At 71.9% G+C, this 56,458-nt stretch carries 53 protein-coding genes, 1 pseudogene and 1 riboswitch (1 of these 55 cut by a window edge); of the genes and pseudogenes, 16 read left to right on the forward strand and 38 right to left on the reverse strand.

Translation table 11 applies throughout. The annotated features are described in order from the left end of the window. The first annotated feature begins 33 nt into the window (after positions 1 to 33). Positions 34 to 1,488, forward strand: a complete 1,455-nt coding sequence (locus DEP02_RS03975; RefSeq protein WP_112466000.1) for an FAD-dependent oxidoreductase — start codon at positions 34 to 36, stop codon at positions 1,486 to 1,488. Between the two features lie 114 nt (positions 1,489 to 1,602). Here DEP02_RS03975 and DEP02_RS03980 read toward each other — a convergent pair whose 3' ends face one another. Continuing rightward, positions 1,603 to 3,138: a pectate lyase family protein gene (locus DEP02_RS03980; protein ID WP_112465923.1), complete on the reverse strand. Its 1,536-nt coding sequence runs from the start codon at positions 3,136 to 3,138 to the stop codon at positions 1,603 to 1,605. A gap of 275 nt (positions 3,139 to 3,413) precedes the next feature. Here DEP02_RS03980 and DEP02_RS03985 point away from each other — a divergent pair, with 275 nt between their 5' ends. Then, entirely contained in the window at positions 3,414 to 4,016 is a 603-nt protein-coding gene (locus DEP02_RS03985) for a histidine phosphatase family protein (protein WP_112465924.1), read from the forward strand. A 54-nt stretch (positions 4,017 to 4,070) separates the two neighbouring features. Here DEP02_RS03985 and DEP02_RS03990 read toward each other — a convergent pair whose 3' ends face one another. The 4 genes from DEP02_RS03990 to DEP02_RS04005 form a co-directional block, all read right to left on the reverse strand. Continuing rightward, positions 4,071 to 4,847 carry a CbtA family protein gene (locus DEP02_RS03990; protein WP_112465925.1) on the reverse strand — a complete coding sequence of 259 codons (777 nt, stop codon included), beginning with the start codon at positions 4,845 to 4,847 and terminating at the stop codon, positions 4,071 to 4,073. A 21-nt stretch (positions 4,848 to 4,868) separates the two neighbouring features. Further along, entirely contained in the window at positions 4,869 to 5,090 is a 222-nt protein-coding gene (locus DEP02_RS03995) for a CbtB domain-containing protein (RefSeq protein WP_112465926.1), read from the reverse strand. A 36-nt stretch (positions 5,091 to 5,126) separates the two neighbouring features. Continuing rightward, a riboswitch (cobalamin riboswitch) is annotated at positions 5,127 to 5,281 on the reverse strand. Positions 5,282 to 5,481: 200 nt separating this feature from the next. After that, a complete protein-coding gene (locus tag DEP02_RS04000; RefSeq protein ID WP_112465927.1) occupies positions 5,482 to 6,144 on the reverse strand; it encodes a response regulator in 663 nt (220 codons plus the stop codon). Further along, entirely contained in the window at positions 6,141 to 7,268 is a 1,128-nt protein-coding gene (locus DEP02_RS04005; protein WP_112465928.1) for a sensor histidine kinase, read from the reverse strand. Before DEP02_RS04005 ends, DEP02_RS04000 begins: the two co-directional genes overlap by 4 nt. 220 nt (positions 7,269 to 7,488) lie before the next feature. Here DEP02_RS04005 and DEP02_RS04010 point away from each other — a divergent pair, with 220 nt between their 5' ends. Both DEP02_RS04010 and DEP02_RS04015 read left to right on the forward strand, forming a co-directional pair. After that, positions 7,489 to 7,947 (forward strand): DUF6223 family protein, encoded by a 459-nt coding sequence (locus DEP02_RS04010; RefSeq protein ID WP_112465929.1) that lies wholly within the window; start codon positions 7,489 to 7,491, stop codon positions 7,945 to 7,947. A gap of 55 nt (positions 7,948 to 8,002) precedes the next feature. Next, a pseudogene (locus tag DEP02_RS04015) lies at positions 8,003 to 8,431 on the forward strand (Dps family protein); the annotation flags it as partial. Between the two features lie 82 nt (positions 8,432 to 8,513). Here DEP02_RS04015 and DEP02_RS04020 read toward each other — a convergent pair. From DEP02_RS04020 to DEP02_RS04030, 3 genes are all read right to left on the reverse strand, one after another. Next, positions 8,514 to 9,044: a TspO/MBR family protein gene (locus tag DEP02_RS04020; RefSeq protein ID WP_112465931.1), complete on the reverse strand. Its 531-nt coding sequence runs from the start codon at positions 9,042 to 9,044 to the stop codon at positions 8,514 to 8,516. A gap of 314 nt (positions 9,045 to 9,358) precedes the next feature. Next, positions 9,359 to 10,870 carry a glycoside hydrolase family 71 protein gene (locus tag DEP02_RS04025; RefSeq protein WP_112465932.1) on the reverse strand — a complete coding sequence of 504 codons (1,512 nt, stop codon included), beginning with the start codon at positions 10,868 to 10,870 and terminating at the stop codon, positions 9,359 to 9,361. A 135-nt stretch (positions 10,871 to 11,005) separates the two neighbouring features. Further along, positions 11,006 to 11,968, reverse strand: a complete 963-nt coding sequence (locus DEP02_RS04030) for an LCP family protein (protein ID WP_232838950.1) — start codon at positions 11,966 to 11,968, stop codon at positions 11,006 to 11,008. Between the two features lie 547 nt (positions 11,969 to 12,515). Here DEP02_RS04030 and DEP02_RS04035 point away from each other — a divergent pair. Further along, positions 12,516 to 13,919, forward strand: a complete 1,404-nt coding sequence (locus DEP02_RS04035; RefSeq protein ID WP_112465934.1) for an exopolysaccharide biosynthesis polyprenyl glycosylphosphotransferase — start codon at positions 12,516 to 12,518, stop codon at positions 13,917 to 13,919. A gap of 74 nt (positions 13,920 to 13,993) precedes the next feature. Here DEP02_RS04035 and DEP02_RS04040 read toward each other — a convergent pair whose 3' ends face one another. After that, the gene (locus tag DEP02_RS04040) at positions 13,994 to 14,938 is read right to left on the reverse strand and encodes a GDP-L-fucose synthase family protein (protein ID WP_112466001.1); all 945 of its coding nucleotides are present in this window, start codon (positions 14,936 to 14,938) and stop codon (positions 13,994 to 13,996) included. 152 nt (positions 14,939 to 15,090) lie between these two features. Here DEP02_RS04040 and gmd point away from each other — a divergent pair, with 152 nt between their 5' ends. From gmd to DEP02_RS04055, 3 genes are all read left to right on the forward strand, one after another. After that, positions 15,091 to 16,104, forward strand: coding sequence for a GDP-mannose 4,6-dehydratase (gene gmd, locus DEP02_RS04045; protein ID WP_112465935.1), 1,014 nt, complete (start codon positions 15,091 to 15,093; stop codon positions 16,102 to 16,104). 236 nt (positions 16,105 to 16,340) lie between these two features. Next, positions 16,341 to 19,064: a CBM96 family carbohydrate-binding protein gene (locus DEP02_RS04050; RefSeq protein WP_112465936.1), complete on the forward strand. Its 2,724-nt coding sequence runs from the start codon at positions 16,341 to 16,343 to the stop codon at positions 19,062 to 19,064. A gap of 126 nt (positions 19,065 to 19,190) precedes the next feature. Further along, positions 19,191 to 19,904, forward strand: a complete 714-nt coding sequence (locus DEP02_RS04055) for a hypothetical protein (protein WP_198668275.1) — start codon at positions 19,191 to 19,193, stop codon at positions 19,902 to 19,904. Here the strand turns inward: DEP02_RS04055 and DEP02_RS04060 are convergent. Then, entirely contained in the window at positions 19,883 to 21,010 is a 1,128-nt protein-coding gene (locus DEP02_RS04060) for a glycosyltransferase (protein ID WP_112465937.1), read from the reverse strand. The genes DEP02_RS04055 and DEP02_RS04060 overlap by 22 nt on opposite strands. Next, positions 21,007 to 21,546, reverse strand: a complete 540-nt coding sequence (locus tag DEP02_RS04065; RefSeq protein ID WP_112465938.1) for a WcaF family extracellular polysaccharide biosynthesis acetyltransferase — start codon at positions 21,544 to 21,546, stop codon at positions 21,007 to 21,009. Before DEP02_RS04065 ends, DEP02_RS04060 begins: the two co-directional genes overlap by 4 nt. 122 nt (positions 21,547 to 21,668) lie before the next feature. On the opposite strand from DEP02_RS04065, the gene DEP02_RS04070 reads away from it, so the two are divergent. After that, a complete protein-coding gene (locus DEP02_RS04070; RefSeq protein WP_232838951.1) occupies positions 21,669 to 23,177 on the forward strand; it encodes a hypothetical protein in 1,509 nt (502 codons plus the stop codon). Between the two features lie 20 nt (positions 23,178 to 23,197). Here the strand turns inward: DEP02_RS04070 and DEP02_RS04075 are convergent, their stop codons facing one another. The 3 genes from DEP02_RS04075 to DEP02_RS04085 are packed head-to-tail and all read right to left on the reverse strand — an operon-like array spanning position 23,198 to position 27,431. Continuing rightward, the gene (locus tag DEP02_RS04075) at positions 23,198 to 24,502 is read right to left on the reverse strand and encodes an MATE family efflux transporter (RefSeq protein WP_332871919.1); all 1,305 of its coding nucleotides are present in this window, start codon (positions 24,500 to 24,502) and stop codon (positions 23,198 to 23,200) included. Next, positions 24,499 to 26,199, reverse strand: coding sequence for a lipopolysaccharide biosynthesis protein (locus tag DEP02_RS04080; RefSeq protein WP_112465939.1), 1,701 nt, complete (start codon positions 26,197 to 26,199; stop codon positions 24,499 to 24,501). Before DEP02_RS04080 ends, DEP02_RS04075 begins: the two co-directional genes overlap by 4 nt. Then, the gene (locus DEP02_RS04085; RefSeq protein ID WP_232838952.1) at positions 26,196 to 27,431 is read right to left on the reverse strand and encodes a glycosyltransferase; all 1,236 of its coding nucleotides are present in this window, start codon (positions 27,429 to 27,431) and stop codon (positions 26,196 to 26,198) included. Before DEP02_RS04085 ends, DEP02_RS04080 begins: the two co-directional genes overlap by 4 nt. A gap of 213 nt (positions 27,432 to 27,644) precedes the next feature. Between DEP02_RS04085 and DEP02_RS04090 the strand changes: the two genes are divergently transcribed. Next, positions 27,645 to 28,124 (forward strand): FAD synthase family protein, encoded by a 480-nt coding sequence (locus DEP02_RS04090; RefSeq protein ID WP_112465941.1) that lies wholly within the window; start codon positions 27,645 to 27,647, stop codon positions 28,122 to 28,124. Here DEP02_RS04090 and DEP02_RS04095 read toward each other — a convergent pair. Next, positions 28,084 to 28,803 carry a CDP-alcohol phosphatidyltransferase family protein gene (locus DEP02_RS04095; RefSeq protein ID WP_112465942.1) on the reverse strand — a complete coding sequence of 240 codons (720 nt, stop codon included), beginning with the start codon at positions 28,801 to 28,803 and terminating at the stop codon, positions 28,084 to 28,086. The two genes, DEP02_RS04090 and DEP02_RS04095, sit on opposite strands and share 41 nt — an antisense overlap. 677 nt (positions 28,804 to 29,480) lie before the next feature. Next, a complete protein-coding gene (gene xynA / locus DEP02_RS04105) occupies positions 29,481 to 30,191 on the reverse strand; it encodes an endo-1,4-beta-xylanase XynA (RefSeq protein ID WP_112465943.1) in 711 nt (236 codons plus the stop codon). Positions 30,192 to 30,519: 328 nt separating this feature from the next. Between xynA and DEP02_RS04110 the strand changes: the two genes are divergently transcribed. Further along, positions 30,520 to 30,702, forward strand: coding sequence for a hypothetical protein (locus DEP02_RS04110; protein WP_112465944.1), 183 nt, complete (start codon positions 30,520 to 30,522; stop codon positions 30,700 to 30,702). Positions 30,703 to 30,929: 227 nt separating this feature from the next. Continuing rightward, positions 30,930 to 31,145: a hypothetical protein gene (locus DEP02_RS04115; protein ID WP_112465945.1), complete on the forward strand. Its 216-nt coding sequence runs from the start codon at positions 30,930 to 30,932 to the stop codon at positions 31,143 to 31,145. Positions 31,146 to 31,213: 68 nt separating this feature from the next. Here DEP02_RS04115 and DEP02_RS04120 read toward each other — a convergent pair whose 3' ends face one another. The 9 genes from DEP02_RS04120 to DEP02_RS33245 all read right to left on the reverse strand — a co-directional run bounded on the left by DEP02_RS04120 (position 31,214) and on the right by DEP02_RS33245 (position 39,237). Next, the gene (locus DEP02_RS04120; RefSeq protein WP_157977362.1) at positions 31,214 to 31,456 is read right to left on the reverse strand and encodes a hypothetical protein; all 243 of its coding nucleotides are present in this window, start codon (positions 31,454 to 31,456) and stop codon (positions 31,214 to 31,216) included. Between the two features lie 171 nt (positions 31,457 to 31,627). Next, on the reverse strand, positions 31,628 to 32,386 hold the full coding sequence (locus tag DEP02_RS04125) for a GntR family transcriptional regulator (RefSeq protein WP_112465947.1): 759 nt from the start codon (positions 32,384 to 32,386) through the stop codon (positions 31,628 to 31,630). A 107-nt stretch (positions 32,387 to 32,493) separates the two neighbouring features. Further along, positions 32,494 to 33,207, reverse strand: a complete 714-nt coding sequence (deoC, locus tag DEP02_RS04130) for a deoxyribose-phosphate aldolase (RefSeq protein WP_112465948.1) — start codon at positions 33,205 to 33,207, stop codon at positions 32,494 to 32,496. Between the two features lie 121 nt (positions 33,208 to 33,328). After that, positions 33,329 to 33,784, reverse strand: coding sequence for a D-ribose pyranase (gene rbsD, locus DEP02_RS04135; protein WP_030225626.1), 456 nt, complete (start codon positions 33,782 to 33,784; stop codon positions 33,329 to 33,331). Positions 33,785 to 33,840: 56 nt separating this feature from the next. Beyond that, entirely contained in the window at positions 33,841 to 35,409 is a 1,569-nt protein-coding gene (locus tag DEP02_RS04140; protein ID WP_112465949.1) for a sugar ABC transporter ATP-binding protein, read from the reverse strand. After that, complete coding sequence (locus DEP02_RS04145) at positions 35,409 to 36,440, reverse strand: sugar ABC transporter substrate-binding protein (protein ID WP_112465950.1); 1,032 nt, start codon at positions 36,438 to 36,440, stop codon at positions 35,409 to 35,411. The genes DEP02_RS04140 and DEP02_RS04145 overlap by 1 nt, the downstream gene beginning before the upstream one ends. A gap of 212 nt (positions 36,441 to 36,652) precedes the next feature. After that, entirely contained in the window at positions 36,653 to 37,690 is a 1,038-nt protein-coding gene (locus tag DEP02_RS04150) for an ABC transporter permease (protein WP_112465951.1), read from the reverse strand. Continuing rightward, entirely contained in the window at positions 37,687 to 38,604 is a 918-nt protein-coding gene (locus DEP02_RS04155) for a ribokinase (protein ID WP_112465952.1), read from the reverse strand. Before DEP02_RS04155 ends, DEP02_RS04150 begins: the two co-directional genes overlap by 4 nt. Before the next feature lie 420 nt (positions 38,605 to 39,024). Then, positions 39,025 to 39,237: a hypothetical protein gene (locus DEP02_RS33245; protein WP_232838954.1), complete on the reverse strand. Its 213-nt coding sequence runs from the start codon at positions 39,235 to 39,237 to the stop codon at positions 39,025 to 39,027. Between the two features lie 170 nt (positions 39,238 to 39,407). Here DEP02_RS33245 and DEP02_RS04160 point away from each other — a divergent pair, with 170 nt between their 5' ends. Further along, on the forward strand, positions 39,408 to 39,686 hold the full coding sequence (locus DEP02_RS04160; protein ID WP_112465953.1) for a hypothetical protein: 279 nt from the start codon (positions 39,408 to 39,410) through the stop codon (positions 39,684 to 39,686). Between the two features lie 323 nt (positions 39,687 to 40,009). On the opposite strand, the gene DEP02_RS04165 is transcribed toward DEP02_RS04160, so the two are convergent. Both DEP02_RS04165 and DEP02_RS04170 read right to left on the reverse strand, forming a co-directional pair. Beyond that, positions 40,010 to 41,365: a class I SAM-dependent RNA methyltransferase gene (locus tag DEP02_RS04165; protein ID WP_112465954.1), complete on the reverse strand. Its 1,356-nt coding sequence runs from the start codon at positions 41,363 to 41,365 to the stop codon at positions 40,010 to 40,012. A gap of 70 nt (positions 41,366 to 41,435) precedes the next feature. Further along, positions 41,436 to 43,505: an APC family permease gene (locus tag DEP02_RS04170; RefSeq protein ID WP_112465955.1), complete on the reverse strand. Its 2,070-nt coding sequence runs from the start codon at positions 43,503 to 43,505 to the stop codon at positions 41,436 to 41,438. 472 nt (positions 43,506 to 43,977) lie between these two features. Here DEP02_RS04170 and DEP02_RS04175 point away from each other — a divergent pair, with 472 nt between their 5' ends. Further along, entirely contained in the window at positions 43,978 to 44,649 is a 672-nt protein-coding gene (locus DEP02_RS04175; RefSeq protein ID WP_112465956.1) for a potassium channel family protein, read from the forward strand. Then, the gene (locus tag DEP02_RS04180) at positions 44,649 to 45,317 is read left to right on the forward strand and encodes a potassium channel family protein (RefSeq protein WP_112465957.1); all 669 of its coding nucleotides are present in this window, start codon (positions 44,649 to 44,651) and stop codon (positions 45,315 to 45,317) included. Before DEP02_RS04175 ends, DEP02_RS04180 begins: the two co-directional genes overlap by 1 nt. A gap of 75 nt (positions 45,318 to 45,392) precedes the next feature. Here DEP02_RS04180 and DEP02_RS04185 read toward each other — a convergent pair whose 3' ends face one another. The 8 genes from DEP02_RS04185 to DEP02_RS04220 form a co-directional block, all read right to left on the reverse strand. Continuing rightward, positions 45,393 to 46,154, reverse strand: coding sequence for a DUF3159 domain-containing protein (locus DEP02_RS04185; protein WP_112465958.1), 762 nt, complete (start codon positions 46,152 to 46,154; stop codon positions 45,393 to 45,395). A gap of 3 nt (positions 46,155 to 46,157) precedes the next feature. After that, entirely contained in the window at positions 46,158 to 46,556 is a 399-nt protein-coding gene (locus DEP02_RS04190) for an OB-fold nucleic acid binding domain-containing protein (protein ID WP_112465959.1), read from the reverse strand. 42 nt (positions 46,557 to 46,598) lie between these two features. After that, positions 46,599 to 47,282, reverse strand: a complete 684-nt coding sequence (locus DEP02_RS04195) for a response regulator (protein ID WP_112465960.1) — start codon at positions 47,280 to 47,282, stop codon at positions 46,599 to 46,601. Then, positions 47,279 to 49,822, reverse strand: a complete 2,544-nt coding sequence (locus tag DEP02_RS04200; RefSeq protein ID WP_112465961.1) for a sensor histidine kinase — start codon at positions 49,820 to 49,822, stop codon at positions 47,279 to 47,281. The genes DEP02_RS04195 and DEP02_RS04200 overlap by 4 nt, the downstream gene beginning before the upstream one ends. Positions 49,823 to 49,981: 159 nt before the next feature. Beyond that, entirely contained in the window at positions 49,982 to 50,674 is a 693-nt protein-coding gene (locus tag DEP02_RS04205; protein ID WP_112465962.1) for an ABC transporter ATP-binding protein, read from the reverse strand. Positions 50,675 to 51,308: 634 nt separating this feature from the next. Next, entirely contained in the window at positions 51,309 to 52,073 is a 765-nt protein-coding gene (locus tag DEP02_RS04210) for a DUF3710 domain-containing protein (protein ID WP_112465963.1), read from the reverse strand. Between the two features lies 1 nt (position 52,074). Then, positions 52,075 to 52,626: a dUTP diphosphatase gene (gene dut / locus DEP02_RS04215; protein WP_112465964.1), complete on the reverse strand. Its 552-nt coding sequence runs from the start codon at positions 52,624 to 52,626 to the stop codon at positions 52,075 to 52,077. Further along, positions 52,623 to 53,207 (reverse strand): PaaI family thioesterase, encoded by a 585-nt coding sequence (locus DEP02_RS04220; protein ID WP_112465965.1) that lies wholly within the window; start codon positions 53,205 to 53,207, stop codon positions 52,623 to 52,625. Before DEP02_RS04220 ends, dut begins: the two co-directional genes overlap by 4 nt. A gap of 57 nt (positions 53,208 to 53,264) precedes the next feature. Here DEP02_RS04220 and DEP02_RS04225 point away from each other — a divergent pair, with 57 nt between their 5' ends. Further along, positions 53,265 to 53,741 carry a DUF3093 domain-containing protein gene (locus tag DEP02_RS04225; protein ID WP_112465966.1) on the forward strand — a complete coding sequence of 159 codons (477 nt, stop codon included), beginning with the start codon at positions 53,265 to 53,267 and terminating at the stop codon, positions 53,739 to 53,741. Positions 53,742 to 53,791: 50 nt separating this feature from the next. Here the strand turns inward: DEP02_RS04225 and DEP02_RS04230 are convergent, their stop codons facing one another. From DEP02_RS04230 to DEP02_RS04240, 3 genes are all read right to left on the reverse strand, one after another. Next, on the reverse strand, positions 53,792 to 54,775 hold the full coding sequence (locus tag DEP02_RS04230) for a hypothetical protein (protein WP_112465967.1): 984 nt from the start codon (positions 54,773 to 54,775) through the stop codon (positions 53,792 to 53,794). Positions 54,776 to 54,788: 13 nt separating this feature from the next. After that, on the reverse strand, positions 54,789 to 55,085 hold the full coding sequence (locus DEP02_RS04235) for a DUF4193 domain-containing protein (protein ID WP_043504706.1): 297 nt from the start codon (positions 55,083 to 55,085) through the stop codon (positions 54,789 to 54,791). Between the two features lie 393 nt (positions 55,086 to 55,478). After that, positions 55,479 to 56,458 carry the 3' portion of a sensor histidine kinase gene (locus DEP02_RS04240; RefSeq protein ID WP_112465968.1) on the reverse strand. Its footprint extends 307 nt past the window's final position, so the window shows 980 of its 1,287 coding nt (coding positions 308-1,287); the start codon falls outside the window, past its right edge; the stop codon is at positions 55,479 to 55,481.

Genomic DNA, 56,458 nt, shown 5'->3' on the forward strand with positions numbered 1-56,458 from the left:
GCCGAACGCGCCGAGGCGGCCGGCGCGCCGCGCGTGGCCGTCGTCGGGGGCGGCATCGCCGGGCTGACCGCGGCCACCGCGCTGGCCGAGCGCGGTGTACGGGTCACCCTGTACGAGCGCGAGGCCCAGCTCGGCGGACGGCTGGCCGGGTGGCCCACACGGCTGGCCGACGGTACGGCGGTGACGATGAGCCGTGGCTTCCACGCCTTCTTCCGGCAGTACTACAACCTGCGCGCCCTGCTGCGCCGCACCGACCCGGCCCTGTCCCGCCTGACCGGCCTGCCCGACTACCCCCTGCGCCATGCCGGCGGCCGGCAGGACAGCTTCCGGCGCGTGCCGCGCACACCGCCGCTGAGCGCGCTCGGGTTCGTGGCGCTGAGCGAGTCGTTCTCCCTGCGCGGCCTGGCCCGGATGAACCCACGGGCGGCGCTGCCGCTGCTGGACGTGCGGGTGCCCGAGGTGTACGACCGGTTCGACCACGTCAGCGCGTACGACTTCCTGGAGGCGGTCGGCTTCCCCACGGCGGCGCGGCACCTGGCCTTCGAGGTGTTCTCCCGCAGCTTCTTCGCCGATCCCCGGCAGCTGTCGGCCGCGGAGATGGCGCTGATGTTCCACATCTACTTCCTCGGCTCGGCCGAAGGCCTGCTGTTCGACGTCCCCCGGGAACCGTTTCCGCAGGCGCTGTGGGACCCGCTCGCCGAACGTCTGCGCCGGCTCGGCACGCGGGTGCGCACCGGCACCGCCGTGGAGGCGGTCGCGCTGCTGCCCGCGGGCGGCTTCACCGTGGCCGCCGCGAGCGGCGAGGAGCCGTACGACGCGGTGGTCCTCGCCCTCGACCCGGCGGCCCTGCGCTCACTGGTGGCCCGCTCCGGCACTCTCGGCGACACCGGGTGGCGGGAGCGCGTGGCGCGGCTGCGCACCGCCCTGCCCTTCCTGGTCTCCCGCCTGTGGCTGGACCGGCCCGTGCGCGCGGACCGGCCCGGCTTCCTCGGCACGAGCGGGTACGGCGCGCTGGACAACGTCAGTGTGCTCAGCGGCTGGGAGGGCGAGGCCGCCCGCTGGGCCGCCCGCACCGGCGGCTCGGTCGTGGAACTGCACGCCTACGCCCTGCCCGAGGACGCCGGCCGGACGACCACCGAGAAGGAGCTGCTCGGCGAACTGCACCGCCTCTATCCGGAGACGCGCCGGGCCGGGGTGGTCGACGCCCGCCACGAGTGGCGGGCCGACTGCCCCCTGTTCCCGGTCGGCGGGTACGCCGACCGGCCGACGGTGGGCACTCCCACGCCCGGCCTGGTCGTCGCGGGCGACATGGTCCGCACCGGCCTGCCGGTGGCGCTGATGGAACGGGCGGCCACCAGCGGCTTCCTCGCCGCCAACACCCTGCTGCCCCGCTGGGGGCTGCGGGGCCACGCCCTGTGGACGGTGCCCGTCCGGGGCCGCGGAGCCGCCCTGCGGTGGGCGGCGGCACGCGCCGGGGGCGGCGGGTGAGAACGGGGCGGTCGGTGAGGGCGGGCGGGCCGGTGAGAGTGGACCGGTCGGTGAGAGTGGGCCGGCCGGTCCGGAGGATCCCGCCCCGGGCCGGGCCGGGGCGGGATCGCGCGGTCAGCCGGCGTAGGTCTCGTACTCGGCGACCTTCGGGGTGCCGGTCGAGCCGGTGATCTCGAAGGTGATCTTCTTCAGCGAGGTCCGGGGGAAGCTGATGACGCCCGCTCCGCTGCCGGAGGTGAGGACGGCGCCGTTGTCGGCGTTGACGACCCTCCAGGACCGGATGGCGCCCTCGGACCCTGCCGCCTCCCGGATGTTGATCCTGGATACGGCGGTGGCGGAACCCCATTTGATCGAAATGGAACCGGTCGTGCCGGACGGCGACCAGAAGGTGCTCATGTTCCCGTCCCGCACGTTGCCGTAGCTCGTCCCGCTCGCCTTGCTGGAACCGTCGGAGTCGGCCCCCAGGCTCAGGTTGGTCCCGCCGGGCTGGGTCGGGGTGGGTGTCGGCGTGGGCGTCGGCGTGGGCGTGGGCGTCGGTGTCTGCGGCGAGCAGCTGCCGTCCGACACCCGCAGTCCCTTGTTGGCGCCCGCGGTCTGGCTCACGACGTTCGGCACGCAACTGGCCGCGTCGAGGCTGTAGGCGTACGGGATGCTGACGGTGGTGTTGGACTGCGGGTTGGGACCGGCGGGGTTGTTGTTGCTGCTGCGGCTGGACCAGGTCACGTTGTCGAAGGTGTTGCCGCTGACCTGCCAGTAACCGGCCGCGTCGGTGTAGAAGGTGCCCAGGACGTCCTTGGAGTCCTTGAAGTAGTTGTTGTCCACCTTGGCGCGGGCCCCGGCCCGGGAGTTGATGCCGGACTCGTTGAGCTTGACGTAGTAGTTGTTGTAGATGTGGGCGATGCCTCCGCGCAGCAGGGGCGCGCGGGAGTCGATGTTCTGGTACAGGTTGTGGTGGAACGTGACGAAGCCGTTCGAGAGGTCGCTCTCACTGGAGCCGATGAGGCCGCCACGGCCGGAGTTGCGCAGGATGCTGTAGGACAGGGTCACGTACTGGGTGTTGTTCTTCATGTCGAAGAGCCCGTCGAACCCTTCCGACTCCCCGCCCGACGCCTCCAGGGTGACGTGGTCGACCCAGACGTTGCGGACGTTGCTCTCCATGCCGATGGCGTCACCGCCGTTGGACGTGGGCGAGCCGGACTTCTTGACGTTCCGGACGGTCACGTTCTGGATGATGATGTTGCGGGCCTCGCGCAGGTGGATGCCGACCTGGTCGAAGACGGCTCCGTTGCCGACACCGACGATCGTCACGTTGCTGATCTGCTTGAGCTCGATCACACCGTCGGCGGTGTTGCAGCTGCCGCCCGACACCTTGCTGGTGTTGCCGTGGTTGATGGTCCCCTCGACCTGAATGGTGATCGGGGTGCTGCTGCTGGCCCGGCCGCACAGGGCCGCGTGGATCGCGGTCCCGGTGGTGGCGCGCACCGTCTGCCCGCCGGCGCCGCCGGTGGTCCCGCCGTTCTGGGTGGCGTAGCCGGTGGCGCCGGTGGCGGCCGCCGACGCCGGCGCCACCGACAGGGCCACACCGGTCCCGGCCGCCAGGGCCATCGTGGCCAGCGCCGCGTAAAGCCGCTGCCTGACAGGTCGTCTCATCGTCTTCTCCTCGTGGGGCTTCGCATTCCAGGTGTTGCCTGCCGCTGCGTACCGTGGTCGTGCCGACGTGCCGGAGTGCCGTCGGTGCTGCCGAAGCTGGAACGGGCTCGCACACGACGGAGAAAGCGCTTTCTGTCCGCAGAGGGTAAGGGGGCTTCCGTCGTACTGACAAGGCCCTTGCCGTTTACGGGAGTTGGGCTGTCGTCCCGCACGGGTGGGCGTACCTTCGTGCCGTACGCCGAAAGCCGGACAGCGAAAGTGGAAGGACCGACCGCGTGACCAGCCGTGTTACCCTCATCTCGCCGGCGACCACCCCCTCCCTGCGGCGGGCCCGTTTCGACGACGGCGACTCGCTCGACGCCGGCGGAGCGGCACGGGCCGGAGCCGCGGCCGGGCACCTGCCCACCACCGGACGCACCCTCGCCTCCCCCACCACACGCTGCCGGGAGACGGCCACGGCCCTCGGCCTCACCGCCTCGGAGGAAACGGAGCTCGCCGGCCTGGACGTGGGCCGGTGGCGGGGCCGGACGCTGGAGGAGGTCGGCATGGCCGAACCGGAAGCGATGGCCCGCTGGCTGGCCGATCCGAGCGCGGCCCCGCACGGCGGCGAATCGGTGCGCGACCTGCGTGAGCGGGTCGCACGGTGGCTGAAAACGTACGGCCACGCCGACGGCCGGACGATCGCCGTGGTCGAGCCGGAGGTGGTCCGGGCGGTGGCGGTGAACGTCCTGAACGCACCTGCAACCGCTTTCTGGCGTCTCGACGTCCCACCGCTCACGGCGACGGAGCTCACCGGCCGGTCCGGCCGCTGGAACCTGCGGCTCGGACGCCCCCTCGGGGACGTGCCAGGCCACCTCGTGATGCCCCGGGAAGGGTAAAGGGCCCCTCGGAAGGTTCCGAGGGGCCCTCCAGCTCTCTGAAGGCTGAAGGAATCAGCGCGCGGCCGTCACCGCCCGCCCCGACGGGGAGGGCGCGGGCCCCGGCGACAGCAGTCGCTGGGCCAGTTCGCCGAAGAACAGGCCGAAGGCCGCCCACTGGGTGACCTGGATGGCCAGGGCCGAGAGACGGAACCGCCACAACAGGGTGGCCGGGAAGTCCTTCGGCACCTCGTTGACGACCGGCAGGAAGGCGTACGCCGGCCCGATCACGACGGCGAAGGCGGCCACCGCGACCACCGTCGCGTACCAGGTGCCCAGCGTGGGCGCGAGCCGCTTGCCCAGGAGGGTGACGGCGATCGCGAGGAGCACGCTGAGCAGCATCATCAGGAAGTACAGGGCCGTTCGCCTGCCGATGGTGTCCCCTTCACCGACCGCCGGCGGATTGGCCGGGTACTTCAGGAACGGCACGACGTACACGGCCGGCAGCGCGCAGCCGGACAGCAGCAGCGCGGTCGCCCGCGGGGAGAAGCGGCCCACACGGCCCAGCGCGAAGCAGAAGGCGAGCGCGGCGATGCCGCCGAAGGCGACCCCGTGGAGCAGGACGCCGGTGGCCAGCCCGGCGGTGGACTGCAGGGAACGGGAGACGACTTCCACCTCGTGCTCGTGGGAGTGCCCATGGGCGCTCCCAGGGGAATGCGCCTCCTCCAGTCCGATCGCCTTGTCGACGTACGGCTCACCGAGGAAGTAGGCGACGACGAGGGCGAGCACACCGGCGGCCAGGCCGGCGAGCATGCCCCGCACCAGGAGGTTCCTTACCGTTGCGGAGTTCATGAGCGTACGGCGCCCCTCGCGTCAGTGGCAGGGGAAGCCGAGCAGGTGGCGGGCGTCGTGCACCCACTCGTGGACGCCCGTGCCGCTGAACACGGAGGTGGCGCCCTGCTCGGCGCCGACGAAGTACAGCAGGACCAGCATGAGAACGCCGAAGAAGACCGCCCAGGGAGCTATGGCCCCCAGCGGCAGCGTGGCGGGAACGGCGGGGGTGGCGGCTGTCGGCTGGGCGACGGTCTGCGCCATGGCAGAACCTCCTCCGGGAGTTCGCGTCCCATCTCGGTGGTGCACAGGACGACGGCCCCGGGTCTGACTCACAAGCCTTCCCTCTTACGGGAGTTGCTCGCTCACAGTGGCGCGACCGTGCCGGATTCCCACCGGCTTCCGTCATACCGTCGTCGATACCGGCTCGACGGTACCGCGCACCGCCCCCACGGCCAAGACCGCCCCCTCGGGGGCACCCACGATCCCCGACGAGTGCGACGCAGGGCCCACTTCGGGCACCTTGAGACGGACCCGACGTCACAACGGACGTGGCACGGACACGCCTGCCGGGCCTGCACCGGTGGGCTGATCCGTGTGCTCGCGGGGGTTCGGGGTCGGTGGGGCAGAGGGTCTTGGTGTGCGTCGCGCTTGGTCAAGAGGTGCGTGGGGCCACCAGGCCGGATTCGTAGGCGAGGATCACGAGTTGTGCCCGGTCACGGGCGTGGAGCTTGGCCATGGCCCGGTTGATGTGGGTTTTCGCGGTCAGCGGGCTGATCACCATGCGGTCGGCGATCTCGTCGTTGGACAGGCCCCGCGCGACCAGGACGACAGCCTCGCGTTCGCGGGTGGTCAGCTCCTCCAGCCCCGTGTCGGGGTCGGTGGGGAGCGGCTGGGTGACGTACCGGTTGATCAGCTTGCGGGTGATCGAGGGTGCCAGCAGGGCATCGCCACGAGCGGCGACGCGTACGGCGTGCAGGAAGTCTTCCGGCACGACGTCCTTGACCAGGAATCCGGCGGCGCCGGCGCGCAGCGCTTCGAAGACGTATTCGTCCAGGCCGTAGTTGGTCAGGATGACGACGTGCACCCCGGCCAGGGCCGGGTCCGCGGCGATGCGCCGGGTCGCCTCGATGCCGTCGAGGACCGGCATCCGGATGTCGACGAGCGCGACATCGGGCAGGTGCTCTTTGGCGAGTTCCAGCCCCTCGCTGCCGTCGGCGGCCTCGGCCACCACCTCGATGTCGTCCTCGAGATCGAGAAGGGCGCGGAATCCGCTGCGGATGAGCGGCTGGTCGTCGACCAGCAGGACACGGATCACGACGTCCGGTCCACGGGGAGCTCGGCCTGGACGGTGAAGCCGCCTTCTCCGCGTGGTTCGGCACGCAGCCGGCCGCCGAGGGCGGTGACGCGTTCGCGCATGCCGAGCAGTCCGAGGCCGGGTACCGGGGCGGTGGCCGGCGTCGCCTTGCCGTCGTCGTCGACGCGTATCGCGAGGGTGTCCGGACGGCAGTCGATCCGGACCGACGCCGTGGCCGCGTCCGCGTGCCGGGCGACGTTGGTGAGCGACTCCTGAACGATCCGGTAGACGGTCCGGTCCACCGCGGCCGGCACGTCGTGCCGCTGTCCCTCGATCGTCAGCGTCGCGTCCAGGCCGAACGTACGGGCCCGCTCCACCAGTTCCGGGACGTCGTCGAGCCCGCGCGGCGGGACCGTGTCGTCGTCGCGCAGCGCCTCCAGCGTCGCGCGCAGCTCCCGGCTCGCCTCGCGCCCGGCCTCCTGGATCGCCAGCAGGGAAGGCGGCACCTGTTCGCCCCGCCTGCGGGCCACGTGCACGGCGACCTCCGCCTGCACCTTGATGACCGAGATCTGGTGGGTGAGCGAGTCGTGCAGTTCCCGGGCGATACGGAGCCGTTCCTCGTCGGCGCGGCGCCGCGCGGTCTCCTCCCGGGTGCGCTCGGCCTCGTCCGCCCGCCGCTCGGCCTGCCGCAGCGCCTCTCCCGCGGCGCCGGCCGCGATCAGCCAGGCGATTTGGAGGGCGCCTCGGGCCTGCGCGAACGCCTCGCCCGTGTCGTGCAGTCCCGAGGCCAGGGCCGCGAGCGGGAGCAGGGCCAGCACGACCACGCTCGCCGCCACCGTGACGGTGCGGTGTCCCGCCCGTACGGCCGCGTACACCGCGAACAGGTAGGCGACGGCGGGCACGTCGAAACCGGCCGCCTGGTACCCCACCGCGCACAGCCCGGTGACGGCCAGGACGGCAACCGGAGCCCGGCGGCGTGCGCCCAGCGCCAGCCCGCCGATCGTCAGCAGCGCGTACCCGAGCAGGGCGAGGCCCGTGCCGGGACGCTGTCCGGACAGCCCTGTGACCAGGAGCGCCGCCGCCACGCCGACAGCGATGACCCAGTCTCCGAACCGGGCCCGGACACCGGACTCACCTGCACTCATGCGCGCACCCTAGCTGGCTGCCACCGCGGGCGAGTCCCCCTCGTGAACGAGCGGCCGACTACCGCACACGCAGTACCTTCGCGCCTCCTGCGGCACCCGTGGCAGCCGGATGCGGCACCGGCGGCAGTGCGAAGTGTCCGCGTCCGCCGGACGACCGTGGGTGGGGCCGGCGGGCATGCTCGGGTGACGCCCAGTCGCGGGAAGAGAAGGAGTACCTCGAATGTCCGTTCATCGCCTGCTTGCCGCCTCCGCGGCCGCCGTACTCGGAGGCATCGGGCTTGCCGCACCGGCGGCCGCGCATGTCTCGGCGCAGTCGGCCGCCGTCGACGCCTACAGCCTGACCACCGGGCGACTGGTGGGCACCACGGCCGCGCTCGTGGCGCTGGCCGGCGTGGTCATCGGCGGGCTGGCTCTGGCCCGCCCCGCCGGCCCTACCGGCACCGGCACCGGCACCGGCACCGGCACCGGCACCGGCACCGGCAACAGGCGAAGCAGGGCCATCGCGGCCATGGTCGCGGGGCTGGTCGGTCTGGTCATCGGCGCGCTGAACCTGACCGTCGCCGACGGTGGTCCCGGCACCGGCAACGGAGTGGTCGGTGGCGCCTCGGCCCTGGTACTGGGGCTGATCGCCGCAGTCTGCGGCTGGCTGGCCCTGGCCCGCTCCCGCCGCACCGGCTGACTCCCGGACCAAGGACTGCACGACGGCCCGTCCCGCTCCCACGACCAGGACCCGCAACGTGGTCGGGCCGCACGTCGTCTCCGTGCACGAGGTGATCGACCCGCAGGTCGACCGGGTACGGGAGATGGCCGACGACGTGGCGGAGCGCATCGCCGCCCTGGGCGGGGTCGCACAGGGCACGCCGGGCACGCTGGTCGCCGAGCGCACCTGGGACGACCACTCCATCGGCCGGGCCGACGCCATCACGCACCTCGGCGCGCTCGACCTAGTCCACACCGGTGCGATCGAGAGCGTCCGGGCCGCGATCAAGGAGGCGGGCGAGATCGACACCGCCACCGAGGACCTCCTCATCGAGCAGTTGCGCGACCTGGAGCAGTTCCAGTGGTTCGTGCGGGCGCACCTGGAGAGCGCGGGCGGCACGCTCGCCACCGGCGGCGCCCGTTCCGAGGAGGAGGCAGCCGCCCGGGGAGCCGAGCTCGGCTGACCCGGTCCACCGGGCCCGGCCGTCAACCGGCTCCGCCGGCACTTGGGCGCCGCTGCCCGCGAGGGCGGCGGCGCGCGGCCGGTCACCGGTTGCGGCGGGCGATCTCGGCACTGAGCACGGTGGCGAAGGCGCACCACGCGGCGTACGGGACCAGGACAACCGCGGCCTTGCGGTCGCAGCGGGCCGTGCGCCGGACGAGGTCGGCGTTGCTCGCGTCCAGGAGCAGGGCACCCAGGGCTCCGGCCAGGGGACTGCGCAGGCGGAAGAACAGCCAGGTCCAGCCACCGTTGAGGGCCAGGTTCACGCCGAGCGAGACAGCCAGGCCGCGCCGGTGGACCGGCTCGCACGTCTCAAGGGCCCGGCCCGCCGCCCACGCGATCGACGCGTACAGGGGTGTCCACACGGCGGGGAACGTCTTGGCCGGCGGCTGCCACGTCGGGGTGTCCAGCGAGCGGTACCACTCCTGGGGCGGTCCGCCGGCCAGTGCCCCGGTCACCGCGCAGGCCGCGACGGCCGCGGCGCTGGCGGCGTACGACGTCCGTCGGCGGCGTCGACGCGGGCGTGGCCTCGGCCGGAAGACCGTCGGCCGGGGCCACGGCCGGTGGGACCCCATGCTCACCACCGGTACCAGCGCCCCTTGCGTCCACCGCTTCCGGCAGGCCGCACGACGAAGCCGGGGAGCCGGAGCGGCAGCACGAGCAGCAAAGGAGTCATCCTCGTCCACCTCCGCTCCCCCGTGTGCCCCGTGTCCGGACGCCCACGCACCACTGTCGCCGTGCGGTGGCGTGGCGTTCCTGGGACCGCTCTCCTGACCGGGGGAACACCTCACGCCCGTGCGCGGCTCAAGCAGCTTCGAGCCGGCGGTGCGGAGTCCGTGTCCTACGCCCTGCGCGAGGGGGCGTCGTGAAACGGAAGCCCTCGGGTAGTTCACCGGCCACTGGAGACCCCGTGGTACTGAAGGTCCTGCACGGTGACCGAGCGTCGCGCCGGACGGCGGGTCGTGACGGCGGCGACGGTGTCCCCCGCGCGGCGGACCACGGCCTCGGTTCGGCCGGGGCTCAGGGGCAGGTTCCGGGCGTGCGCGCCGACGGGAGCGCGGTAGGTGTGGGACACGGCGCCCACGCGCGCGGAGACCGTGGCGGGCGCGGTCAGGAAGGTGAGCAGTTCCACCTGGTCGCGCGGGGGTGCGGTGCCCGGACGCGGGCGCATCGGCCGGGGCGGGAGCGAGGCACTGCCGGCGTCCGTGAACTGGACGCGGGAGGTGACGTACACGGTGTCGCGGACGATCTGCGGCCAGGCTCCGGTCTTGAAGCGGGTGAGGTAGTACGAGGAGATGTCCAGGTACGTGTGGCCGTTGTGCAGTGAGGGGGCGAACTGGGTGCTTTCCGAGTAGTCGTTCCAGGTGGTGAGCTGCACCCAGTCCGCACCGTCGGAGATCGCGTGGTTCCAGGTCGACCGCAGGGTGGCGGTGTTGCCCGCCTCGTCGTAGATGCCCTGGTTGGGCCGGGCGTCCTGCACGGACACGGCCTGCATCCACTTCTTTCCCAGGGAGTGGGCGAGCTGGATGTCGCCGGGGATGTTCTTCTGGCGGGTGTAGCTGCGGTTGCCCCAGGACGAGAAGGCGTGGCTGATCGGCGCGAACCTCTCGGCGTTGGCGCGGAAGTCCAGGAAGACCGGGACGAGCGCGGTGCCGATGCCGTGGTCGCGCAGCCGTGCGATGACCTGGCCCCACCAGGCGGGGTCCTGGGCCTCGGCCTTGAACGGGGAGACCACGAGGCGTCCGTCGGCCAGCCGGTACGCGGACGGGGACGCGGCGAGCCGGGCCAGTTGGTCGGCGAGGGTGCGCGGGTCGGTGTGCAGGGAGGTCATGTCCGGCATCAGCACGATCCGGAAGCCCGGGTCGACGCGGTGCGCCGCGCGCAGCAGCGTGTCGACGCGCTGACGGTTGGTGCCGGTCAGGGAGAGGATGTCGACGGTGAATCCGTCGAGCCCGGCGTCCCGGGCGGTCCTCACCTCTCTTTCCAGGTTGGCGAGTTGCCAGTCGCCGCTGGACGGCGGCACGGGCAGGGGCCGGTCCCGCAGCAGTCCGCCGTAGGCCGCGTGCTTGCCCTGCTCGCCTTGCGGCGTGAGGTAGTTGCGGGCGTAGTAGTCGTGCTCGGCGGGCTGGTTGTCGAGGGAGAGCGGATACGGGGGGAAGTAGTGCGCGAAGACCAGGTGCGGGCTGTCGCGCAGCACATCGGTGCTCGGCAGGTCGAAGGGAAGCGCAGCGGTGCTCGTCCGCTCGGTACGGGGCGCGGCGTCCTCCCGGTCGCGGGCCAGCCCGGTGCCGGCGATCAGTGCGATCAGCAGCAGGCCGAACAGGGCACCGAGCGCGGTGCGCCGCCGGCGGCCCGACGGCCTCCGGTGCCGGTGCGTCGGACGAGCGGGGTGATCCGTCATGGGTGTCCTCCGCGGATGCCGGTGGGCCGCCGGTGGGACGCCGGTGGGCCGCCGCTGCGAACTCTATTGCACGTGCGGCCCGTTGTCCGGTGAACCGCCATCACACGGACATCTCCGGCGATCACCGCCGTCCCGTCAGGGAGCCGTGGCGCCGAGCAGGTCGGCGTCGTGCGACTGCAGGTAGAGGTCGAGGGCGTCCTCGCGCATGGCCCGCCACAGTTCGGCACCTGCGCCGTGATCCAGGAGGACCACGGACTGACCGGAGATCGTGTCGGTCCCCTTGACGGGAGCGTTCATGAACACCATGTTCCCCGGGCGGACTTTCTTGTTGTCCCACAGCAGGGCACGCAGGTCGCCGTCGCCGAGCCGGTCGTCGACACTCACGGCGGCGGTGAGGTCGTCCAGCACCTCGGCGGCCTTGGCGGGGTTGGAGAAGGTCGAAGGACGCATGACCTTCGCCAGCAGCGTCCGCAGGAAGTACTGCTGACGGTGCGTGCGGTCGAAGTCGCCGCGGGGGAGGTGATGACGCTCACGCACGTAGGCCAGGGCCTGCGTGCCGTCCATGTGGCGGCTGACGCCGTCCACGACGAGGTCCACTCCGCCGACGGAGTCGGTGAGTTTCTTGAAGCCCTCCCAGTCGATGACGGCGAGATGGTCGACGCGCACCTTGGTCAGCCGCTGCACGGTGTCGATGAGCAGCGGCGGTCCGCCCCAGGAGAAGGCGGCGTTGAGCTTGGCCCTGCCGTGTCCGGGGATGTCCACCCACGCGTCACGGGGCAGCGAGACGACGTACGCGCCGGAGTGGTCGGCCGGGAGGTGGACCAGCATCATCGTGTCACTGCGCTGGGCTCCGTACCTCCACTGGGGGGCCTTGGCGTCACGGCCCGTGGTCGGCAGCGCGGAGCGGCTGTCGACGCCGACGAGGAGGAAGGTCTGCCCGCCGTCGGAGGGCGCCGGCTGCGCCGCCGCGGGGACCTTCGTCGGGAAGACACCGGAGATCCGGTCGACCTTCCCGGTGTAGTGGTCGACGGCCCACCAGGCGACCCCGCCCACCATGAGCAGGCCCACGGTGAGCAGTACGAGCGCCCCGAGGAGCACCCGGCGCGCGCGGCTCCCGCGGCGCCGGGGCTTTACCTGTGAGGTTCCGGAGGCGTCAACTTCCTTTTGTGAAGCCCCGGTCGAGGAATCGTGGGCGTCGGAAACCGGGCCGGATGCCGTCGAACCGGCTCTTTCCGCCCCTTCCTCCCGGTCCGCCGCTTCGGCTTCTGCCGCGCTCTTGTCCCCCACCACGCACCCCCACATCGACGCGGTACGGCCCCTTCCGCACCGGGCGCCCACTGTAGCCAGCACGTTCGACGTTCGTACGGCTTTCCGTCGGGCCATTGCCCCGCGGGCATCAACCGGCGTGCGCGGTAAGGGATTTCATACGACACGGCACTTCTCAGTTACGTTCACACAAACGCTCCCGTCGTGCACAAGTTTGCCGTACTGTTCACCACCGTGCCGCATGTTCGACGAATGGATGTTCGCGACATCCGGCGCCTCGTGCCGCAGAACGTGCCTGGGGGGGTACATGTGGGATGTACAGGCCGCTGAGTCCGACAGATCACGCAAGACGCGCCCACGGGCGCGCTCCTCACTGTGGATGGGACGCAAGTCCCGCTGGTACTTACCCACGTCGCTGATCACCGACCTCGTCGGCGCCGGGGTGCCGGTGGCGCTGGTGCTCTCGGCCACGCACCGGCCGTGGGCGGTGCCGAGCGGCATCGTCGCGGGGCTCGCCTGGGCGGGGGTCCAGCTGTTCCGCTCGCGCTACGCGGCCCGGGCCATCGGCGAGAGCCGGGGCACGCTGCCGGTGCTCCACGACTGGCTCATCCTGCTGGGGGTGCTCGCGGTGGCGCACGCCGCGACGGGGGTGCGGCTGCGCGCGCCGCTGTGCCTGGCCGCGCTGCTGCCCGCCCTGCTGCTGACCCTGGTGTGCCGCAAGGCGGTGTACTGGCATCTCGCGGCGGTGCGCCGCGGGGCGCAGGCGGTGATCAAGGTACTGGTGGTGGGCGAGCCCACCGCGGCGGACGCCGTCGCCTCGCACCTCGCCGCGCGCACCGACCACCCGTACGTCACGGTGGGCGCCGTCCCCGTGGGACCGGGCCCGCTCGCCTCGGGAATCCGGACCGGGAAACGGCTCGCCGCCGCCGTGCCGGAGTCCCCCGCCGAGGATGCCGGCCTCGTCATCGGCGCGGTGCACCGGCTCGACGCCGATCTGGTGCTGGTCGTCCCGGGTGCCGCGTTCTCCGGGGAGCGGCTGCGCCACCTCTCCTGGGGCCTGCACGACGCCGGCATCGAGCTGTTCGTCGCGCCCGGCCTGGTGGAGGTGTCCGTCAAGCGCCTGGAGACCGGATCCGCCGGCGGGATGTCGCTGCTGCGCGTGGCCCCGCCGGTGCGGGAGGGCGTGCAGCCCCTGCTCAAGGAGGCCCTGGACCGCAGCGCCGCCCTGCTGGGCCTGCTCGTGCTGGCACCGGTGCTGCTGGTGGTCGCGGCCGCGGTGAAACTGTCCTCGCCGGGGCCGGTGCTCTATCTCCACGAGCGCATCGGCCGGGCCGGGCGCCCCTTCGTCATGTGGAAGTTCCGCACCATGCGGGTGGGTGCCGACCGCCAGAAGACCGCGCTGGCCCAGCAGAACGAGCACGACGGCCCGATGTTCAAGATGCGCCGCGACCCCCGGGTCACCCGGGTCGGCCACTGGCTGCGCCGCACGTCGCTCGACGAACTGCCGCAGCTGGTCAACGTCCTCAAGGGTGACATGTCCCTGGTAGGTCCGCGGCCGCCACTCGCCGAGGAGGTGGCGCACTACACGCCCGTCGAGCGGCGGCGGCTGACCGTGCGGCCGGGGATGACCGGGCTGTGGCAGATCAGCGGACGCTCCGACCTGTCCTGGGACGAGACCGTCCGGCTCGATCTCGCTTACGTCGACAACTGGTCGTTCACCAGTGACGTGGACGTCATGGCCCGCACGCTCCGCGCCGTCCTCGACGGCCGCGGAGCGTACTGAGGGGGCCGCCCGTGGCCGCACAGTGCCCCGGCGCGTGCTGCGCGCCGCCGGGGCCGGTGCACGAGCGGGGCGTGTCAGCCGTCGAGGCCGCCGCGCCAGTGGGCGTAGGTGGCGGCGATGCCGTCGCGCAGCGGGATCTCCGGCTTCCAGCCGAGCCCGGCGATGCGGGAGATGTCGAGCAGCTTGCGCGGGGTGCCGTCGGGCCGGGTCGTGTCCCAGGAGATCCGGCCGGTGAAACCGGTGACCTCGGCGACCGTCGCGGCCAGCTCGCGGATGGTGAGGTCGCTGCCGCAGCCGACGTTGACCGGCTCGTCCCCGTCGTAGGAGCGCAGCAGCACGGCGCAGGCGGTGGCGAGATCGTCCACGTGCAGGAACTCCCGGCGCGGGGTGCCGCTGCCCCACAGGACGACCTCCTCGCGCCCCTCGGCCGCGGCCTCGTGGAAGCGGCGGATCAGGGCGGGCAGGACGTGCGACGTCTCCAGGTCGAAGTTGTCGCCGGGCCCGTAGAGGTTGGTCGGCATGGCGCTGATGTACGACGCGCCGTACTGGCGCCGGTAGGACTGCACCTGGACGATGCCCGCGATCTTCGCGAGGGCGTAGGCCTCGTTGGTGGGCTCCAGGGGCCCGGTCAGCAGGGCGTCCTCGGTGATCGGCTGGGGAGCGTGCTTGGGGTAGATGCACGACGACCCCAGGAAGAGCAGGCGGCCCACACCGGCGGCGTGGGCCCCGGCCATCACGCTGAGCTGGATCTGGAGGTTCTCCTCCAGGAACTGCACCGGCTGAGTGCTGTTGGCCATGATTCCGCCGACCTTCGCGGCGGCGAGCACCACCGCGTCGGGGCGCAGGGCGGACAGTTCGGCCGCGGTGCGCGCGGCGTCCCGCAGATCCAGTTCGGCGCGGGTGCGGGTGAGCACCTCGTGCCCGTCGGCGGCGAGCCGGCGAGCCACGGCGGAGCCCACCAGGCCACGGTGGCCGGCGACGAAGACACGGGCACGTTCGGGCAGCAGCGATGCGGTCATGGGCCGGATCATGCCAGGAGCCGCGTGCTCCGTACGCCCGCATCCTCAACCCCGATGAAATTTCCTGTTGTTCACGACATGCGACCCGCGCACGGCGGGCGCAGGGACCGGATCCGTCCCCGGGACGCATCCGGCAGGGAGGGGAACACCGCATGACCAAGACCGCGCTGATCACCGGCGTGACCGGGCAGGACGGCTCGTACCTGGCGGAGCTGCTGCTGTCGAAGGGATACCGGGTGCACGGCCTGGTGCGGCGGTCGTCCAGCTTCAACACCGAGCGGATCGACCACATCTACCAGGGCCCCCAGGAGGCCGAGCGCCGCTTCGTGCTGCACCACGCCGACCTCTCCGACGGGGTGGCGCTGGTGAACCTGCTGCGCGACATACGACCGGACGAGGTGTACAACCTGGGCGCCCAGTCCCATGTGCGGGTCTCCTTCGACGCACCGCTCTACACCGGCGACGTGACCGGCCTGAGCACGCTGCGGCTGCTGGAGGCCGTCCGGGCGAGCGGGGTGGAGACCCGCCTCTACCAGGCCTCGTCCTCGGAGATGTTCGGTTCCACACCGCCTCCACAGAACGAGGACACCCCCTTCCACCCGCGCAGCCCGTACGGCGCCGCGAAGGTCTTCGCGTACTGGACCACCGTCAACTACCGTGAGGCGTACGGGATGTTCGCGGTCAACGGCATCCTGTTCAACCACGAGTCCCCGCGCCGCGGCGAGACCTTCGTGACCCGCAAGATCACCCGCGCCGTCGCCCGGATCAAGGCCGGACTCCAGGACCGTCTCCACCTCGGCAACCTGGACGCGGTCCGCGACTGGGGGTACGCGCCCGAGTACGTCGAGGCGATGTGGCGGATGCTCCAGCACGACGAGCCGACGGACTACGTGGTCGCCACCGGAGTCCCGGCCACCGTACGGCAGTTCGTGGAAACCTCCTTCGCCCACGTCGACCTCGACTGGAACGAGTACGTGCGTTACGACCCCAAGTACGAGCGTCCCAGCGAGGTCGACGCACTGATCGGTGACGCGTCCAAGGCGCGCGAGACGCTGGGCTGGCGACCCACCGTCCTGGTGGAGGAGCTCGCGCGGATCATGGTCGACGCCGATGTGCGGCAGGTGGAGGACCAGCTCGCGGGCGCCGCGGTGCGCATCGACCGCTGATGCCGGCGTCTGCGGGACAGCGGCCGCGCGTACCGGGTGCGGACATCCGGGACACGCGGGATCACCGTGAATTCGTCGAAATTTCCTACAAGATGAGCCAAGTGCGTTCCATGGCGTGTCATGCACTCGTATGGTTCGCGAGCAAACATGTTCATGCGGCCCGCCCGGATCCGGGGAACACCGGCGGGCTCGTCGAGGCAGAGGGCCCGCGACCGGGCCCGGAAGCCGGGGGGTACATGCAGAGATCCAGGCGGCTCAGCGCCGCCCTCGTCCTGTCCACCGTGGCGGGCCTGGGCCTGGTGGCCCTGCCCCAGCCGGCCGCCGCGCTGACCCCGCCCGTCGCCTTCACCGCCGACGACCTGCCGACCTGGCAGACCAACGGCATCGTGTGGGCCCTGGCGGAAGCGGGCGGCACGGTCTTCGCGGGCGGCACCTTCTCGCAGGTGCGCCCGCCCGAGGGAGGGAGCGGCACCGCGCGGAGCGCGGTGAACTTCGTCGCGCTGGACGCGGCGACCGGCGACCCCACGTCCTGCCGGCTGTCCTTCACCGTCGGCAGCGGCACCGCGACCGTGCGGGCGCTCGCCGTCTCGCCGGACAAGAAGACGCTGTACGCCGGCGGCTACTTCGGCGCGGTCAACGGCACGCAGGTCAGCAGTCTCGCCGCCATCGACATCGCCACCTGCACGCCCAGGGCGAACTTCCGCCCCAGTGTCTCCGCCACCGTGCGGGCGCTCGCGGTCACCGACGACACCGTGTACCTGGGCGGCGACTTCTCCACCGTCGGCGGCAGCGCGCACGCGCGGTACGCGGCGGTGGACGCCGCCAGCGGCGCGGTCAAGCCGTTCCGGGCCGACGTCGACGAGCCCGGCCGGGCCGTCGCGGTCACCCCGGACGGCAGGAACGTGATCCTCGGCGGTGACTTCTTCACCGTCAACGGCGCGAACTCGCACGCCCTGGCCGTCGTCGACGCCGTCACGGGCGCCAACGTCCGCACCTATCCGGGGTTCATCGAGACCAACTCGGTGGTCAAGGGGCTCGACACCGACGCCACCGGCTTCTACACCGCCAACGAGGGCACCGGCGGCGGCGTCTTCGACGGCCGCATCGCGCTCGACCTGTCGACGCTGAACCAGCGCTGGCGCGACACCTGCCTGGGCGCCACCCAGGCCGTCAAGTCGTACCAGGACGTGCTCTACAGCGCCTCGCACGCGCACGACTGCTCCAGCGTCGGGGAGTTCCCCGACGGACGCCGCTATCACCTGCTCGCGCAGCCGACGAGCGCCGTCGGCAAGCTGGGCTGGTTCCCGGACACCAACGACGGTCTGGGCGAGGGCATCGGCCCGCGCGCCATGGTGGTCTCCGAGACCTCCGACAACAAGTACATGTGGGTCGGCGGCGAGTTCACCACCGTCAACGGCTCGGCGGCCCAGGGCCTGACGCACTTCGCGGCCTCCCCCGACGTCGGCGCGCCGACGGTGCCGTCGGTCGGCGCCGAGTCCGTCAGGCCGACCGAGGCCCGTGTCCGCTGGCGCGCCAGTCTCGACACGGACGACAGCAGACTGACGTACAAGGTCTACCGCAACGGCGGTTCCACGCCCGTGTACACCGTCGACGGCGATTCCGTGCCGTGGTCGCGCCCGCAGCTGTCGTTCACCGACGAGAACGTCACCGCCGGCTCCACCTACAGCTACCGGGTGACGGCCACCGACGGCGCGGGCAACACCTCCGCGCTGTCCGCCACGGCCACCGTGACGGTGCCGACCTCCGCCCAGAAGTACGCGGCGAAGGTGCTCGACGACGGCGCGGACCTGTACTGGCGCTACGACGAGTCCGTCACCCCGTTCGTCGGCGACACCTCACCCGGCGACCAGAACGGCATCCACGTGGGCGGGCCCTCGCTGCGCCAGACCCCGGCCGCCGTGACCGGTCCGTCCACCGCCATCGGCTTCAACGGCAGCGACCAGATCGTCCACAGCGACAGGCGCACCACGGTGCCGGGCCAGTACTCGATCGAGACCTGGTTCAGGACGACCACCGGCCGGGGCGGCAAGCTCGTCGGGTTCGGCAACAACACCACACGGGCCAGCGGAAACTACGACAAGCACATCTACATGCGCAACGACGGCCGGCTGGTCTTCGGCGTGTGGACGGGCAGCGCCCGCACCATCACCTCGCCCGCCGGCTACAACGACGGCGCCTGGCACCACGTCGTCGCCACCCAGGGCGCCTCCGGGATGGCTCTGTACGTGGACGGCACCCGGGTCGGCACGCTCGCCGAGACGGGCAGCCAGAACTACAGCGGTTACTGGCGCGTCGGCGGCGACAACCTCAACGGCTGGCCGAACCAGCCCTCCAGCAGCTACTTCGCCGGGCAGATCGACGAGACCGCGATCTACCCGTCGGTGCTGAGCGCGGCCCAGGTACAGAGCCACCACACCCTGGCCTCGGCTCCGGCCGACAGCGTGCAGACCGTCCGGGCGTCGGACGACACCTACGTCAACGCCGGTGCCGCCGGCACCAACTACGGCACCTCCACCTCGCTGGCGGTGCGCGGCAGCGCGGCGTACGAGACGTATCTGCGCTTCGATCTGCCCTCGGCCCCGGCCGGGACGGTGCTCAAGAGCGCGCGGCTGGCGGTGAAGACCACCACGCTGGACAGCGCGGGCAGCACGGACGACATCTCCGTGCGGCCGGTCACCGGAAGCTGGACGGAGACGGGGACCACCTACACCTCCAGGCCCGCCGTGTCCTCGACCGTGGTCGGCACCCTGAGTGGGGCCACCGACGTCTCGGCGGTCTACTCGGCGGCGCTGGACACCGCGGCGCTCACCCCGGCTCTGGGCGGCGCCTACGACCTGGCGCTCACGAGCACCGGGACGGACGCCCTGTGGCTGTGGTCCAGTGAGGCGTCGGCCGCGGAGAACACCCCGCAGCTGGTGCTGACCTTCGGGGCGCCGTAGCCCTCACCGCATCCGACGCGTGCGGGGCACCGGACCACGGACCGGCGCCCCGCACGCCCCGCCCGGGCCCGCACCTCCGTGCGGGCCCGCCTCCGTACCCAGGCCCACGGGGCCGCAGGAGCCACCATGCACACTCGTACTCTCCGGCCTCTTCGGCCTCTTCGGCCTCTTCGGTACGGCGCCACCGGCGCCGTCGCTCTCGCCGCGCTCCTCGCGCTCGCCGGCTGCAGCTCGCAAGGCGGCACGGAGGCGCGGCCGAAGCCCACGCGGAGCATCTCCGACGACCAGGCCGCCGCCGTACCCGACGACCAGGCGAGCCCCGTCCCCGAGGGCCCGTCGCCGGCACCCTCCAAGGGCCCGGTCCTGCCCGACGCGAAGCTCACCCCGGCGACCGGTTCCTTCACCGCCGAGGAGAAGAAGTACCTGCACGGCCGGGTGCCCGAGAACATGGATCCGGCCGCCGTGCTCCAGGTCGGCCAGGAGGCCTGCCAGCGCATCGAGCGCACCGCCGCCCGCGACAGGGATGCCGCGGTCGGCGCGCTCATCGCCGGGGACGTGCCGTCCGCCGACGACGCGATCCCCCGGCTGTGCCCGAAGCTGAAGCCCCTGCTGAGCACCGCCGCGACCGGTTTCGCCGACGGCACGCGCGAGGCACCCCGGCCGGGCGCCTACCGGGCACTGACCACCGCCGAGGGCTGCACCTGGCAGGCGCTGGGCGCGGGCGGCAAGGTGCTGGCGTCCGGGCCCGGCCCGGGCGGCTCGAAGAAGGTGACCGCGAAGGTCCCGGCCGGGACCCGTACGTTCGTCTCGTCGGGCTGCTACGCCTGGCTTCCCGCGTAGGCCCGCCCGTACACGTCGAGCAGCGTGCCCAGGACCGCGTCCATGGAGAACGTCCCGGCGGTGAGCACCCGGGCCGCCGCCGACGCGGACCGGCGCACGGACGGCTGGAGCAGGTCGAGCACCGCCGGGGCGATGCCGTCCGGGCCGGTCACCACGCGCCCGGCTCCGGACCGGTCCACCTCGCGGGCCAGGCCGTTGGAGCCGGTCACCACGACCGGGGTGCCCACGGCCATCGCCTCCAGGACCGACATCGGGAACGGCTCGTCCACCGACGGCAGCACATAGACGTGCGCCCGGCGCAGTTCCTCGGCCATGCGCGTCCCGGTGAGCGGCCCCGGGCAGCTCACCTTCCCCGCGAGCTCCAGCTCGTCGATCCGCCGCCGTACGGCGGCGAGTTCACCCTCGTCCGGCCCGGCCACGACGAAGGTCGCCTCCGGATGCCGGGCCAGGATCGCGGGCGCGGCGTCCACCAGGTCGACGGGACGCTTGCGGGCCTGCAGCCGGGCCGCGTACAGGATGCGCGGCGGTCCCTGGGGGGCGGGGCCCTCGGGCTGCGCGGGAACGCCGTTGACCAGGCGGACGGCGCGGTCGAGGCCCGCTCCGCCCACCACGGCGTGCAGATCCCGCAGTTCGCGCGTGGTGAGATACAGCACGGCAGCGGCGCCGCGCAGCACCCGGCGCACCGCGACCGCGTCGAGGAGCCGGGCCGACAGCCGCTCGCTCGGGTCGACCATGCCGTGCGTCTGCAGGACCAGGGGCCGTCCGGCGCGCAGTGCGGCCAACGCCACCGGCAGCGTCACCAGGTCGCGCGCGAGATGCACATGGACCACGTCGGCCCCCCGCACGAGGCGGTGGGCGCCGGCGAGGAGCGAGGGGGAGGTCAGGCCGCTGAACCCCAGCGGCAGGACCCTGCGCGCCCGGTGGAGCCGGGCGGGCACGCCATCCACCTCCTCGGGCAGCGGCCGCTCGAAGCCGTCGGCCAGGGCGGTGAGGCGGGCGTCGTGTCCGCGTGTCCGCAGGCCCTGGCAGAGGTTGAGGGCGACCCGGACCGGGCCGCCGAAGGCGTGGGTGGTGCTGTGCAGGGTGACCGCGTGCAGCACTCTCACGCCGGCTCCTCGACGGGTCGGCGCCGGTTGTCGGCGGTGTGCAGGGTCAGTTCGGGCAGGTCCTTGTGGAGGACCGCCCCGGCGCCCACGACGGCGCAGCGGCCGACCTTCACTCCGGCCAGGACGGTGGCGCGGGCGGCGATCCACGCGCCGTCGTCCACGGTGATCGGCGCGTTGCGGTACCGGAAGTCGGCGGCGCGGTGGTCGTGGCCGCCGGTGCACAGCAGGGCCTCCTGCGACACGCACACGTGGGCGCCGAGGGTGACCGGCTCCAGGTTGAGGATCCACGCCCCCTCGCCGATCCAGGTGTGGTCGCCGACCGTCAGCTTCCAGGGCCACAGCACCCGTACCCGGTGGCGGACGAGCACCCCCGTGCCGATCCGGGCGCCGAAGGCGCGCAGCAGGGCCGTCCTGACGCGGGCCGGGGTGAACCACGCCATGAAGACCGTGTTCATCACCGCGAACCAGAGCGCCTGGACGAGTACGCCGCGCCCCTTGTCGTATCCGGCCAGTGTGAAGGCCGGCAGATCACGCATCGATCCATCCCCCCCAACGACGCCTCCCCTGGCGCCACTTCGCCACACTCTAGTGGCCGGCGTTCACCGCGGGCGCTGCGTCGTAGACTGCGGCGGGGATCTTTTTCGGGGGCGGGGGCGCCATGACGCAGCAGACCGGCCGGAGCGCGACGACGGCGTCGGGGACGCCGGAGCCGGGTCCGCGGGAGCCCACGGCGCTGCCGCCCTTCTCACCGCGCACCCTGCTCTCGCGTGCGCTGTCGGTCCCGCTCGTACTCGGCTTCTCGGTGTTCCTGCCGCTGCTGGTGCTGGTCCAGCCGGGCGCGGGCCTGCGCGACTCGGCGTTGTGGACGCAGCTGGCGCTGACGATGTACGCGGGCGTCCGGCTGTCGGTGATGATCCTCACCAGCCGCCGCAAGCTGCTCGCCGGTTCGTTCTGGCTGTTCGTCTACATGGCGATGGGGGTGGCGCCGCTCGCCCAGACCGTGCTCGGACGCACACCGACCCCGGTGGTGGGGACGCGCGCCGATCTGACCGAAGCCGTCTCGCTCGTCCTGATCGGCTGCGTCGCCTTCGACATCGGCTCGCTGCTGGCCCGTCAGCGGCCGGACCGGGAGCGGGACGACCGGCTGCGCCCGGCGCTGGTGCACCGCCGCCGCCTGTACCTGCTGACCGTTGTCGCCTTCGCCGGCTCGGCGCTCCTCGTGGTCGAGCTGGGCGGTCCCGCGGTCTTCTTCACCAGCCGCCAGGAGATCATCAGCAGCGTCGCGGAGGCGGGGCTCTCCCAGGCGGACTCGCAGGCGGGCCAGGCCATCGTGCGCGGCTTCGGCACGGTGCCCGCCCTCATCGCCTGGCTGGTGTACACGCGGTGGCTGGTGACCTCGCGGCGGGCCCGCCGCTCCGTGGTGGTCATCGCCGTGTGGCTGGCGCTGGCCGCGCTGAACGCGGTGGTCAACAACCCGGTCTCCAATCCGCGCTTCTGGTTCCTCACCGTCCTGTTCTCGCTGCTGTTCACCGTCTTCCCGGTGAGCGCCGCGCTGTACCGGATCGCGCTGAGCCTGGGCGTGGTGGTGGCGCTGATCGTCTTCCCCTTCGCCGACAGGTTCCGCTACGACGACGCCCACTACCGCCCGATCCAGACCACTTCCCCCCTGGAGCCGCTGGCCCTCAAGGACTACGACCAGGTCGGCATGTTCGCCAACACCCTCACCTATGTGCAGTCGGGGCGCGGCCACACCTACGGCCGCCAGCTGGCGGGCTCGGTGCTGTTCGCGGTACCCCGGTCGGTGTGGCCGGGCAAGCCGATGGACACCGGGGTGGTGGTCGGCCAGTGGATGGGGGCGGTCAACACCAATCTCTCGTCGCCGGTGTGGGCCGAGCTGTGGATCGACTTCGGCCCGGTCGGCATGGCGGCGGGGTTCGTGGCCCTGGGGTACGCGGCGGCGCGCGTCGACCGCCGCTATGCGCGCCGGGCGGTGCGCCGGGCCCCGCCGGGCAGCCTGATCGCGCTGACCGTGCCCCTGGTCGCCGGGTACTCCTTCATCCTGCTGCGGGGGCCCCTGCTGCAGGCGTCGGGGCGTGTGGCGATCGCGGCGTGCTGCATCGCGCTGATCACCACGTTCCGGCAGGACCGGGCGGCCGGGCTGCGCTGAACAGGTCCTGGTGCCCGCGCTCAGCCCGTGGGGACCGCCGGGACGGAAGCGGCCGTGGGCCGCTCCTCGGCCCGCAGGCGGACGACGCGTGTCCAGGCCGCCACCGCCTTCAGCGCGGAACCCGCGGCCAGTCCCCAGGCCGCGCCCAGCGCCGACCCGCTCAGCAGGTATCCGCCGAGCATGAGGACGACCGAGAGCAGCGAGAACACCACCTGCACCGGCAGGGTGGCGCGCGGGCTGAGCACCCGCAGGGTCACCAGGGCACAGGTGCCCAGGCCCATCACCGCGTACTGGGCGCCCGAGGCGGGCAGCAGCACGGAGGCCGACTGCCAGGTGGCGCCGAGGAGTTGGCGTCCCACACCGTCGGGCAGGGCGTGGAGCACCAGCCCCCAGGCGAGGCCGACGGCACAGAGCACGAGACCGACCCCGGCGGCGGCGCGGGCAGTTGCCCTGCGGCCTCCGAGACGGCCCAGCAGCGGCGGCCCGAACGCGTTGACCGAGTTGAACAGGACGTTGAGCGGGCCGAAGAGCGTGGTCGCCCCGCGCAGCGCTCCGACCGCCAGCGGGGCGGCGAACAGCCCGAGGCCCAGCACGGCGAGCTGGCTGGAGGCGTTGCCCACGGCGAACTCCACCACGAAGCGCTGTCCGAGGTGGCCCCGGCGCACATAGGGCGACAGGTCGGTCCGGGCACTCCGCACATAAGGCCACAGCAGGCGCAGGCCGAGCAGCAGCGCCGGCACGGCCGACAGTCCCCAGACGGCCACGAGCAGTCCCGGCGCGGTGTGCCGGGGCTGGAGCAGCAGCGCGGGCACCACGCACACCAGGCGCAGGCTGTCGGCGGCCAGCGCCAGGCCGGGGCGGCGCAGGGTGGAGAACGCGTACCGCAGCCCGTCCTGCACCAGTACCAGCGGCAGGACGAGCCCCAGGGCGAGGAAGGCTCCGCCCGGTCCGGCCCAGCCGCCGGTGACGGCGGTGGTGACCGCGCCGGCGGTGGCGAGCAGGGCGCCGACGGCGGTGGCGGCCAGCGCGGTGAAGGAGACCGCGGACCGGCACGCGGCCCCGGTGGCCGCGGTGTCGCCCCGGGTGAGGACGACCGCCTGGCCCACGTACGCCGTGTTGAGGCCGAGCAGCACCGTGAAGGCCAGGTAGACCATCGAGAAGGCGGCGAACCCGTGCACGGTGGAGACGCGGGCGGCGATCACCAGCACGGCGATGTTGGTGAGGCTGGACGCCGCCTGGTCGAGCACGGAGGCGAACGCGGCCGCCGAACGCCGCGGTACGCGCGACGGCCCGGACGCCGGCGGATGCTCTCCCGGGGCGGTCACCGGTCCCCCGAGCGGACGGTGCGCAGAGCGATCGTGGTGCTGCCGTCGTCGTCCGGGTCCCGCTCGGGCTCGGAACGGGTACCGGCCGGAGCGGGGCGGGACGCCGCACTCCCCGTGCCGCGGCGCCGGTTCCCGCGGCGGGGGGCGGCCGTTCCTCCCCGTTCTCCCCGGCGCGACTCGGTGTGCGTCACCGCGCCGAGCACGGTGCCGCCCGCACCGACGATCAGCTCACGGATGCGGACGAGGTCGGCACGGTGCACGGTGCGCGGGTCGCAGACGATGAGCACCCCGTCGACACGGTCGACGAGCGCGAGGGCGTCGGCGTAGGCGAGGACGGGCGGGGCGACGACCACGACGGTGGCGTCGGGGTCGTCGGCCTCGGCGATCAGCCGGGTGGTCCGCGCGGAGGTCAGCGCGCGGGGGACGTTGCGCACCCGCTCGCCGGGGACGAGGCCGAAGGCCCCGGACTCGCCCGCGTCGACCACGAGCCGGCCGGGACCGGGCCACTCGCCGTCGGCGTACTGACCGGTGCGGCTCCAGTGGGGCCGGGAGGCGGCGGACACCTCGAACCGTTCGGTCAGGGACGGGGTGCGCAGGTCGGCCTCCACGAGCAGCACGTTCTTGCCGGTCTCCGCGAAGGAGGCGGCGAGGTTGACCGCGACGGCCACGCTCGGCTCCATGGATCCGCGCGCGGCGACGACGAGCAGGCGCCGTCGGTCGGCGAACCTCTCGTCGTAGGCGAGCCGGAAGGCGATCGAGCGGTACTCCTCGGCCGTCCGGGAGTCGGTGCGGCCGACCACCAGGGCACCCGTCGAGCCGCGTGGCAGCGCGCCGAGGACGGGACCGCGCACCGCACGGACCACGTCGCCGGCCGAGCGCGGCGCGGGGTCGAAGACCAGGCGCACCCAGGCGCCGAGCAGGCCGAGGCCGACGCCGACGAGGCCGCCCAGCCCGAGCGAGAGCGGCAGGCCCGGCCCGTCGGACGAGGTGGGAACGGTGGCGTTGCGGATCACGTTGCCGGGCGTCATGTCGAGCGCCTTCAAACTGGTGATCTTGGAGCGGAGGTCGGTGATGCGGTTGAGCAGGTTCGCCTGCACCGCGTAGGCGGAGTCCGCGGCGGAGCCGTCGGGCAGTTTCTTCAGCCGCTCGGAGAGTTCGTCGTTCTGCTTGGCGACGGGATCGAGCTGGTTCTGCAGGCTCTTGAGCATCGCCCCCCGGACGGACTCCCACTGCTCCTTGCGCAGGTCGATGTAGGCCTGCGTGAGGGCGTTGGCGCGGCGCGCCGCCTCCTTCGGATCGGAGGCGGTGTACGTGAAGTGCAGCACGAGGGTCTGCGGCGGGTTGGTGACCTGGAGCCCGCGCTGGAGCCGGTCGGCCTCGTCCGCACTCATCCCGAGCCGCTTCGCGGCGCCTTCGGCGACCTTGCGGCTGAGCGCCGTCTGCCGTTCGGACCCCATGTTGATCGCCTTGTCGCTGGAGAGGGTCGGCGCGAAGGGGTCGCTGGAGGGGGCGCGCAGCACGATGTCGGTGGTGGCGGCGTAGCTGTCGGCGCCGGTGATGCCGAGCCAGGCACCGGCCAGCAGTCCGACGCCGACGCCGCCGCCGATCAGCCAGCGGTAGCGGAGCAGTTGGCGGAACTGCTCGCGCAACTGCTCCGGCTCGTCCTCCCCCCGGACGGGAACATGTGAGTCGCTCACCTGCCAAGACCCCCCAAAGCCTCGTCGATCAGCGCGTCGATCCGCGCGAGGCCCGCCTCCCGTGACAGGTGGGCGGCCACATGGCGCGGCCCCGCCGCGCCCAACTCGTCCGCCATCGCCGGATCTTCGGCGAGTCTACGCACTGCTGACAGGAACTGATCGGGATTCTCCGGTTCCACGAGCATTCCGGCACCGGAGCGCACCACCTCGCGGGCCGTTCCTCCTTCGGCGGCCACGGAGGCGACCACCGGGCGGCCGGCCGCGAAATAGGAGGTGAGTTTGGAGGGGACGCTCATGTCGAGCACGGAGGCGCGCTGGGTCACGGCGAGGACGTCGGCCGCGGCCAGCACGTCGGGGAAGTCGGCGTCGGCCGCCGGGGGCAGGAACTCCAGGTTGGGCAGTCCCTCGGCGCGGCGGACGAGGTGTTCGCGCTGGTTGCCGTCGCCCATCAGCACGATCCGGGTGGCCGGGTCGCGGCGGGCCGCCTCCACCAGCACCTCCAGCCCCTGCTTGAGGCCCATGTTGCCGGAGTGCAGGACCACGGTCTGCCCCGGTCGCCAGCCCAGGCGCTCACGGGTGCGGGCACGGGATGCCGAAGGGGCCTGTATGTGGGACCAGTTGGGAACCAGGCGGATGCGTCCGGGGTCCACGCCCATGGCCCGCACCCGCTCGGCGAACGTCTCGTGAATGACGCCGACGAGGGTGGCACGCCGCAGCACCCACGACTCCGCGCGCTCGGCCAGTTCGGCGGCGCGGCCTCCGCCCTGGATGCCGGACTGCGCGGCCGCGGCGCCCATGAGGTCCTGCACGACCGGCACGTACGGGGCGTGGTGCCGGGCGGCGATACGGGCGCCGAGCACTCCCCCTGCGAGGCTGGGCAGTTGGGCGAGCACGGCGTCGACGCGGCCGGTGCGGGGCGGTGCGACGAGCCCGTGGGCGAGGATCGAACCCTCGAACAGGGCCCTGCGCAGGGCACTCTGACGCGGTGGGACGGTGTGCCGGCGGCGGTGCACGGTGACCCCGGTCCGCTGCTCGGTGGCCCGCCACACCCCGCGGTAGGCGGAGTCGAGGCGCCAGGACGGGTAGTGCGGGAGCCCGGCCAGGACATGGGTGTCGTGCCCGCGGCCCGCCCAGTGCTCGGCGATTCCGGTGGCGTACGGGCCGATACCGGTGTGCTCGGGCGCGTAGTTGGTGGACACCAGGAGCAGCCGGCGTCTGTGGGCCTGTGTCACGCGACGAAACCTTTCCCCCCGGCCGCCTCGGCGGCTTCCCCTGTGCGTCCGTGCCTCACGGACCCCCGGTCCCGCGCGCTGCTCGGAAGTGAACCGGGACGCACCCTGATTGTTCACCCTTCCTGCACCGGACATGAACGCTATCGTCAAAGTTCGCGTGTCTTCGCACAGGGGACGCGCCCAGGGGGTCGTCATCGAACGAGGGGGATATCCGTGCCGTCGAGCAAGCCGTACCGCGTGGGCTACGCACCGGGCGCCTACGATCTTTTCCACATCGGGCACTTGAACATCCTGCGCCACGCACGCACCCGGTGCGACTACCTGGTGGCAGGCGTGGTCTCGGACGAGATGGCCGAACAGGCCAAGGGAAGACGGCCGATGATCCCGCTGGTCGAGCGGCTGGAGATCGTCCGCAGCATCCAGTACGTGGACGCCGCGTTCGTCGAGACCGTGCCGGACAAGCTGGAGACCTGGAAGCAGGTCCGCTTCGACGTGCTGTTCAAGGGCGACGACTGGCGGGGCACGCCGAAGGGAGAGCGGCTGGAGCGGGACTTCGCCGCCGTGGGCGTGGACGTCGTCTACTTCCCGTACACCATGCACACGTCGAGCACCCAGCTGCGACGTGCCATCGACGCCCTCGGCGGGGCGCGGTTCACCGACGAACTGCGGACAGCTCCCGGAACCACTTGGTGAGGAAGGCGACGAGGAAGAGCGCGGCGGCGACGGCGAGGGCGGTGTAGGCCCACCGGAAGGCACCGCCGCCGCCGAGCAGCAGGAAGACCAGGCAGAACACCCCGTGGTCGACCGGGAGCAGGGCCACCGCGCGTGCCGTGGAGGGCGCGGCACGGTCGCCCGGGGCCGCCTTCGGCTTGAGCTGCTCGGTGAGCAGTCCGCCGAAGAACGTGACGACGGCGGCGAGCTGGAAGCCGAGCGGCACCAGCAGCCAGCCGTCGGCCGCGGTCCCGAAGTGACCGGGGTGGTGGTAGAAGGAGATCAGCACGGCGGCGTGCAGCGCGGTGATCTTGGCGCAGTCGACCACGTGGTCGAGCCATTCGCCCACCGCGCTGCCGCCGCCGCGCAGCCGGGCGAGCTGCCCGTCGGCGGAGTCGAAGGCGAAACCGACCGCGAGCCCGAGCCACACCACGAGGCCCGCCGCCCAGGTGGGCGTGGCGAGCGCCGCCACCACGACCGCCGCGAAGCTGAACACCGCACTGATCATGGTGACGTGATTGGGTGTCAGTCCGAGTCGGTACGCCCCGGCGGCAAGGTACCGGCCCGCGGGCCGGTTCACGAACCGCGAATACAGCGATACGCCCTTCGCGCTCTTCTGTGCGGACTTCAGCCGTGTCAGCGCCGACGTCGTACTGCTCATCGATCCCCCCGGACCTCGTGACCTCACCGGTCGCTCCCCTGATCTACATCATCACAGGTGACGGCGCGATGACGGAAGATTGGAAAACCGATCGGAGACGACGGGTGCCGTCGCGGCGACGGGTGCGGGGCAGGATCCGGCGGCGCACGGCCCGGACGAGGTGACCGGCCGTGGACCCGTGCTCCGGGGAGGAACCGCGGCCGAGGATGTCGTTGAGCTCGCCCACGGGGACCCGCGCCGGGTCGCTGCGGGGCTGGAAGCGCGCGGAGAAGGTGACGCGTGTGGTGCCGTTGGCGGGGGTAGCGGCGTGGCCCCTGGTCCGGAAGACGAGGCGATCTGGATCTGCATCCGGGACCGGCCACCGGTGCCGATGAGGTACCCGGACTGGAGCGTGTTGCCGAACCATCCGGGCAGGGACCTGAACCGGTCCGGGATCGGTGGGGGCTCCATGCGTTGATTCCAACTGCCGGTCGTGGGCCGGTGTTGAGCGTAGTGGTTGGTCTCGTGCTCGTGGGGTGGGATGTCGCCGATCGCTGTGTGGAGGTGCTGGTTGTCGAACCGGCCGGCCCTCCCCCAGCCTTCGGCCGGGGGTGCCCCCACCGCGGTGGCGAGTTCGCCACGGCTGCGGGACCCGCCACGAGGACGGAGCCCGCAGCCGGTTGTTCGCCGGACAGAGGTCAGCCGCTGACCGTGATGTTCGAGCTTCCGCTGCTCTGGTAACCCTCGGTGGCCATGATCATGTAGTACCTGAACTGGCCCATGTTCATGCCCGCGCGCGCCCAGGCGTCGAAGTGGTTGCCGGTGGTGATGGTGCCGGAGCCGCTGGTCACCTTCGACTGTCGTACGCTCCAGTACTGGTCGAAGGTGCGGGTGCCCTCGACGGAGGGGGCGTTGTACCGCGTCGTCTTGTAGATGTCGTACGTACCGCCGTCGCTGTAGACGGTGCCCCGGTACTCGCCGGTGGGCCGGTAGCTGCCCCAGTTGTCGACGATGTAGTACTCCACCAGCGGGTTCGACGTCCAGCCGTAGAGGCAGCCGTAGCCGTTGCCCGACGGGTTGAAGTAGCCGGTGTAGCGGACCGTCCTGCGCCCGCCGGTGTTCCAGCCCTTGCCGGCGACGAAGTTGCCGCAGTTGGTCCACCGGGTGCTGTAACTGCCGCCGCCGTTGAGCGTCATGGAGACGGAGCCGCCGCCGTCGGTCCAGAACGAGTAGTACATGCCGTCGTAGCCGGTCTGGTTGGTGGTGATGGTGGTGGCGGCGTGGGCGGTGCCGGGCAGCAGCAGTCCGGACGCGGTGGCGAGCGCGACGGTGCCGGCGCCGCCGAGGAAACCTCGTCGGCTCAAGCCGTTGAAGGGAGCGGGGTTCTGCTGGTTCTGGTCCTGCTGCATGCGTCCTCCCGATGAAGGCTGGTGGGGGGCGGGCGGCTTCCGCTGCCCGCGGCCTTGCATGGAACACGGCGGGGGTCGCCCGTCGTCGTGCCGCAACGACCGACCGCCATCCCCGGTCACATGACGCGAGGGGAACGACGGTCTCCTGTCGTTCGGTGGCCACAGTTTTCGCAAAACGCCATGGCCCTGTCAATGTTTTCGACAGCCTTTCGGAAATGTTCCTTTGACCAGAAGAGGTCTTGGCGAGTACGCCTTCGCTGGTCAAGCCACCTCTCACGCGAACCGTTGTGAGGGTTGGAATGAGATGAGGAAGGGACGTAACGCAAGCATGTGCGCGACGTTCGAAACTTTCGAACGGGCGTGGACGCGACTGCGGCAGCCCCACTGGGAACGACTGCGCGCGAACGGCCTGGCCTGGGGCACCGCGTACGACGCGGCGAAATCCGCGACCGTCGCCTACGCCGAGGTGCGGTGCCGCGCGCGGACCCTCGATCCGTCAGCCTCGCCCTGACGGACGCCTCGGCTCCCTCGACCGCGGGACAGCGACCGGGATGAGCGAGCACACCACCCGTCGCCGGCTTCGGCGGATGGCCCGGGACAGTGTCATCACCTTCCGCTGCGACCTGGCCCACCCCCCTCGCGGGGCTCTCGACGTGTGTTCCACCGCACGGTGGCCCCCCGCACCCGTCTCGCGGCACGGCCAACGCGCCGGCCCGGAGGGAGTAGGTCCGCCTCGCCGTGTCCGTCAGCGGCTCCGACAACCTGCTCGTGATGGTCTGGCTCCGCGGCCTGCACGCCGTCGGCCCCTTCGAAGCACGGCTCGCGGAACGCTTCCCGCATCTGAAGGTCGGCGACCGCACCACCTTCCTCCACTCCCGCACACGCATGGGCCGGCTCTCCGACACCACCGGCCGCGCCATCGGATACACCCCCTTCCCCCTGCCGCAGATTTGACCTCGTTTCACCGCGTCCGGGCGGCATCCCACCAGCCTTCGCCGCACCGCCGCCGGTCTCCGCGATGGTCACTTCTGCGGTGGCCTGGTTGATGCCGGGGATGATGCCGTCGAGGTCGATCTGCTCGGCCTCGAGGACGGTGACATCCAGGAAGACGTCCGGGTCCTCCCGCTCCTGGTCGGGCGGGGCGCACCGTCGTCCTCGGCGTCGTACGGCTCGGCCTCGGCGTACTCGTCGACGTCCTCACCGTCGTACCGTTCCTGCTCCTGCTCCTCGGTGGGCGTTTCGTCGCACTCGGCGTTGCCACGCATCACCACACCTCTCGGCATGCGGACACTTCCTCCCGCCCGGCCCAGACAAGTCCCCCGGGTGCGCGGGGAGCGGGACGGCGGTCCCGGCCGACGAGACGGCCCCGCCCTCCCCGGGACAACGGGGTGGACGGGGCCTGGTGTGCCCGGCCGGCCTGGCGGCCTCCGCCGTGCTCAGCGGCGCAGCAGGAGGGACGTCACGCGGAGGCGGCCGCTGTGGATCCAGACGTCGGAGTACTCGACGGGCCGGTCGTCGGCGAGGTAGGTGACCTGCTGGAGGTACTGGACCGGGGCGCCCTCAGCGAGGTCGAGGGAGGCGGCGACGTCGGCACCGGCCGCCTCGGCGCCGAAGGTACGGCGGGCCGTGGCAATCTTCAGCCCGTACGTGCCCTCCAGGACGCCGAAGAGACTGACCGAGGTGAAGTCGACCTCCTCAATACCGGGCGCGAGGTCGGTACGCACGAAGTTGAACAGCAGGGCGACCGGCCCCTGCTCGGTGCGCCGCACCCGCACCAGACGCAGGACACGGGTGCCCGGGGCCACGTCCAGCAGGGCCGCGACCGGCTTGGGCGGCGCGATCAGCGCACACTCGCGCACCGTGGTCGTGGTCACCACGCCCTGGTCGGCGAAGTCCTCGGACAGGGTGCTCAGCTTCTGCGCGATGGCGGGCTCGATCGTCGTCGAGGTCACGAACGTGCCCCGGCCCCGGACCTGGCGCAGCAGGCCCTCCTCGATCAGCGTGGTCAGCGCCCTGCGCAGCGTGCCGCGGCTGACCCCGAACTCCTGGGCCAGCTCCGGCTCGCTCTTGAGACGGTAGTGCGGCGGCCACTCGCCGCTGGCGATCCGCAACCGGATGTGCTCCGAGATCTGGACGTGGATCGCCGTGGGGACGTCCCGCTTGATGCCTGGGAGTCCGCCTTTGTCGGCCGTCACAGTGGTCGCATCTCCTTCTCCGCTCTCACCGGGGGACGTGTGTCGCTCCGGCGTGGAAGCCGTACCCCGGCCGCGGCGGGCGGCCGGGGGACGGCGGTGGTGTCCGGTCAGTAGCTGACGGTGGACGCGTCACCGGTGTCGGTGATGATCGCCAGGCCGGCGCTGGTCCCGAGCAGGGAGGCGCCCGCCCGCAGGAGCTCCAGGCCCTGGCTGTAGCTCTTGATCGAGCCGGACGCCTTCACCCGTACCCCTTCCCGCGCCCGGTCAACAAGGTAACGAACGCTGGTGGGATTCGCAGTCTCGATCTGGCCGCTGCTGGCGTTCTTCAGGAAGGACGCGCCCGCCTCCATGGCGAGTTCGACCGCGGCCTCCTTCTCGGCGTCGGTCAGCAGCGGCAGTTCCAGCATGACCTTGACGGGCAGGCCGGAGGCGCGCACGACGCCCGCGATGTCCTTACGGAAGTCGTCGTAGCGGCCGCTCTTGAGCCAGCCGACCTGCACGCCCATGTCGAGCTGGTTGGCGCCGAGGCGGGCGATCTCGGCGGCCTCGGCGACCTTCCCGGCACTGGTCATGACGCCGACGCTCGGGAAGTCCAGGGCGGAGGCCACCTCGACGCCGGTGCCCTTCAGCTCGGCGACGACGACCGGCAGCCAGGAGGCGGGGACCATCGCCGCGTTGAAGCCGTGGGTGACGGCCTCCTGGGCGTGGGCGATCATCTCGTCGCGCGTCGCATCCGGATCGATCTTGGTGTGCTGGATGAAGGGTGCCAACTCGGCCGGGGTGAGGTCGAGTTCGGCTGGATTGACGATGGTTTCGGACACGGGGTGATCTCCCTTGGGTGGGTGGCGGCAGGAGCCCGGCGGATCGGCCGCCGGGTCTTCTCCATGGGCTGCCGCCGCGAGTTGACGGTGCCGTCGGCGCCCGCGTGCGGGCCGGCGCGGCTCAGACCTTGGAGGCGTACTGCTCCGGGACGACGACGCCCTCGCCGCCGAACCAACGGGGCGCGTCGACGCCGCAGTAGAGGCCGATGTTGCCCCAGGGCTCGAAGGCTCCGGTGCGCACCACGGCCTTGGCCTCGCGGGCGAGGTCGCCGAGGACCTCGGCGTGCGGGCGGGTGGTGAACTCGGCGCCGGCGAAGCGCTCGTGCAGCCAGGAGTCGAGGCGGGGGTTGTGGCTCGGGACGTCCTCGGCGCGGACCACGCCCTCGACGACCAGTTCGTCGGCGATCAGGCCGAGGACGGTACGCAGGTCGGGCAGGTTCTCGGCGAGGGCCAGGTCGATACGATGCGCGTCGCGCGGCACGGGGAAGCCCGCGTCGACGACGAGGAGCAGGTCGGTGTGGCCGAGGGTGGCGAGGACTCCGCTGAGTTCGGCGTTGAGGATGCCGGAGCGCTTCATGGTGGGTTCCTTTCGGGTGGGGCCTCGGGGACCGGCGGGTCTGCGGGGCGGGCGGGTCAGGCCGCGGCCGGCGCCGCTCCGGTGGCGAGGGTCATCACGGATTCCTCGGTGGCGTCGGCGGAGTCGACGACGGCCACCAGGCGGCCTTCGCTCATCACCGCGATGCGGTCGGTCAGGGTGAGCAGTTCGGGCAGGTCGGAGGAGGAGCAGAGGATCGCCAGGCCCTTGTCGGCGAGCGCGGTGAGCTGGGCGTAGATCTCGGCCTTGGCGCCGATGTCCACGCCGCGGGTGGGCTCGTCGAGGATGAGCACGCCCGGGTTGATGGCGAGCCAGCGGCCGAGGACGGCCTTCTGCTGGTTGCCGCCGGACAGGCTGGTGATGGGCTGGGTCATGGTGGCGGTCTTGACCCGCAGCCGCTGGGCCTGTTCGGTGGCGGCCGCGTCGAAGGCGCGGCGGCGGATCAGGCCGAGCCGGCTGAACGCCTTCGTGGTGAGGGCGCCGACGTTCTCGCCGACGCTCATCGTGGTCAGCAGGCCCTGGGCGCGGCGCTCGCCGGGGACGAACGCCAGACGGCGTTCGACGCTGGCGATCGGGTTGCGCCGTTCGTAGGGCTCGCCGAGCAGTTCCACGGTGCCGCCGGTGCCGGAGTCCCCGCCGAAGAGGTTGTGGAGCAGTTCGACCCGGCCGGAGTCGGGGAGTCCGGCGACGCCGAGGATCTCTCCGGGGCGCAGGTCGAAGGAGACGTCCTGGTGGCGCTTGCCGCTCAGCCCGCGGACCTTGAGAGCCGGTTCCGCGGTGGGCGTGGCGGCGGCGACGGCGCGGCGGGTGAACTGGCCCAGTTCGCGGCCGACCATGGCGGCGACGGCCTGGTTGGGGGTCGTGTCCTCGCTGCGCCAGGAGGCGACGTGGTCGCCGTCGCGCAGGACCTGGATGTGGTCGGCCAGGCGGAAGACCTCCGGCATGCGGTGGGAGACGTAGAGCATGGTCGTCCCGGCGGCCTTGAGCTTGTCCATGAGGGCGAACAGGCGGTCGGCCTCGGCGGGGGTGAGCATCGCCGTGGGTTCGTCCAGGATCAGGACGCGGCAGCCCCGGGCGATGGAACGGGCCACCACGATGAGCTGCTGGGTGGCCAGGTCCAGGGTGCGGACGGAGGCGTTCGGGTCCAGGTGGAGGTCGAGTTCGGCGAGGAGTTCGGTGGTGCGCTCCAGCATGCGGCGCCGGGAGGGGAACCAGCGGTTGCCCGGTTCGACGCCGCTGAGCACGTTCTCGGCGACGGTGCGGTCGGGCAGCAGCGACAGTTCCTGAGGGACGATTGCCACGCCGTGCCGGCTGAGCATGGTGGCCGGTTCGAAGGAGGTGACCTCCTCGCCGAACACGGTGACGCTGCCCTCGCTGGGCGGCTGGAGACCGGCCAGGATCTTGAGCAGGGTCGACTTGCCGGCGCCGTTCTCCCCGAGGAGAGCCGTGATGTCGCCGGCGGGCACGTCGAAGGAGACGTCGTGCAGGGCGCGGACCGGCCCGAAGTTGCGGGTGAGGCCGCGGATCTGGACGGCCGGCCCGCCGGTGCCCGGGTCCGCGGTGCGGTCCGGGCCCCCGGGGGAGGCGTCGTGGGATGCGGGGGTCATCAGTCCTCCACGGCCGCGTCGGCGAGGTTGTCGCGGGTGACGAACTGGGCGCCGGTGTCCACGCCCTTGATCTCGGTGCCGTTGGCGAGGAAGTCGTGCAGCACCTTGACGGCCTGGTAGCCCTGCTCGGTCGGGTTCTGGCTGATGCTGAAGTTCAGGACGCCGCGCTCGATGTACTCGGCGGTCTGGGTGAGCAGGTCGAAGCCGCCCATGGTGATGTCGTCGGCCTTGCCGGACTGGGCCACCCACTTGGCGGCGGCCGTGGTGGAGCAGCAGTCGAGGCCGGCGACGGCGACCACGTCGGACTGGCCGGACATGGTGGACTCGACGGTGTTGTAGGCGCTGTTGGGCTCGTTGCCGACGTTGACCGGGCCGACGATCTTCAGTCCGCTGCCGTCCAGGCCCTCCTTGAAGCCGTTGAAGCGGTCGTGCGACCAGCCGGCGCCGGTGTCGACGGAGAAGACCACGACGGACTTGCCGTTGACGTCGCCCTTGAGGTCCTTGCGGAGCTGTTCGGCCTGGGCCTTGCCGGAGCCCTTGAGGTCCTGGCCGACGAAGCCCATCTGCTCGGAGTCGGGGTTGTCGGTGTTGAAGGAGATGATCGGGATGCCCGCCTTGTACGCCTGGCTGATGACGGGCTTGAGGGCGTCGCTGGAGGCGGAGGAGACGGCGAGGCCGTCCACCGCCTTCTGCTGGATGAGCGTCTGGATCTCGGAGACCTGCTTGGCGGCGTCACCGCCGGTGGGGCCGATGAGGGAGACGTCGGCGCCCAGCTCCTTGCCGGCCTTCTTCATACCGGCGCCGATCGGCGTGGCGAAGGCGAGGGACGGGTCGTGGTAGCTGAGCTTGATGCGCATCGGCTTGTCGTCGTCGATCCGCTGCTGGATGTACGAGGCGAGCTTGAAGGAGCCGTCGCCGGAGCCGCCGGAGCCGCCGTCGGCGGAAGTGACGGCGCCACAGGCGGTGAGGGAGAGGGCCGCCGCGGCGGCGGTGGCGGCGGCGAGGCTCCTGAGGAGGGTGCGCGGGGACATGGGGGCTCCTTCGTCGAGTCCGTGGGTCGGCAGGCGGGCGGGGGGAGAGAGAAAGGGTCGGTGGGGCGGCGGTGGCGGGGTGGTCCGAACCGCCGGCGGTGCCGGTGTGCGGACTTCCGCGGGGTGTACGCGGGTGCGAGGGCCGGGGGTACGGCGTTCCGCGAGGCGTACGGCGGGGTGCGGAGCGTGTGGGAGGTGCCGGGCGGCGTGGGTCAGGCGCGGGTCTTGCGCTTGCGCTGCCAGGTGTCGGCCGCGACGGCGGCGACGATGACGAGGCCGGTGACGACGGTCTGCCAGAAGGACGAGATGCCCTTGATGTTGAGGATGTTCTGGAGGAGGCCGATGAAGGCGACGCCGATGACGGTGCCCCACATCGTTCCGGAGCCGCCGAAGAGGGCGGCGCCGCCGATGATGACGGCCGAGATGACGGTGAGTTCCAGGCCCTGTCCGGTCACGCCCTGCACGTAGGAGAGGAAGGACAGGCCGAGGACGCCGGCGAGGCCCGCGGTGAAGCCGGAGAGGACGAAGGCGGTCAGCTTGACCCGCTTGACGTTGACGCCGACGAGCCGGGCGGCCTCCTGGTTGCCGCCGACCGCGTAGGTGTTGAAGCCGAAGCGGGAGCGGGCCAGCAGAACGACGCCGAGGGCGGCGACGGCGGTGAAGAAGACGAACTGCATGGGCACGAGGCCGAACAGCCGTCCCTGGCCGAGCAGGTTGAACTCGGCGACGCCGGGCTGGGAGGAGCTCAGCGAGATCGGGGCGCCGTCGGAGATGAGCAGGGCGATGCCGCGGAAGACGCTGAGCGTGCCGAGGGTGACGATGAAGGAGGGGACGCCGAGGACCACCACGGCCAGGCCGTTGAAGAGTCCGGCGAGGACGCCGACCGCGAGGCCGACGAACATGGCCGCGGGCCAGCTCCAGCCGTCCGATATGAGCATGCCGGTGGAGATCGCGGAGAGGGCGTAGGTGGAGCCGACCGAGAGGTCGATCTCCCCGTTGAGGATGACGAAGGTCACCCCGACGGCCATGATGCCGATCTGCGCGATCTGCTGGCCCACCGAGAGGAGGTTGTCGGACTGGGCGAAGGTCGGCGAGAGCACGGTGCCCAGGAGGAAGAGCAGGACGAGCGCGGCGAAGACGCCGGCCTCCCGCGCGTGCAGCAGTCTGCGCAGAGCGAGCGGGAACTGCCGGGGGTTCGTGTCGGACGACGGGGCCGCGGTGGCGGGCGGCTTGGTGGTGGTCGAGGTCACGAGGCGCTTCCAATCAGGGCGTTCAGCTGGGCTCTGGTGGGCAGGGCGGGGATGACGCCCGCGATCGACACGGTGTGCGAGCCCGCGACGGCGGCGAACTCCACGGCCCGGTCGACGGGCCGGCCCTCGGCCAGGGCGACGGCGAAGGCGGCGGTGAAGGAGTCCCCGGCGCCCGTGGTGTCCACGACCGTCCGGGCCGGGTGCGGGGGCACCGTGGTGATGCCGGTGTCCTGGGCGACCAGCGCGCCCTCGCCGCCTCGGGTGATGACGACGGTGCCGCCGGTGCGCTCGTGCAGCGCGCGGGCCAGGTCCTCGTCGCCGAGCCCGTGTCCCTCGTCGAGGCCGAGGAGGACGGGGGCCTCCGTCTGGTTGGGCGTGAGCACGTCGATGAGGGGCCAGCACGCGTCGGGCAGCGGCCGGGCGGGGGCCGGGTTCAGCAGGGTGCGGGTGCCGCTCTCGCGTCCGGCGCGGAGGGCGGCGACGACGGCTTCCTCGGGGATCTCCATGGAGACGACGAGGATGTCGGCGGAGGCGATCTCGGCGCGGAAGGCGTCGACGGCGGCGGCGTCCAGCTCGTCCAGGGCGCCGGGGGCGATGGCGATGCGGTTCTCCCCGGACGGCTCGACCAGGATGAAACCGACCATGGTGGGCGCCCCGGCGGTGACCACGTGTTCGGCGCTCACCCCTTCGCGCCGCCACAGCTCGCGCGCGGAGCGGCCGAACTCGTCGTCGCCGACAGCGGTGAGGAGCGTGACCTCGGCGCCCAGCCGGGCAGCGCCGACGGCCTGGTTGCTGCCCTTCCCGCCGGCACCCGAGTCGAAGAGGCCACCCGAGACGGTCTCACCGGCTGCGGGCGCCTTGGGGACCCGCATGGTGAGGCCGGCTCCATAACTTCCGACAACCGCGATCTTCATCGACACACCACTTTGTGTATGGACAACCATGAACAAGCAAGATCGTAGGTATAGGGATGTCCATAGTCAATGGTCGGGCACACAGCGAATGTCGAACATGGGGCACCCGGTTCCCGGGGCCCCTCCCCGCCCCCTCGGGCACACGAAAGGCCGGGCCGACGGACGACCCGGCCTCTCACTGCGGCGGGTGGAACAGCGGCCGGCAGGAGCGTGCCTGCCGAGGGGGTGCCCCTATCCGTTTCGTCAACCCCGCCAGGGTCGGTCGACAGGGATTGGTCCTGGTTTTCGGGAACGTCCCGCGAAGCGGGACGTTCCCGGCGGATCGGGTGCGTGGTGGGCGGCCCGGTGGCCGGCAGGGCTGGACTGGCCGCGCCGGTGCGCGGACGTGATGAGGCCTGGAGGGCAGCAGCGGTGGAGTCGTCAGGCCGCGAGGCCGACGTCGCCGTGGGCGCGCGGTCCGTAGAGGGCGCCGGTGCGGATCATCGCGTGGATGACGTTCACGCGTTGCCGGGCCAGGCGGAGGATGACCTGGGTCCAGGCCGTCTCGTAACGATTGCCGAACTTGTCCGCCTCGCCGCCCGGCCGGGGCACCAAGGTGCCTCCTCCGCCGCACACCGATGCGGCTTCTGTCACGTCTCCGTGCGCACGCATTCCCAACCGTCGGCGCGGCAGGCGCACAACCCTCTCTTTCACGCCCTTGACCAGCAGGTTTCGGATACAGAGGAAACGACTGTCAGCGGCAGGCGCTCACGCCATCGGCCCGTGTGGATCTCACACGGCAGAGCCAAGAGGGAATCACGCGCATGAGCACCGCCCACACCGAAGCGGATGCTCGATTTCACATCTGCCTCGCGGAGGAGGATCCGTCGCGGCTGCGACGGGAGGTCGAACAGTTCCTCGCCATCCTCGTCGACTTCGATGCATGGGCGGCACGTGAAATCCCGCGTCAGCCGTCCGCCGCCGGCATCGACAAGGGCGGGCCGGTTACGGACCTGATCAGCCCGGCGTTCAGCATCGGCTCCCGGTTGCCGCCGGAATCCAGATCCGGGACTGGCCAGTGTGCCGGTGGAAGAACTTGCTGAAGTGGGTGGGGCCGGGGAAGTCGAGCCGGTCGGCGATACGGGCGACGACCTCGGCCGCAGCGTCTCGGCCACCCGCTTCACCGCGCCCGTCCCGCCCCTGATAGCCGCCCGTGTCCGCGTACTACCCCACCTGAAAGCCCGTCAGGACGAGCGTCATTTCAGCGTCAGGACTTCCAGGACGCCCCATCTGCAGACCAGGCAACAATCAGCCACCGCGCCGGAAAAGCCCAGACCAGGGTCCATGGGGCCAAGCCATCACGCCTCGAACTGTTTCCACCGGGGAAGGACGTCGAATTCATCCCCCGCTTCCACAAAACCGCAGGTCAACGACCCTTCTCAGTAGGCTCAAGGATCGCGACGCACTCCACATGATGCGTCATCGGGAACAGGTCGAAGGCCCGCAGTGTCCGTACCCGGTAGCCGCCCTCGCGGAAGTACGCCAGGTCGCGGGCGAGGGCCGCCGGGTCGCAGGCGACGTAGGCGATCCGGCGGGCGCCCAGGGACGACAGGTGGGCCACCGTCGTGCGGCCCGCGCCCGCGCGGGGCGGGTCGAGGACGATCAGATCGACCTCGGTGATGCCGGTGCGCGGGAGGACGGACTCGACCTTGCCCTGTTCGATGCGGACGCGGGGGAAGCCGGCGAGGTTGTGCCGGGCGTCCTCGACCGCGCGCTTGCCGGACTCGACCCCGAGGACCGCGCCCTTGTCGCCGACGCGGTCGGCCAGGGCTCCGGCGAAGAGGCCGACGCCGCAGTAGAGGTCCAGAGCCATGTCGCCCTTGCGGGGAAGGAGGCCCTGCATGACCGCCGTGACCAGGGTCTCCGCCGCCATGGGGTGGACCTGCCAGAAGCCGCCGGCGCCGACGCGGTGGGTGCGGCCGTCGGCGCGTTCGCGGACGAAGGGGCGGCCGTGGACGCGGTGGACGCCGCCGGTCTTCTCGTCGACCCGGAGGACGGAGACCGGACGGTCCAGCTCGACCAGCGGGAGGCGGGCGCCGGGGCGCGGGGTCAGGATCACCTGGCGGTCCTGCGAGCCCGTCGCCGCTATCGCCTCGACCGACTCCATGCCGGTCCAGTCGCGTCGCTCGATGCCCAGTTCACTCACCCCGGGAGCCGCGATCATGCAGTGCTCGATCGGCTCGACCTCGTGCGAGCGGTGGCGGCGCAGGCCGGCCTTGCCCGTGGCCGGGTCGACCGCGTACTGCACGCGTGTGCGCCACTGCGGGACCTCGCCCGCGGGCAGCTTGTCGCCCTCGGCCGGCATCACCGTGCCGTCCCAGCCGGCCTCCTCGGGAGTGAGGCCCGCGAGCCGCTTCAGCTGCTCGGCGATCACCTCGCCCTTGAGCCGCCGCTGGGCGCCCGGCTTGGCGTGCTGCCAGTCGCAGCCGCCGCAGCGGCCGGGGCCGGCGTAGGGGCAGGGGGCCTCGACGCGGTCCTTGGAGGCGTCGAGGATCCGTACCGCGTCCGCGCGCAGGAAACGGGCGCCCTCCTCGCCCTCCGTCACCCGCGCCACGACCCGCTCACCGGGCAGCGCGTGCCGTACGAACAGCACCTGGCCCTCGGAGGTGCGGGCGATGCAGTGGCCGCCGTGGGCGACGGGGCCGATCTCGACCTCGTACTCCTGTCCCACCAGCGCGCCCTTCTCCGGCCCCACCTGCGAGTTCTTCGGTTCTGCCTGCATGGTGGGGTGACTCCAGATCCAGAAAGGGGAACGGCCGGACAACAGCCCACCAGTCTACGTGAGAGCTCCGTCAGCGCTTCGCCGCCGGTGGCTCCTTCGACTCCTTCGCCTCCTTCGCCCGGTCCTGGGCCGGGCCCCGCCGTACCGCACCCGGCGCGTTCCACTCCTGGCGCCTGCGGGCGCGCAGCTTGGCGGCCTCGGAGGAGGCGAGCTGGTAGGGCACCGAGGTCACCATCACGCCCGGCGTGAACAGCAGCCGGCCCTTCAGGCGCAGCGCGCTCTGGTTGTGCAGCAGGTGCTCGTACCAGTGGCCGACGACGTACTCGGGGATGATCACCGAGACGGCGTCCCGCGGGGACTCCTTGCGCAGGCTCTTGACGTACTCGATGACCGGCCGGGTGACCTCGCGGTAGGGCGAGTCGAGCACCTTCAGGGGTACGTCGATGTTGCGCTGCTCCCACTCCTCGCGCAGCGCCCTGCTCTCGGCCGGGTCGACGTTGACGGTGAGCGCCTCCAGGGTGTCCGAGCGCATCAGCTTGGCGTAGGCCAGTGCGCGCAGGGCGGGGCGGTGGATCTTGGAGACGAGGACGACGGAGTGGACGCGGGAGGGACGGACCACGTCGTCGCTCGGGCCCTCGGGGGCGGCGATCTCCTCGGAGACACGGTCGTAGTGCCTGCGGATCGCGGTCATCGTCACGAAGAAGAGGCACATGCCGAGCACGGCCACCCAGGCGCCGTGCATGAACTTGGTGACGAGGACGACGACCAGCACCAGGCCGGTGAGGAAGGCGCCGAAGGTGTTGATGGCGCGGGAGCGGATCATGTGGCGGCGCCTGGCCGCGTCCCGCTCGGTGGCCAGGTGCCGGTTCCAGTGCCTGACCATGCCGATCTGGCTGAGGGTGAAGGACACGAACACGCCGACGATGTACAGCTGGATCAGCCGGGTCGTGTCGGCGCCGTAGACGACGACCAGCAGCGCGGCGGCGCCCGCGAGCAGCACGATGCCGTTGGAGAAGGCGAGGCGGTCGCCGCGGGTGTGCAGCTGGCGGGGCAGGTAGCGGTCCTGGGCGAGGATCGAGCCGAGCACCGGGAAGCCGTTGTAGGCGGTGTTCGCCGCGAGGAAGAGGACCAGGGCCGTGGCCGCGGCGAGTACGACGAACAGGAAGCTGTTCCGGCCGAACACCGCCTCGGCGACCTGGGAGATCACCGGGTCCTGGACGTAGTCCGGGCCGACCGGGACGCCCTTGTGGAGCAGGTCGGTGGCCGGGGTCTCGGCCATACGGACCTTGGTCGACATGGCGAGGGTGATGATGCCGCAGAACATCGTCACGGCCAGCAGGCCCATCATCGCCAGCGTGTTCGCCGCGTTCCTCGACTTGGGCCTGCGGAAGGCCGGCACGCCGTTGGAGATCGCCTCGACTCCGGTGAGCGCGGCACAGCCGGAGGAGAAGGCGCGCAGCAGCAGGAAGACGAGGGCGAAGCCGGCGAGTCCCTGCTGCTCGGCCTTGATCTCGAAGTCGGCCGTCGGCGCCCGCATGGTGTCGCCGAGCACCAGTCCGCGGAAAGCGCCCCAGGCGAACATGAGGAATACGCCCGTGACGAAGACGTACGTCGGGACGGCGAAGAGCTTGCCCGACTCCCTCACTCCGCGCAGGTTCATCAGCGTCAGCAGCACGATCACGGCGACCGCGCAGAGCACCTTGTGCTCGACGACGAAGGGGATCGCGGAGCCCAGGTTCTCGATGCCGGAGGAGATGGAGACCGCGACGGTCATGACGTAGTCGACCAGGAGCGCGCTGGCGACCGTCAGACCCGCCTTGGGGCCCAGGTTGGTGCCGGTCACCTCGTAGTCGCCGCCGCCGCTCGGGTAGGCGTGCACGTTCTGCCGGTAGGAGGCGACCACGGTGAACAGCAGCACGGCGACCGCGACCGCGATCCAGGGGCTGAAGTGGTACGCCGACAGGCCCGCGATGGACAGGACCAGCAGGACCTCCCCCGGCGCGTACGCCACGGAGGACAGCGGGTCGGAGGCGAAGACGGGGAGTGCGATCCGCTTCGGCAGAAGCGTCTCGCTCAGCCGGTCACTGCGCAGTGCGCGCCCGATCAGAATGCGTTTGGGCACGTCGGTCAGTTTGGACACAACAGAGGATCGTAAGCCTTCCGGCCCCCGATGGCCCACCTTCCCCGTGCTCGAACGCGTTCGTGCGGGGGCACCCCTGCCCGGGCTCTGCCTCACGGGTGAAATCCGGGGTTCAAGGCCCGGGGATCGGGCAGGCGGGAGGGTGCGCCGTGCCTAGATGTCCGGACCTCGTTCCTCGCCGAACCCCGGAGGTCCCATGCCCCCGACCGCGGAGCTGATCGGTGCCGCCGCCGCGTTGCTCGGCCTCGGACTCCTGACCCTGTGCAGCGTGCGCAGCATCATCCGGCGCAGGCCGTTCGAGACCGAGTGACCAAGCGAGAGACCGGGTGAGAAGCCGGGTGGGAGACCGGGTGCCGGGAACCGCCCGGCACGCGGCAGGGGGTGCCCGCCCCGCACGGTGCGTGTGTAGCTTGTCCCCTGTCTGAGACCCTGATGGGGCTGAGCAGTGGCCATTGACACCGGAAGGACGGTCGTGCACATCGTCATCATGGGCTGCGGGCGAGTGGGCTCCGCTCTCGCCCAGACCCTGGAGCAACAGGGGCACACGGTCGCGGTGATCGACCGGGACCCCACCGCCTTCCGTCGGCTGGGCCCCGGGTTCGGCGGCCGCCGGGTCACCGGGATCGGCTTCGACCAGGACACGCTGCGCGAGGCGGGCGTCGAGGAGGCCGGTGCCTTCGCGGCCGTCTCCAGCGGCGACAACTCGAACATCATCTCCGCGCGCGTGGCCCGCGAGATGTTCGGCGTGCAGAACGTCGTGGCCCGTATCTACGACCCCCGCCGCGCCGAGGTGTACCAGCGCCTGGGCATCCCGACCGTGGCCACGGTCCGCTGGACGGCCGACCAGATGCTGCGCCGGCTGCTGCCCTCGGGCGCGGAGCCGCTGTGGCGCGACCCGACCGGAGGCGTCCAGCTCGCCGAGGTGCACGCCTCCACCAGGTGGGTGGGCCACAGGATCAGCCGGCTGCAGGAGGAGACGGGCGTCCGGGTGGCGTTCCTGACCCGCCTCGGCGAGGCCATCCTGCCGTCCTCGCAGACGGTGCTGCAGGAGGGCGACCTCGTGCACGTGATGATGCGGACGGACGACGTGGAGAAGGTCGAGGCGGCGTTCGCCGAGGGTCCCGAAGAGGAGGGCGGTCACTGATGAGGGTCGCCATTGCCGGTGCCGGCGCGGTCGGCCGCTCGATCGCGAGCGAGCTGCTGGAGAACGGCCACGAGGTCCTTCTGATCGACAAGGCGCCGACCGCGATCTCGGTCGAGCGCGTCCCGCAGGCGGAGTGGCTGCTCGCCGACGCCTGCGAGATCACCTCGCTGGACGAGGCGGCGCTGCAGCGCTGCAACGTGGTGATCGCCGCGACGGGTGACGACAAGGTGAACCTGGTCGTCTCCCTGCTGGCGAAGACGGAGTACGGCGTGCCGCGGGTGGTGGCCCGCGTGAACAACCCGAAGAACGAGTGGCTGTTCAACGAGGCGTGGGGCGTGGACGTCTCCGTGTCCACCCCGCGTCTGATGTCCGCGCTGGTGGAGGAGGCGGTCAGCGTGGGCGACCTGGTCCGTCTGCTGCGCTTCAGCCACGGCGACGCCAACCTGGTGGAGCTGACCCTGCCGGAGGAGTCGGCGCTGGCCGGCACCCAGGTCGGCGATGTCGAGTGGCCGGAGGACACCGCGCTGGTCACCATCATCCGGGGCGCCCGGGTGCTCACCCCGTCCGGGGAGGACTCCCTGGAGGTGGGTGACGAGCTGCTGTTCGTGGCCGCGCAGGCGCGTGAGGGGCAGCTGGAGGACCTGCTGTCGGTGCGCCGGAAGGACTGACGGGGCTGACGGGTGGACAGCGGTGAGGGGCGCCCGGAGGTCTCCGGGCGCCCCTCACCGTCGTATGGGCGTTGCTCAGGCCTGACGGCGGTGGCGGCCGCCGGCCGGCGTGTCTCCGCGCTCCCGCGCGAGGGCCGCCTCGCGCTCCTCCTCGGCCTTCTCCTCCGCCTCCATCTCCGCGAACACGTCGATCGGAGGGGGCGCCTTCGCCAGGAAGACCCAGGTCAGCCAGACCGCCAGCAGGAACGGTGGGATCTTCAGCGTCACCAGGACCCAGCCGAGCTGCGTGGTGTCGGCCCACCAGTACAGCGGGAAGAGGATCGCGCACTTGGCGAGCAGGATCAGGCCCCAGGCCCAGCTGGCCTTGGCGTACGCCTTCTTGCGGCCCGGGTTGCGGGTCCGCCAGGAGAGGTTCTCCCGGAAGACCGGGCCGAGCATCAGGCCGATCAGCGGCACGCCGGCGAGGGTGGTGATGATGTACGCCAGTGCCAGGCCCAGCGTGTAGAGCATGCCCGGCAGGTAGAAGTCCTTGGCGTTGCCGGTCATCATCGCGAAGACCACGCCGAAGGCGACACCGAAGACACCGCTGAAGGCGTGCTTGACGGTGTCCCGCATCGCCAGCCGGACCACGACCAGCACCAGCGAGACGGCCAGGGCGGCGATCGCGGACCAGTGCAGGTTCTTGTTGATCGTGAAGATGGTGACGAAGATGAGGCCGGGCAGCACCGTCTCGACCATGCCCCGGACCCCGCCGAACGCCTCGAACAGCGCGGCCTCCGTCACCGCCCGGGCATCGTCGGCCGTCGTTTCTTCGGTCGGCTTGTCGAGTGACGTCACCGGCTACTCCCGTCCGAGGGGTCGCAGTTCGTACTTGGGGTTGAAGAGCACCCGGCGGCCCCGGCTCATCGAGATCCGGCCCGATGCGATCAGCTTGCGCCCCGGTTCTATCCCGACGATGGAGCGCCTGCCGAGCCACACCACGTCCAGGGCGGCGGAACCGTCGAACAGCTCGGCCTCCAGGGCCGGGACTCCGGCACGCGGACGCAGGGTGACCGTGCGCAACGTACCAGTCACCGTGACGATCTGCCGGTCGTGGCAGTCGCAGATCCGCGTACAGCCGGCGGTCTCGGTGTCCTCCCGCAGCTCCTCGGACTCCAGGTCCTCCCGCGACGAGGAGAGCCGGTCGAGCATGCGCCGGAACCGGCCCGCCGGCTTTTCGGAACCAGGAACAGCACTCATGTGTTGAAGCGTACCGGGGGGCACCGACGGTGCCGTAACGGCTCACTTCTCGAAGCGGTAGCCCATCCCCGGCTCGGTGACGAAGTGCTTGGGGTGCGAGGGGTCGGCCTCCAGCTTCCGGCGCAGCTGGGCCATGTACACGCGCAGGTAGTTCGTCTCCGTGCCGTACGACGGCCCCCACACCTCCTGCAGCAGCTGCTTCTGGCCGACCAGGCGGCCGGTGTTGCGCACCAGCACCTCCAGCAGGTGCCATTCGGTGGGGGTGAGCCGTACGTCCCTGCCGGCCCGGTGGACCTTCTTGGCGGCCAGGTCGACGGTGAAGTCCTCGGTCTCCACCAGCACGTCGTCCTCGCCGCCGCCGACCGGTTCGGCGCGGCGGACGGCGGCGCGCAGCCGGGCCAGCAGCTCGTCCATGCCGAAGGGTTTGGTGATGTAGTCGTCGGCGCCCGCGTCCAGTGCCTGGACCTTCTCGTCGGAGGAGTGCCGGGCCGACAGCACCAGGATCGGCACGCGGGTCCAGCCGCGCAGGCCCCTGATCACCTCGACGCCGTCCATGTCGGGCAGGCCCAGGTCGAGGACGACCGCGTCGGGGTGGCGGGAGGCGGCGAGGTCGAGGGCGCCGCGGCCGTCGGTGGCGGCGTCGACCTCGTACTTGCGTGCCTTGAGGTTGATCACGAGGGCGCGCACGATCTGCGGCTCGTCGTCGACCACCAGCACCCGCGTCATGTGGTTTGCCTTTCTGGTTCGGCGAGTCGTGCGGGCACGCGAGGGCTCTTCGCGGCCCGCAGGGTGAGGACCATCGTCAGTCCGCCGCCGGGCGTGTCCTCGGCGTCGAGCGTGCCGCTCATGGCCTCGGCGAAGCCGCGCGCCACCGCGAGACCGAGGCCGACGCCGGCTCCGCGCGGGGCGTCGCCGTGGCGCTGGAAAGGCTCGAAGATACGGTCCTTGGCCTCGTCCGGGACGCCCGGACCGCGGTCGACGACCCGGACCTCGACCCGGTCGGCCATGGCGCTGGCGGACACCAGGACCGGTTCGTCCGGTGGACTGTACTTCACGGCGTTCTCCACCAGGTTGGCCACCGCGCGCTCCAGCAGCCCGGGGTCGACGGCCACCATCGGCAGGGTCTCCGGCACGTCCAGGTCGACGCTGTCCTCGGGGACCCCGCCCAGCGCCATCGGCACCACCTCGTCGAGGTCGATCCCCCGGATCAGCGGGGTGACGGTGCCGGTCTGCAGGCGGGACATGTCCAGCAGGTTGCCCACGAGGTGGTCGAGCCGGTCGGCGCCCTCCTCGATGCCCTGGAGCAGCTCCGCGCGGTCCTCCTCGGACCACTCGACGTCCTCGGACCTGAGCGAGGAGACGGCCGCCTTGATCCCGGCGAGCGGGGTGCGCAGGTCGTGGCTGACGGCGGCGAGCAGCGCGGTGCGGATCCGGTTGCCCTCCGCGAGGGCGCGGGCCCGGTCGGCCTCCTCTTGCAGGCGGCGGCGCTCCAGGACGACGGCGGCCTGGGCGGCGAAGGCGGCGAGCACCCGGCGGTCGGAGGCGGGCAGCACCCGTCCGGTCAGCGCCAGCGCCATGTGGTCGCCGACGGGCATGTCGACGTCCGCGTCCTCGGGGCGCTCCAGGGGCCGGCCGGTGCCCACGTGGCCGGCGCACGTCCAGGGGTCGACGTCGCTCTTCCGCTCCAGCAGTGCCACCGACTCCATGCCGAACGTTTCGCGGACCCGCTCCAGGAGCGCCTCCAGGCTGGTCTCGCCGCGCAGCACGCTGCCCGCGAGGAAGGACAGTATCTCCGCCTCGGCGCGCAGCCGGGCCGCCTGGTGGGTGCGTCTGGCCGCGAGGTCCACCACCGAGGCCACGGACACGGCGACCCCGAAGAAGATCGCGAGGGCGACGATGTTCTTGGGGTCGGCGATGGTGAGCCGGTGCAGGGGCGGGGTGTAGTAGTAGTTCAGCAGGAGCGAACCGACGGCCGCCGAGGCGAGCGCCGGCAGCAGCCCGCCGAGCAGGGCCGCGGCCACCGTCAGGGCGAGGAACAGCAGCATGTCGTTGGCCAGGCCCAGGTCCCCGGCGTTCAGCAGCAGCGCGAGGACCACGGGGCCGGCGACGGCGACGGTCCAGCCCCCCACGATCCGGGCCCGGCCGAGGCGTGCGCCTCGGGCCACCGGCAGCCCGCGTCCCTTGGCGGCCTGTGCGTGGGTGACGATGTGCACGTCGAGGTCGGGGCCCGACTCGCGGGCCACGGTGGCGCCGACGCCGGGCCCGAAGACGTACTGCCAGCTCTTGCGGCGCGAGGAGCCGAGCACGATCTGGGTGGCGTTGACCCCGCGGGCGAAGTCGAGCAGCGCGGCCGGTACGTCGTCGCCGACGACGTGGTGGAGGGTGCCGCCCAGGTCCTCCACGAGGGTGCGCTGGACGGCCAGCTCCTTGGGGGAGGCGGAGGTCAGTCCGTCGCTGCGGGCGATGTAGACGGCCATGACCTCCCCGCCGGCGCCCTTCTCGGCCAGGCGGGCGGCCCGGCGGATCAGGGTGCGCCCCTCGGGGCCGCCGGTCAGGCCGACCACGATCCGCTCGCGCGAGCCCCAGATCCTGGAGACCCGGTGCTCGGCACGGTAGCGCTGCAGGTACTCGTCGACCCGGTCGGCCACCCACAGCAGGGCCAGCTCGCGCAGCGCCGTGAGGTTGCCGGGGCGGAAGTAGTTGGACAGGGCCGCGTCGACCTTGTCCGGCTGGTAGATGTTGCCGTGCGCCATCCGGCGGCGCAGGGCCTCCGGCGACATGTCGACGAGCTCGACCTGGTCCGCCCGCCGCACCACCTCGTCCGGGACGGTCTCGCGCTGCCGTACGCCCGTGATCGCCTCCACCACGTCGCCGAGGGACTCCAGGTGCTGGATGTTGACCGTGGAGACGACGTCGATGCCGGCCGCGAGCAGCTCCTCCACGTCCTGCCAGCGCTTGGCGTTGCGGGAGCCGGGGATGTTGGTGTGGGCGAGCTCGTCCACCAGGGCGACGGCCGGGGCGCGGCGCAGTACGGCGTCGACGTCCATCTCGGTGAAGGTGCCGCCGCGGTCCTCCAGCTCCTTGCGGGGCACCTGCTCCAGGCCGTGCAGCATCACCTCGGTGCGCGGGCGGTCGTAGTGCTCGACGAACGCGACGACGCAGTCGGTGCCCCGCTCCACCCGGCGGTGCGCCTCGGACAGCATCGCGTACGTCTTGCCGACGCCCGGCGCCGCACCGAGGTAGATCCGGAGCTTGCCGCGTGCCATGGCCTCATTGTCTTCCCGTCGTGCGTGGGGACGCAGCGTCGACCTTACGGCTGCTCAGCGCGGCCCGAGGGGCCCGTGCGGGGGTGGGGACGGCCCTTGGCGCGACTCTGACGTCGGTGCGTCACGGATCTGTCAGCACGTCACGGATCCGTCGGTGCGTCACGGTTCGACGATCCTCCCGTCGCGCAGCTCCAGGACCCGGTCGGCGAGGTCCAGCAGGGTCGCGTCGTGGGTGGCGACCAGTGCGGTGACTTCCTCGCTGCGGACGACGGCGCGCAGCAGCTCCATCACGGCGTGGCCGGTCTCCGCGTCCAGCTGACCGGTCGGCTCGTCGGCCATGAGGAGCGCCGGCTCGTTCGCGAGGGCGCGGGCGATGGCCACCCGCTGCTGCTGGCCGCCGGAGAGCTCACCGGGCCGCTGCCGGGCGTGGTCGGCGAGGCCGACCAGGGACAGCAGCAGCTCGACGCGCTCCTCCCGCTCGCGCGGGTCGGCGCGACGCAGCCGCAGCGGCACGCCGACGTTCTCCGCGGCCGTGAGGATCGGGATGAGCCCGAAGGACTGGAAGACGAACCCGATGCGGTCCCGGCGCAGGGCGAGCAGGCCGTCCTCGCCGAGCTCGGACAGGTCCCGGCCGTCGACGTGGACCCGTCCCTCGTCCGGCTCGTCGAGCCCGCCGACGACGTTGAGCAGGGTGGTCTTGCCGGAGCCGGAGCGGCCCTTGAGGGCGACGAGTTCACCACGCGGCAGCTCGAAGGAGACTCCCCGCAGGGCGTGCACGGTGCCGGCTCCGTGCCCGAAGGACTTGTGGACGTTCTCGACGCGCACCATGGTCTCGGTGACGACCTGGCTCATGTGCCCTCCCCGCTGCGGTCCCCCGTGGACCGGGCGTCAGTATCACGACCCCCGCCGGTCCCTTCAAGCCCCCAACGGACGCGCGCCCACGATGGTTCCGCTTCAGGAATCCCGTTTCGGGCGGGACCACTGTCCGGCGGCGCGAGTCCCCTCCGGGACCGCGGCGGGGGCTTCGCCCCGGAGCGCGGCGGACATCCGTCGGCGCGGGCGTGGAGACCGCGTACCTGGTGCGAGTGGGGCCCTGGCGGGCGGCCGTACGTGCTGGAGGGCGGCCTTACCCGCCGAAGGGCCGCCCCCTTTGGCGGGCCGGATCAACCAACGGCGTCCCTGTGAGGGGCGCGGCCCTTCAGGTCTGCGACGAAGCGACGGCGACGGCCGGCGCCCCTCGGAAGGAGCACATCGGAAACCGCGGGATCCGGGCACACCCTCACCCGAGCCCCGCGCACAAGGACCCCAGCCGCACAGAGCCCCTGACCCGGCCCACAGGACCAGACTGCTCCGGCAGACCACGCCGGGCCCCGCGGAGCCGGGCACACCTTCACCCGGACCCCGCGCGCGCAGAACCCCCAGCCCCCGCTCACCCGGGCCGACGGACCCCGTGGCCCGGAGCCCCGCCCGGTCCGGCCGGCGGGCCCTAGCGGACCTCGGTGATCTCCGGGCCGCGCTGGAGCTGGCCCAGGCCGCCGGCGAAGCGGGACTGACCGTCGTCGTCCTGCTGGACGCCCTCGGGCACCATCTGCGCGTCGTTCGGCAGCTTCAGGACGATCGGGTCGCGGGGCGCCATCGGACCCTCGCCACGGACCACGACCGTGTCCCGGAAGATCTCCTCGAGCAGCCCTGCCGCCTGCGGCTGCACCGCGCCCTGCCCGGAGATCACCCCGCGCAGGAACCAGCGGGGACCGTCCACACCGACGAACCGCACGACCTGGTAGCCGCCCGTGCCGTCCGGCAGCTGCACCGGGACCTGGGCGCGCAGCTCCCAGCCCAGCGGCCCTTCGACCTCGTCCACGATGCCGCCCTGCTGGGTGATGCCGGAGGCGATCTCCTCACGCACCTCGACCCAGATGCCCTCGCGCTTGGGCGCGGCGAAGGCCTGCAGCTGAACGGCGCTGTCCTGCAGGACGACGGTCGCCGCGACGATCGCGTCGCCCGCGACCTCCACCCGCAGCTCCATGCCGTCGACGCCGGGCACGAACAGGCCGCCCAGGTCCACGCGGCCCTCGGCCGGGTCACGCACCTCGGAGCTGTCCCAGGGCCCGTCGGGCCGCGGTGCGGGCTCGAGCCTCACCCGCTCGCGCTCGCCCTCGTCGTCCGCCTCGGTGTCGACGCTGTCGACGACCTGCTCGGCCTCGCCGGCCGCGTCCTCGGCGGCACCCTTCTTCTTGCGACGTCCGAACACGTCACTGTCCTTCCCGGTCGGATACGACCGAAGCGTATCGATTCCCACCCGCCGGGCCGCCCACGGCGGCCCGGCCGTTCGTGCCGCTCGCGTCGTCCACGGCGGCGTGGCCACCCGTGGACCCGAAGCCCCCCTCGGCCCGCGCCGAGCCGGGAAGCTCCGCCACCTCCTGGAAGCGGACCCTCTCGACCTGCTGGACGACCAGTTGGGCAATCCGGTCGAAGCGCTCGAACCGCACGGACTCGCGCGGGTCGAGATTCACCACGATCACCTTGATCTCCCCACGGTACCCGGCATCAACCGTCCCCGGGGCATTCACGAGGGCGACACCGCAACGGGCCGCGAGGCCGGAGCGCGGATGCACGAACGCCGCGTACCCCTCGGGCAGCGCGACAGACACGCCCGTGGGCAGCACGGCCCGCTCCCCCGGCGCCAGTTCGCACTCCACGGTGGTGCGCAGATCGGCGCCGGCATCGCCCGGGTGCGCGTACGCCGGAAGCGGTACGTCGGGGTCGACACGCCGGATCAGCACGTTCAGGGGCTCGCCGCTCACGGGTTCACCTCGAAGGCACGGGCACGCCGGACCTGGTCCGGGTCGTTCATGGCGGCCCGGATCTCCTCCTCGCGGCCGTGCTCCACGAAGTGCTCCACCTTGACCTCGATGAAGACGGCGTCGGCGCGCACGGCGACCGGCCCGTCGGGGCCGCCGACGCGTCCGGTGGCCCTGGCGTAGATCTTCCGGCCGGCCACCGCGATGGCCTCGGCCTCCAGGTACAGGGTCGTGCCGACCGGCACCGGCCGCACGAAGTCGGTCTCCAGCCGCCCGGTCACGGAGATCGTGCGCAGCAGCCAGTTCAGCGAGCCGAGGGCCTCGTCGAGGGCGGTCGCGAGGACGCCGCCGTGCGCGAGGCCGGGCGCGCCCTGGTGGGCGGGCCGCACGGTGAACTCGGCGGTGATGCGGACGCCGTCCCCGGCCCGCACCTGCAGGTGCAGCCCGTGCGGCTGCTCACCGCCGCACCCGAAGCACTCTCCGTAGTGCGCGCCGAGGAGTTCACCGGGCGCGGGGGCGTCAGGGTGCCGCAGGGGTTTCACGGCGTCGGCGGGGGGCTGAAGGGCTGCGGAACTGGCACTCACAGGCGCAGACCTTACCCGCGCGTCGGCGCCGACCGGACACCGTGCCAAGCTTGGTGCATGCAGCTCTCCGCGCAGCCGTACGAAGAACGTCTCACCGCACCCCGTTCCTGGTGGCTGATCAGCCTGCTGATCGGTGTCTCGGTCGCCCTTGTCCTGCTTCCCTTCGGCACCCTGCCGATGCTGGCCGGCCTGGCCGGCGGCACGGCGGCGACGGCGGTCGTGGTGAGCTCCTACGGCTCGGTGCGCATCCGGGTCGTGGGCGGCCTGCTGATCGCGGGCGAGGCGAAGATCCCGGTCACGGCGCTGGGCGAGGCTCATGTGCTGGACGCGGAGGAGGCGCGCGCCTGGCGCACCCACAAGGCGGACACCCGGGCCTTCCTGCTGCTGCGCGCCTACATTCCCGGGGCGCTGCGGGTGGAGGTCACCGACCCGGAGGACCCGACGCCGTACCTGTACCTGTCGACGCGGGAGCCGGAGCGGCTGGCCGAGGCACTGCGGACGGCGCGGGCGGCCGCGGCGTCGGAGACCGCGTAGGGCACAGCGCCCGTACGGGGTGATGCGGGGCGGGTGCTCCGGGGCCGGCGTCAGCGCCCGGGTTCCTCCCCTGCTTTCCCGGAGCTGTCGGAGTCGTCGGGGCCATCGGGGCCGTTCTGGAGTGCCGGCGGGTTCTCGGGCCGGTCCAGGGGCGGCAGCGTGGGCAGCTCGTCCCAGGGGACCTGGATCTTGCGCAGGTCGGCGCGGACGTGGGCCGCGAGCCTGCGGGTGTCGTACCGGTTCATGACGGCACCCACGGCGGCGCCCACCATGAACGGCATCAGGTTCGGCAGGTTCCGTACCGTGCGCTTCATGACCTGTCGGCGCAGCCGGCGCCTCATCCGGCCGCCGAGGGCCGTGTCGATCGTGGACGGCTTGTGCACGTCGACGCCGCGCTCCTGTGACCAGGAGGACAGATACACGGTGCTGCGGACCTTCAGACTTCCGGGAGGCCGCACCCCGTACACCTCGTGGAGCTCGGCGATCAGCTTGAGCTCGATCGCCGCGACCCCGGTGACCTCCGTGGCCAGTTCGGTCGGCATCGCGGGCGGCACGGGCAGCATGGCCGCTGCCCCGATGCCCGCTCCGACCGTGGAGGAGGCGGCCGCGGCACCCGCCACCAGCTTGTCCGCGAGCTGTTCGGGCCCGAGGCCCGGGAACTGCCGGCGGAGCGTGGTGAGGTCCCGTACGGGGACCCGCGGAGCCATGTCGATGATCCGGTCGGCGAGGTACGACAGAGCCGCCCTGGCGTGGCTCCCGCTCTTGCGGACGCCCGTCCTGGCGGCTTCCCCGGCCCTGCTCCGGATCACCGCGGTCCGGCGGGCGGCGGGCGCGGGCCTTCCCGCCGTGGCGGGGTCGCCGCGCCCGGAGACGGGAGCGAGCGAGGCCGATCCCGCCGGTCCGCTCCTGTCGGAGTCGGATGTACGGGACGGGCCTCGCTCGTCGTCACGCGCGCCGTGAGGGCCGTCGGACGGCCCCGGGTCCGCTTTCCCGTGGGAGAAGCGGCGCTTCCAAGGAGGGGTCGAGCCAGTCACGGCCGACCCTGCCTCAGTCGCAGTCGCGGCAGATCGGCTGGCCGTTCTTCTCCCGGGCCAGCTGGCTGCGGTGATGCACCAGGAAGCAGCTCATGCAGGTGAACTCGTCCTGCTGCTTGGGCAGTACCCGGACGGCCAGTTCCTCGTTGGAGAGGTCGGCGCCGGGCAACTCCAGTCCTTCCGCGGCCTCGAACTCGTCGACGTCCACTGACGAAGCCGACTTGTCGTTCCGCCTGGCCTTCAGCTCTTCCAGGCTGTCCGAGTCGACGTCGTCGTCGGTCTTGCGTGGGGTGTCGTAATCGGTTGCCATGTCGCTCTCCCCCTCTGGGTGTCTGCGGTGTCTCCAGCGCACGTAACGCGTGAGAGGCCGGACTTGTGCCCGACCCGAGGCGGAGATTTTGCCTCACATCAAGGTCTGTTACTCAATCGACACCCAACCGCACTCCTCAAGAGTGATCGGCTTGGATGGCGATCGGGACCGTACACGGTCCGTATGCCGCACTTCAAAGCGGTCTCCCCGTGTACTTCCCGTGATCAGGAGGCCTGAAAACCCGGATTTTCCCGGCTTTTCCATGGCCTTTGTGATCACGGAGAGTGGATGACCGGAAAACCGCTCATGTGATCGATCACACACGGAAAAGCCGGGAACGGGCCCCGAAAATTCCGCGCAAAGCGAACATCCCCGCGTGTCGGCGCCATGGTCTCAGATCGGCAACGCGACCCGCATCACGAGTCCACCCCCCTCGCGCGGCTGAGCCGAAATGTGCCCGCCGTGCGCCCTCGCCACGGAGCGGGCGATGGACAGGCCCAGGCCGACGCCCTTGTCGCTGCCCGTGCGCTCGGTTCGCAGCCGCCTGAAGGGCTCGAAGAGGTTGTCGATCTCGTACGCCGGGACCACCGGCCCGGTGTTCGCGACCACCAGCACCGCCTGCCCGTGCTGGACATCGGTCACCACCTCCACCCACCCGCCCTCCCGTCGCCCGCCACCACCCTTGTTCGGAAGCGCTTCGCGCTGCACCTCCTCATGGGCAACGTTGTACCGCACCGCGTTCTGCACCAGGTTCAGCGCGATCCGCTCCAGCAGTACGCCGTTGCCCTGGACCACCGCCGGCTTGCGCTCGCCGCGGATCCTGACGCCCTTCGCCTCGGCCTCCGCGTGCACCTGGTCGATGGCCTGGGAGGCCACCTCGGCGAGGTCCACCGGCTTGCGCTCGACTATCTGGTTGTCACTGCGGGCGAGCAGCAGCAGGCCCTCCACCAGTTGCTCGCTGCGCTCATTGGTGGCCAGCAGGGTCTTGCCGAGCTGCTGCAGCTCCACGGGCGCGTGCGGATCGGACAGCTGCACCTCCAGGAGCGTGCGGTTGATCGCGAGCGGTGTGCGCAGTTCGTGGGAGGCGTTGCCGACGAAGCGCTGCTGGGCGGTGAAGGCCCGCTGCAGCCGCTCCAGCATGTCGTCGAAGGTGTCCGCGAGCTCCTTCAGCTCGTCGTCCGGTCCGTCCAGCTCGATCCGCCGGGACAGGTCCGAGCCGGCCACCGCGCGGGCGGTGCGGGTGATCCGGCCGAGCGGCGCCAGCACCCGGCCGGCCATCGCGTAGCCGAAGGCGAAGGCGATCACGGCGAGGCCGAGCAGCGCCAGCAGAGAGCGGCTGAGCAGGTCGTCCAGGGCGTGCTGACGCTGCTGGT

Source organism: Streptomyces triticisoli, assembly GCF_003270085.1.
Taxonomy (GTDB): Bacteria; Actinomycetota; Actinomycetes; order Streptomycetales; family Streptomycetaceae; genus Streptomyces; species Streptomyces triticisoli.

Excerpts from the sequence above, each read along its gene's own strand:
- DEP02_RS04095 (WP_112465942.1), bottom strand. The coding sequence starts at position 28,803 with ATGAGCAGTACGACGTCGGCGCTGACACGGCTGAAGTCCGCACAGAAG.
- DEP02_RS04120 (WP_157977362.1), bottom strand. The coding sequence starts at position 31,456 with ATGCGTGGCAACGCCGAGTGCGACGAAACGCCCACCGAGGAGCAGGAG.
- DEP02_RS04065 (WP_112465938.1), bottom strand. The coding sequence starts at position 21,546 with ATGCGTGATCTGCCGGCCTTCACACTGGCCGGATACGACAAGGGGCGC.
- DEP02_RS04195 (WP_112465960.1), bottom strand. The coding sequence starts at position 47,282 with ATGACGCGGGTGCTGGTGGTCGACGACGAGCCGCAGATCGTGCGCGCC.
- DEP02_RS04070 (WP_232838951.1), top strand. The coding sequence starts at position 21,669 with ATGACGCAGCAGACCGGCCGGAGCGCGACGACGGCGTCGGGGACGCCG.
- rbsD (WP_030225626.1), bottom strand. The coding sequence starts at position 33,784 with ATGAAGCGCTCCGGCATCCTCAACGCCGAACTCAGCGGAGTCCTCGCC.
- DEP02_RS04190 (WP_112465959.1), bottom strand. The coding sequence starts at position 46,556 with ATGAGTGCTGTTCCTGGTTCCGAAAAGCCGGCGGGCCGGTTCCGGCGC.
- DEP02_RS04225 (WP_112465966.1), top strand. The coding sequence starts at position 53,265 with ATGCAGCTCTCCGCGCAGCCGTACGAAGAACGTCTCACCGCACCCCGT.
- DEP02_RS04205 (WP_112465962.1), bottom strand. The coding sequence starts at position 50,674 with ATGAGCCAGGTCGTCACCGAGACCATGGTGCGCGTCGAGAACGTCCAC.
- DEP02_RS04140 (WP_112465949.1), bottom strand. The coding sequence starts at position 35,409 with ATGACCCCCGCATCCCACGACGCCTCCCCCGGGGGCCCGGACCGCACC.
- DEP02_RS04200 (WP_112465961.1), bottom strand. The coding sequence starts at position 49,822 with ATGGCACGCGGCAAGCTCCGGATCTACCTCGGTGCGGCGCCGGGCGTC.
- xynA (WP_112465943.1), bottom strand. The coding sequence starts at position 30,191 with ATGCAGCAGGACCAGAACCAGCAGAACCCCGCTCCCTTCAACGGCTTG.
- DEP02_RS04165 (WP_112465954.1), bottom strand. The coding sequence starts at position 41,365 with ATGCAGGCAGAACCGAAGAACTCGCAGGTGGGGCCGGAGAAGGGCGCG.
- DEP02_RS03995 (WP_112465926.1), bottom strand. The coding sequence starts at position 5,090 with ATGGCGCAGACCGTCGCCCAGCCGACAGCCGCCACCCCCGCCGTTCCC.
- DEP02_RS04050 (WP_112465936.1), top strand. The coding sequence starts at position 16,341 with ATGCAGAGATCCAGGCGGCTCAGCGCCGCCCTCGTCCTGTCCACCGTG.
- DEP02_RS04145 (WP_112465950.1), bottom strand. The coding sequence starts at position 36,440 with ATGTCCCCGCGCACCCTCCTCAGGAGCCTCGCCGCCGCCACCGCCGCC.
- DEP02_RS04055 (WP_198668275.1), top strand. The coding sequence starts at position 19,191 with ATGCACACTCGTACTCTCCGGCCTCTTCGGCCTCTTCGGCCTCTTCGG.
- DEP02_RS04010 (WP_112465929.1), top strand. The coding sequence starts at position 7,489 with ATGTCCGTTCATCGCCTGCTTGCCGCCTCCGCGGCCGCCGTACTCGGA.
- gmd (WP_112465935.1), top strand. The coding sequence starts at position 15,091 with ATGACCAAGACCGCGCTGATCACCGGCGTGACCGGGCAGGACGGCTCG.
- DEP02_RS03980 (WP_112465923.1), bottom strand. The coding sequence starts at position 3,138 with ATGAGACGACCTGTCAGGCAGCGGCTTTACGCGGCGCTGGCCACGATG.
- DEP02_RS04040 (WP_112466001.1), bottom strand. The coding sequence starts at position 14,938 with ATGACCGCATCGCTGCTGCCCGAACGTGCCCGTGTCTTCGTCGCCGGC.
- DEP02_RS04110 (WP_112465944.1), top strand. The coding sequence starts at position 30,520 with ATGTGCGCGACGTTCGAAACTTTCGAACGGGCGTGGACGCGACTGCGG.
- DEP02_RS04235 (WP_043504706.1), bottom strand. The coding sequence starts at position 55,085 with ATGGCAACCGATTACGACACCCCACGCAAGACCGACGACGACGTCGAC.
- DEP02_RS04005 (WP_112465928.1), bottom strand. The coding sequence starts at position 7,268 with ATGAGTGCAGGTGAGTCCGGTGTCCGGGCCCGGTTCGGAGACTGGGTC.
- DEP02_RS04180 (WP_112465957.1), top strand. The coding sequence starts at position 44,649 with ATGAGGGTCGCCATTGCCGGTGCCGGCGCGGTCGGCCGCTCGATCGCG.
- DEP02_RS04025 (WP_112465932.1), bottom strand. The coding sequence starts at position 10,870 with ATGACGGATCACCCCGCTCGTCCGACGCACCGGCACCGGAGGCCGTCG.
- DEP02_RS04155 (WP_112465952.1), bottom strand. The coding sequence starts at position 38,604 with ATGAAGATCGCGGTTGTCGGAAGTTATGGAGCCGGCCTCACCATGCGG.
- DEP02_RS03990 (WP_112465925.1), bottom strand. The coding sequence starts at position 4,847 with ATGAACTCCGCAACGGTAAGGAACCTCCTGGTGCGGGGCATGCTCGCC.
- DEP02_RS04020 (WP_112465931.1), bottom strand. The coding sequence starts at position 9,044 with ATGGGGTCCCACCGGCCGTGGCCCCGGCCGACGGTCTTCCGGCCGAGG.
- DEP02_RS04160 (WP_112465953.1), top strand. The coding sequence starts at position 39,408 with ATGAGCACCGCCCACACCGAAGCGGATGCTCGATTTCACATCTGCCTC.
- DEP02_RS04035 (WP_112465934.1), top strand. The coding sequence starts at position 12,516 with ATGGGACGCAAGTCCCGCTGGTACTTACCCACGTCGCTGATCACCGAC.